We start from the raw sequence: 53,654 nt of genomic DNA, 5'->3' as shown, positions 1-53,654 counted from the left end.
ACAAGGTCAATGTGGTGGCCGCCACCAACGGCCTGCAGGACCCCCACCGCATCGAGGCCAAGCCCTCCCTCATCGCCCGGGGCCGCAACGCCCAGCTGCTGGTGGCCACCGGCGCCGAGCTGGAGGTGGGCTGGCTGCCCCTGGTGCAGCGGGAGTCGGGCAATCCGGCGATCCAGAGCGGCCAGCCCGGCTATTTCGAGGCGGCCCGCTACGTCACCCTGCGCGAAGTGCCGGCGGTGCTGGACCGCTCCCACGGTGACGTCCATGCCGGCGGCAATCCCCACATCCAGACCGATCCGCGCCTCTACCTGAAAATCGGCGAGGCCCTGGCCGAGCGCCTGGCCCAGCTGGACCCGGCCCAGGCCCAGGCCTACCAGGCCGGCTACCGCAGCTTCGCCGAACGCTGGAAGGCCGCCATCGCCCGCTGGGAAGCCAAGGCCGCCCCGCTCAAGGGCGTGCCGGTACTGGTGCAGCACGACGCCTTCCCCTACCTCAATGCCTGGCTCGGCCTGAAGCAGGTCGGCGTGCTGGAGCAGAAGCCGGGCATGGAACCGTCTTCCGGCTACCTGGCGGAAGTGCTGGCGCGGCAGCAGCACAACCCGGGGCGCATGGTCCTGCGGCCCGCTTACCAGTATGATGCCCCCTCCCGCTGGATCGCCGACAAGGCCGGCATCCCCGCCGTGATCCTGCCCTTCACCGTGGGCGGCACGGCCGAGGCCAAGGACCTGTTCTCCCTTTTCGACGACACGGTGAACCGCCTCCTGGCCGCCCTGCGCTGAACCCTCCATGCCCACTGCCTCCGCCCATCCCCTGCTCAGCGTTGCCGCCCTCGTCGCCGGCTACGGCCGGCCCGTGGTGGGGCCGGTGGATTTCACCCTGGCCCGGGGCGAGGTGCTGGGGCTGGCGGGGCCCAACGGTTCGGGCAAGAGCACCCTGCTCTCGGCCCTGGCCGGCGCCGGCCGGCGTTTTGCCGGCAGCGTCGAGCTGGCGCCGGGGGTGGAAATCTCCTGGCAGACCCAGCGCCAGCCGGCGGTGGCCGGCATCCCCCTCAACGGCCGGGAGCTGCTGGCCCTTACCGGCGCCAGCGCCGCCGGCCTGCCGCCCTGGCTGGCGGCCCGGCTGGAGGAGCGCCTGGACCGGCTTTCCGGCGGCCAGCTGCAGTTCCTGCACCTGTGGGCCTGCCTGCAGGCGCCGGCGGACGTGATCCTGCTCGACGAACCCACCAACAACCTGGACCCCCAGGGCGTGGCCGCCCTGGGAGCCGCCATCGCCGCCCGGGCGGCGGCCGGGGCCGGCATCGTCCTGGTCAGCCACGACGACGATTTCGTCGCCGCCGCCTGCCAGCGGGTGGTACGCCTGCCGGGAGGGCTGCGGCCATGAACCTGGATCTGCTGTCCGACCCCCTCTTTCTCTGGCCCTGCCTCACCGGCCTGGTCTTCGCCCTGCTGCTACCCCTCTGCGGCGCCTACCTGCGCCTGCGCGGCGAGTGGCTGGCGGCCCTCTCCTACGCCCAGATGGCCGCTGCCGGCAGCCTTTCGGCGGCAGCTCTGGCCCTGCCCCTGGTCCTGGGCGGCCCGGCTGCGGCCTTCCTGGCGGCGGCGGTGAAAAACGCCTTCGAGGAGGCGGCCGAAGCCACCCGGGGCGCCGCCTACGCCATGCTGCTGTTGGCCGGCTGGGGCACCGCCGTGCTGCTGGCAGCCAACCTGCCTCTTGCCGAGCGCCTGGGCCATGCCCTCTTCGACGGCCAGCTCTATTTCACCGACCGCAGCCATTTCCTCGCCGCCCTGGGTGCCTTCGCCGTGGCCGTGCCCCTGCTGCGCTGGCTTTCCCGGCCCCTGCTGCTGTCCCATTTCTATCCGGACTTCTACCGGGCCCGGGGCCGCTCCAGCCGCCGCCTGCACCTGGCCTTCGACCTGGTGGTGGCCGGCATCCTGGCCCTGGCCACCACCAGCGTCGGCGTCATGGCCGCCTTCGCCCTGGTCTTCATTCCCCCCCTGGCCGCCGCCCCCTGGGCCCGCAGCTGGCGTGCCGCCCTGTGGCTGGGCGCCCTCCTGGGCGGCCTGGCCCACCTGCTGGCCTTCGCCCTGGCCCTGGTCCTGGATCAGCCCTTCGGCCCGGTGCTGGCCCTGCTGCTGGTTCTCCTGGGGGCCGCCAGCGCCCTGCTGGCGCGCGGTTTTCCCCGGATTGCGGCATGACGGCGTAGTGTGATAAAAGTCATAAGCTAGTCGTTATATACTGCTGCGGCGTTTTGCTGCCCACTGAAAGCAGGCCATGATTTTCTCGCTGTTCAAGAAGAGTCGCGAAGACAACAAGGTTCCCGAAGCCCGCATGGTCAAGGTACCGGCGCCGACCCCGGCCGCCGCGCCCCAGCCCGCCGGGGCTCCTGCCGCGCCCGCCGCCGCGCCCCTCGAAACTCCCTCCAAGGCCGCCCCGGCCGTGGATTCCATGTCCCTGGACTTCACCGGCTTCTCCCTCGGCGACCTGGAATCCGGCGGCATCGAGCTGGATAACGAAAGCGATCCCCTGGAAGCCGTGGTGGAGCAGGCCGCCGTGCTCTACGCCAACGGCCAGGAAGGCGTCGCCAAGGCCACCCTGGAAGACGCGGTGGGCCGCTACCGTTCCGGCCCCACGGCCATCCGCCTGTGGATGATGCTGTTCGATTTCTACCAGCTGCACGGCGACAAGGCCGCCTTCGAAAACCTGGAACTGGACTTCGCCCGCATTTTCGAGCGATCCCCGCCGGCCTGGTGCGATACCAAGAAGGCCGAGGCGGTGGTGGCTGGCGGCACGCCTACCACTCTCTTCAAGGGCGCCATGGAAGGCAGCAACCACGCCGCTTTCGGCATCCTGGCCGATGCCCTGGAGAAGAACCAGAAGCAGCGCCTGGACCTGTCCAAGGTGCAGCAGCTGGACGATGCCGGGGCCGAGCGCTTCCTCAAGCTGTTGCAGCAGTCGGCCAAGCGCAAGCAGGTGCTGGAACTGGCCGGCATCGAGGCCCTGGAAGGCCTGCTGGCCGCTGCCGCGGTCACCGGCAAGGCCGAGAATCCCCAGTGCTGGCTGCTGCAGCTGGAGCTGCTGCAACGGGCCGGCCGCCAGGAACAGTTCGAGGAGCGGGCGGTGGATTACGCCGTCACCTTCGAAGTGTCGCCTCCCTCCTGGGACCCGGCCCGGGTCCAGGCCACCCCGGTGGCCGCCGCCCAGTGTCCGGACTGTACGGACGGCAGCGAGGGCGACGAGGCCTACCGTCTCAGCGGCGAACTGAAAAACGCCCGCTTCAACGACCTCAAGGATTTCGCCGAAAGCCGGGACCCGGTGGTCCTGGATTTCACCGCCGTGGTGCGCATCGACTTCGTCAGCGCCGGCGCCCTGGTGAATATGCTGACCCCCTGCAAATCCGCCGGCAAGGCGGTCATCATCCGCAACACCAACCGCCTGGTGTTCGAGCTGCTGGCGGTGGTGGGGGTCAATGCGGTGGCCCGCATCGAGCCGGCACGCAAGTGAATTGGCAGCCTGCCGCCCCGCCGTGGCGCGGGCGGCAGCGCATTTCCCCTTCTTTCCCGAACTGAAGAAACCGCATGGAACAGTATCACGGCACCACCATCCTCTCGGTGCGCCGCGGCGCCTCCGTCGCCATGGGCGGCGACGGCCAGGTGACCCTGGGCAACATCGTCGTCAAGGCCACGGCGCGCAAGGTGCGCCGCCTCTACAACGACCGCATCCTGGCCGGCTTTGCCGGCGGCACCGCCGACGCCTTCACCCTCTTCGAGCGCTTCGAGGCCAAGCTGGAAAAGCACCAGGGCAACCTGGTCCGCTCCGCCGTGGAACTGGCCAAGGACTGGCGCAGCGACCGGGCCCTGCGCCGGCTGGAGGCCATGCTCTCCGTCGCCGACCGGGAGTCCTCCCTCATCATCACCGGCAACGGCGACGTGCTGGAACCGGAGTACGGCATCGTCGCCATCGGTTCCGGCGGCGCCTACGCCCAGTCCGCCGCCCGGGCCCTGATCGAGAACACCGAGCTGGCCCCCGGCGAGGTGGTGCGCAAGTCCCTGGAGATCGCCGGCGACCTGTGCATCTACACCAACCGCAATTTCACCATCGAGACCCTGGAGTAAGGACGCCATGACCCAGATGACTCCCCAGGAAATCGTGCACGAGCTGGACAAGCACATCGTCGGTCAGGCCCAGGCCAAGAAGGCCGTGGCCATCGCCCTGCGCAACCGCTGGCGCCGCTCCCAGGTGGAAGAGGGCCTGCGCCACGAGATCACGCCGAAGAACATCCTCATGATCGGCCCCACCGGCGTCGGCAAGACCGAGATCGCCCGCCGCCTGGCGCGCCTGGCCAATGCCCCCTTCATCAAGATCGAGGCCACCAAGTTCACCGAGGTGGGCTATGTGGGCCGGGACGTGGACACCATCATCCGCGACCTCATGGAGACCGCCATCAAGGGCCAGCGCGAGCAGGCCATGAAGAGGGTGCGGGCCCGGGCCGAAGACGCGGCCGAGGACCGGGTCCTCGACGCCCTGCTGCCTCCCGCCCGGGGTGCCGGCTTCTTCAACGAGAACCAGGGCAGCAGCGAGGATTCCACCACCCGCCAGAAATTCCGCAAGAAGCTGCGGGAGGGCGAGCTGGACGACAAGGAAATCGACATCGAGGTGGCCGCCCCCGGCATGCAGGCGGAGATTTTCGCGCCGCCGGGCATGGAAGAGCTGACCAGCCAGATCCAGGGCATGTTCCAGAGCATGGGCACGGCCCGCAAGAAGTCGCGCAAGCTGAAGATTCCCGAAGCCATGAAGCTGCTGGTGGAGGAAGAGGCGGCCAAGCTGGTCAATGACGAGGAAGTGAAGCTGGAAGCCCTGAAGAACGTGGAGCAGAACGGCATCGTCTTCCTCGACGAGATCGACAAGATCGCCTCCCGCTCCGACGCCCACGGCGCCGACGTTTCCCGCCAGGGCGTGCAGCGGGACCTCTTGCCCCTGGTGGAAGGCACCACCGTGTCCACCAAGTACGGCATGGTCAAGACGGACCACATCCTCTTCATCGCCAGCGGCGCCTTCCACCTGGCCAAGCCGTCGGACCTGATCCCCGAGCTGCAGGGCCGCCTGCCCATCCGGGTGGAACTGGATTCCCTCTCCGTCTCCGATTTCGAGCAGATCCTGACCCAGACCGACGCCTGCCTGACGCGCCAGTACCAGGCCCTGCTCGGCACCGAGGGCCTGAAGCTGGAATTCACCGCCGATGGCATCAGGCGCCTGGCGGAAATCGCCTACTCGGTCAATGAAAAGACCGAGAACATCGGTGCCCGCCGCCTGTACACGGTCATGGAAAAGCTGCTGGAGGAAGTCTCCTTCACCGCCGGCAAGTCCGGCGCCGAGACCCTCACCGTGGACGGCGCCTACGTGGATGCCCGCCTGGGTGAACTGTCCCGGGACGAGGACCTCTCCCGCTACGTGCTGTAAGAAGCGGGGCGGCGGCAGGCCGCCCCGGCGCCCTCCACCTAGGGGCAACCCTGATGGCCGCCCCGCCCGGGCCGCCGTTACACTCTCCCGGAACCCCGCCCTGGAGCCGGCATGCTGCTGCGCATCGTCGCCATCGTCTTTCCCCTCTTCGCCATCGTCTTCTTCGGCTGGCTCTACGGCCGCAAGAAGCAGCCGGACATGGCCTTCGCCAACCAGCTCAACATGGAAGTGTTCGTGCCGGCCCTGGTCTTCGCCGCCATGGCCGACAAATCCTTCGACCTGGCCGCCAACTGGGGTCTGGCCGTAGGCGCCGTGGTGGGCGTGGTCGGCTCCGGCCTCGCCGGCTGGGGCCTGGCCCGTCTGCTGGGCAGCGCCCCCAAGACCTTCGTGCCGCCCATGATGTTCAACAACTGCGGCAACCTGGGTTTGCCCCTGGCGGTGCTGGCCTTCGGCGACGGGGCCCTGGCCCCCATGGTGGTGCTGTTCATGGTCTCCAACCTGCTGCACTTCTCCTTCGGCGCCTGGCTGCTCGACCACCACACCCGCCTGACCAACCTGTGGCGCATTCCCGTGGTGCTGGCCAGTCTGGTCGGCCTGGCGGTGAGCCTGCTGCACATTCCCATCTGGCCGCCCCTGAAGCTGGCCATCAAGATGCTGGGCGACGTCTCCATTCCCCTGCTGCTCTTTTCCCTCGGCGTGCGCCTGGCCGGCTCCAGCCTGTCGGCGGTGCGGGTCGGCCTGTGGGGCGCCCTGGCCCGGCCCCTGGTGGGCCTGCTGCTGGCCTACGCCACCGCCCTGGCCTTGGGCCTGGAAGGGCAGCAGAAAGCCCTGCTGGTGATCTTCGGCGCCCTGCCGCCGGCCGTGCTCAACTACGTCTTCGCCGAACGCTATCGCCAGGAGCCGGACCAGGTGGCCTCCATCGTCCTGCTCGGCAACCTGGCCGCCCTCCTGTTCCTGCCCCTGGCCCTGGCCCTGGTGTTGCCCTAGGGCAATACACTCTCCAGGCAACGGCGCAGCAGGAATACCCGGCGCAGGCTGCGGCCCCGTTTGTGGCGCCAGGGCCGGGCCAGGAAGGTGATGGCGCGCAGCCACAGCATGGCCCGCCGCAGGCAGCGGCGGATGTCGGCCGCCGGGTGGGCGGCGAAGTAGCGCTCCAGCAGGGCCTCGCCCATGGTCTGCCAGGCGGCTTCGCCCCGGTCGTCGAGGAGCAGGCAGGAATTGACCAGCAGCACCAGGTCCAGGGTCTGGGCCACGGCCAGGGGCAGGTGCTCGCCGATGTCTTCCTCGAAATCGATGCGGTAAATCTCGCCCTGCCACAGCATCAGGTTTTTCACCTGGCTGCCGCCGTGCCAGTGGCCGGCCCGGTGGAAGGCCGCCAGGTCGTCCATGGCCCGCAGCAGCAGGTCATCCCATTCTTGCCGCGGACGGTCCGTGCGGGCGTGTTCCAGGGTGTCGCCCACCGCCTCCAGGGCCAGCCAGCCGGCCCCTTCCGCCAGCACCCGGGGCACTTTCACCCCGGCGGCGTGGAGGCTGCGCAGGCGGCGGGCTTCGATGCGGATCAGGCCGCCCTGATCCGACAGGGCCAGAGACTGCCGCGGCAGGGGCTGGGGCGAAAGGCTGCCGGCGATGCGGGCGGCGATCCAGGTGACCCAGGGGGCCCGGGTCTGGTCGGAGGCGCGCTTCACCACCAGGGACTGGCCCTCGTGGCTGAGGCGCAGGATGCGTTCCTCGGGACGGGCGGCCAGGGCCGCCTCGATGACGGCGACCAGTTCGGGGGCGCCGGCGGGCAGGTTGGGAGCAGACATGGGGCGGATTATCCCACAGGCCCCGCCGCCACCGCGGGGTCCGGGGCGGCGACAAATCCGGCCTATATCAAATCAGGCGGCCCCGGGCCGGGCTATCATCCGCCCATTCTCCCTGCTTCCGAGGACCCTATGCGCCGTCTTGCCCTGCTCCTGCTACCCCTCTCGCTGTTGGCCGCCCAACCCGCCCGGGCGGCGGATTTGTCGCCCGAATCGGTACTGCAGGCCCTCACCGAGCTGGGCCGCCTCAACGGCACCGCCCTGGCCTGTGGCCAGAAAGAGGTGGTGGCACGGATCAAGGGGCTGGTGATCCAGCGCGCCCCCAAGACCCGCCAGTACGGCGAGGCTTTCGAAGGGGCCACCCAGAACGCTTTCCTGGAGCGCTCGCGCCAGGGGGGCACCTGCCCCGCCGCCCCGGAACTGGCCCGCAAGGCCGAAGCCCTGGCTGAGCAATTGCCGCCTGCCTCCGCCGACGCCGTGGCCCGCTGACCATGAAACACGCCCGTCTCAAGCTCGCCCTGCTGGCCCTGGGTGCCGCCCTTGCCCTGCCGGCCGCCGCCCAGGCCCCGGCCAAGCCTCTCAACCCGGCCCGCCATCTGGCCGCCAGCGGCGACGACATCGCCGTCGGCGTGCAGCCCCGCTACCTGCTGCAGACCCAGTACGGCAACGTGGTCACCAACCAGGACTTCGGCGGCCAGTTCCAGCTGATCACCTTCGGCTACACCTCCTGCCCCGACGTCTGCCCCACCACCCTGGCCGAAATGGCGGCCATCCTGGAACAGCTGGGAGAGGCGGGCAAGCGGGTGCAGCCCATTTTCATCAGCGTGGACCCGCAGCGGGACACGCCCAAGGTCCTGGGCAACTACGTCGCCTTCTTCAACCCGCGCATCCTCGGCCTCACCGGATCGCCGGCCCTGGTGCGGGGCGTCGCCGACAACTTCAAGGCGCGCTACGAGAAGGTCCAGGAGCCGGGCTCGGACCAGTACTGGATGGACCACTCCGCCGGCATGTACCTGCTGGGGCCGGATAGTGGCTTTGTCGCCAAGTTCCCCTACGCCATGCCCGCCGCCGAGATCACGGCGCGCATCAAGGCCCAGCTGGACGCCACGCCGGAGCCGACGCCCCGGGAGCAGCAAGCCCCGGCGGGCGCCCCGCCCCGGCGCTGAGCCTTACCAGTCCAGGGGCTGGCCGTCCCGGAAGAAGCCGCCGCTGGGCCCGTCGTCGGGCAGGGTGGCGGCCCACAGGATGCTGCGGGCGCCCTCCTCGGCGCTGCGCTGGGCGTCGCTGCCGCCCATCTCGGTGCGGCACCAGCCGGGACACACCGCATTGACCTTGATCGCCGCCCCTTCCGCGGCCAGTTCCGCCGCCAGGATGCGGGTGAGGGCGTTGAGGGCCGTCTTCGAGGCCCGGTAGCCGGGCCAGGCGCCGCCCATGGTGGACAGCTGGCCCATGCCGGAGGAGACATTGACGATGCGCCCCCAGCCCCGTCGCCGCATCAGGGGCACCAGGGCCTGCATCAGGCGCAGGGGCGCCAGGGTGTTGGCCTCCAGGGTCGCCGCCACCAGCGCCGGATCGACCCGCAGCAGGCTGCCGCTGGCCGGGTCGGCAAAATCGTGAGGTTCGAGGAAGACCCCGGCGTTATTCACCAGGATGTCCACGCCGCCGTATTCCCGCTCCAGGAAGGCGGCCAGCCGGGCCACGTCCTCGCCCCGGGTGACGTCGGCCACCTGGGCCGCCACCGCCAGGCCGCGCCCGGCCAGTTCGGCGCAGGCCGCCTGCAGTGGACCTTCCCGCCGCCCCACCAGCACCACCCGGCAACCCTGCTCGGCCAACAGGCCGGCCACGGCCAGACCCAAGCCCCGGGCGGCACCCGTCACCACCGCAATTTTTTGCGCTAGCATCGCTGCTCCTTCACGTTCATGGATGCCCGATGATGCAATGGCCCGACGCCCTCGGCAAGCCGCACCCCGCCTGGTCCGCCGATCAGGGCGAACTGCGCCTGGTGTCCCTGGTGCCCTCCATCACCGAGCTGCTGTGGGACCTGGGCCTGGGCCCGCAGCTGGTGGGGCGCACCGGCTTCTGCGTGCATCCGCGGCAGGCCCTGCAGGCCGTGCCCAAGGTGGGCGGCACCAAGGGTTTCTCCGTGGAGAAGATCCGCGCCCTGGCCCCCACCCACGTCATCGTCAATGTGGATGAAAACCGGCGCGAGGAAGTGGCGGCTCTGGAGTCCTTCGTGCCCCACATCGTCGTCACCCATCCCCTGGGCCCGGACGACAATCCGGCCCTGTACCGCCTGCTGGGCCATCTCTTCGGCAAGGAAGGGGAGGCGGAGCGGCTCTGCGCCGACTACGCCGCGGCCCGGGCCGAACTGGCGGACGCCGTGGCCGACCTGCCCCGGGAGACGGTGCTCTACCTGATCTGGAAGAAGCCCTGGATGAGCGTCAGCCGGGACACCTACATTTCCCGCATGCTGGCCGCCGCCGGCTGGGACAGCCTGCCCGCCGACGCCGCCGAACGCTATCCGGAAGTGGACCTGGCCCTGGCCCGCCAGGCCGGGCGCATCCTGCTGCCGAGCGAGCCCTATCCCTTCCGCGACAAGGACGCCCTGGAACTGGCCGCCGACCCGGCCACGGGCGGCACCCCAGTGCTGACGGTGGATGGGGAAATGATCTCCTGGTACGGCAGCCGGGCCATCGCCGGCCTGCGCTACCTGGCGGCCCTGCGCCAAAGCCTGGCCTAGGGCGGCAGGCAGCGGTCCTTTACGCCTGCCCGGGAAGGCAGGAAAGACGGCATTCTCCCGACCACCTGCCGGGGGAGACCGATTGCAAGCCGCTCACCGGCCACACCATCTCAAGACGCCCATCCCGCCTGCCTCTCCCGGCAGTGGCCGACACCGACGACTCAGGGCCGGAAGCGGGTGATGCCGGCTTCCGTCACCAGGGCATCCAGAGGCTCGTCGTGGGGCTCCGGGCCGATGTCGGCCACCCTGGCCAGTTCGTAGCCGACGCCGATGGCCAGGGGCCGGGGGTCCAGGCTGGCCAGGGTGCGGTCGAAAAAGCCGCCGCCGTAGCCCAGGCGGTAGCCCAGCCGGTCCACCCCGTTCACCGGCAGCAGCAGCACCTGGGGCACCAGCCAGGGGCCCTCGGTGGGCGTCGGGATGCCGTAGCGGTCCGGCGCCAGGAGCGTCGCCTCCCGCCACTCGCGGAAGGCCAGGGGCGCATTGGGCACCGTCACCACCGGCAGGGCCGAGCGGCCGCCCCGGGCCTGCCACTCCAGTAGCAGGGAACGCAGGTCCGGCTCGTTCTGCACCGGCCAGCAGAAACCCACCACCTTGCCCTCCAGTTCGGGGAAACCGGCCATGAGGTGGCCGCAGATGGCCTCGGAAAGCAGGGCCACGGCCTCGGCGGAAAGCCCGCGGCGGGCGGCAATGAGGCGCTGGCGCAGGACGTTGCGGTTCTCGGGGGCGGGCGGCGGGGTGAAGGGAATGGCGGTCATGGAGAAAGATGAAATTGGCTCGCTGCGGAGGCCGGGCAGGGCCCCGGCCTGTGCTATGCTCAAAGGGCTGCCAGTGGCTCTGCCGTGACGGCATATTTTCCCGCCAGCCCCTTGCCTCAAGCGCCTGCCCTGCAGACGCCGAACCAGATTATCACACCACGATGTCGCCTTCCCCAGCCCGCCCCCGCTTCGCCCTTCGCCTCACCCTGTGCTCCGCCCTGCTCGGCCTCTGTCTCGGCCTCAACGCCCCGGCCCGCGCCGGTAGCGACGAACAGTTCGTCGCCGCCCGGGACGCCTTCCGCGCCGGCGACCTGAACCGTCTCGACCGCCTCGCCGCCGAGCTGCGGGACCACGAACTGGCGCCCTACGTGGAGTATTTCCAGATCCGCGCCCAGCTGGAGAAGGCCGACGCCAACACCGTCGCCGCCCTCAACGATTTCCTCGCCCGCCAGGACAAGACCTACATCGCCGAGAAGCTGCGCGGCGACTGGCTGCGCCTGCTCGGCAAGCAGCAGCGCTGGAGCGAGTTCGAGGCCGAGTACCCGAAGATTTCCCAGGCCGACCAGGACCTGGCCTGCCTCAGCCTGCAGAGCCGCCTGGCACGCAAGGACCCGAAGGCCCTGGACGACGCCCTGCCCCTGTTCCGCACCCTGCTGGAAGTGCCCGAGCCCTGCAACCCGGTGCTGGACGCCGTGGTGGCGGCCCAGAAGGTCAATTCCGACGACGTCTGGGCCCGCATCCGCCGCCAGTTCGAAATCAACAAGCTCGGCGCCGCCTGGAACACGGCCCAGTACCTGCCCGTGGCCCAGACCCCGGAGCGCAAGCTGTGGGACCAGGTGACGGACAAACCCCTGCCTTTCCTGGTCAAGCTCTCCGGCACCAGCCAGCGCCTGCAGCGGGAACTGGCCCTGCTGGCGCTGCAGCGGGTGGCCCGCAACGATCCGGCCATGGCCGCCCAGCGCCTGGATGCCCTGGAAAGCCAGCTGCCGCCCGCCGATCGGGCCTGGGCCTGGGGCCAGATCGGCTGGCAGGGCGCCCAACGCCACTATCCGGAAGCCCTGGACTGGTACCGCCGCGGCAGCGACCTGACGCCCCTCTCCGACGAAGCCCAGGCCTGGAAGGTGCGTGCCGCCCTGCGTGCCCAGGACTGGCACCTGGTGCGCCATGCCATCGAAGGCATGAGCCCGACCCAGGCCGCCGATCCCAGCTGGACCTACTGGCTGGGCCGGGCCTACAAGGCCGCCGGCCGTAACGACCTGGCCAACCCCCTTTTCGAGCGCATCGCCGGCCAGCCCAATTTCTACGGCAACCTGGCGGACGACGAGCTGGGCCGCCCCATCAAGCTGCCGCCCCAGGCCCGCCCCCTGAGCCGGGAGGAACTGGCCCGGGTCGGCGACAACCTGGCCCTGCGCCGGGCCCTGGCCCTGTTCCGCGCCAACCTGCGCTTCGAGGGCACCAAGGAATGGAGCTGGGCCCTGCGCGGCATGGACGACCGGGAGCTGCTGGCCGCCGCCGAAATCGCCCGTCGCAGCAATATCTACGACCGGGCCATCGCCGCCGCCGACCGCACCAAGAACGAGCACGACTACAGCCTGCGCTATCTCTCCCCCTTCGACGAGCAGGTGCGCCCGGTGGCGCACCAGCAGCAGCTGGACGACGCCTGGGTATACGGCCTGATGCGCCAGGAAAGCCGCTTCGTCACCAACGCCAAGTCCTCCGTCGGCGCCTCCGGCCTGATGCAGCTGATGCCGGCCACGGCCCGCTGGGTGGCGAAGAAGATCGGCCTCAAGGACTACGACCACGGCCAGGTGACCAACACGGACACCAACGTGCTGCTCGGCACCTCCTACATGCGCATGGTCATGGAAAGCCTGGACAACCACCCGGTGCTGGCCTCCGCCGCCTACAACGCGGGCCCCGGCCGGGCCCAGAAATGGCGGGCGGCCAAGCCCATCGAGGGGGCCATCTACGCCGAGACCATCCCCTTCAGCGAGACCCGGGATTACGTGAAAAAAGTGATGAGCAACTCGGTCTACTACGCCTCCCTCTTCAACAACGGCCGGCCCCAGTCCCTGAAAAGCCGGCTGGGGGTGGTGCTGCCCAAGGGCAGCGGTGGCGAGAACCAGCCAAAACCGGAAGATTTGCCGTAAAATCCGGGCTTTCCCGGCGGCGCCAGCGTTGCCGGGAGGTGAGGGGAGCATCGTGCCGGCATCGGCGCGGCGCAAAGACTATAAAGCGACACTCCAGAGATAATCATGGCGATCAAAAACATTCTGTTGCTGGGCGGTAGCGGCTTTGTCGGCAGCCACATTGCCAACCTGCTGTCTGCCCGCGAAGGCATCCGCATCACCGTGCCCTCCCGTCGTCGGGAACGGGCCAAGCACCTGCTGCCCCTGCCCGGGGTCGATGTGGTGGAAGCCAACATCAACAAGGAAGAAGACCTGCTCGCCCTGATGCGCGGCCAGGACGCGGTGATCAATCTGGTGGGCATCCTCCACGGCGACAGCGAAATGCCCTATGGCCGCAAGTTCGCCCAGGCCCATGTGGAACTGCCGCGGAAAGTCGTCTCCGCCATGCAGCAGGCCGGCGTCAAGCGCCTGGTGCACATGAGCGCCCTCAAGGCCGACGCCAAGGGCCCCTCCGAATACCTGCGCTCCAAGGGCGACGGCGAAGCCATCGTGCTGGCCGCCCAGGGCCCGCTGGACGTGACCGTGTTCCGTCCCTCCGTCATCTTCGGCGCCGGCGATTCCTTCCTCAACACCTTCGCCAAGCTGCTCAAGCTGGCCCCGGTGTTCCCCATCGGCTTCCCCGACGCCCGCTTCCAGCCGGTGTGCATCGACGACGTGGGCCAGGCCTTCGTGGACAGCCTGGAAGACAGCGACACCTTCGGCCAGACCTATGAACTGTGCGGCCCCGGTGTCTACAGCCTGCGCGAACTGATCCAGTACACCGGCAAGGTGATCGGCAAGGAGCGGCCCCTGTTCAAGCTCTCCGAAGGCTGGGCCTACCTGCAGGCCGGCCTGCTGTGGCTGGCGCCCAAGCCCCTGATGTCCCCGGACAACCTGCGTTCCATGCAGGTGGACAACGTGGCCACCCCCGGCGCCAAGACTCCGGCCCGCTGGTGCCCCGCCTCCCTGGAATCCGTGGCCCCCACCTACCTGGCCGCCGATCCCAACGCCAAGTTCAACACGTTCCGGGGCCAGGCCGGCCGCTGAACGCCTGCCCCCCGCCCGGGAGGAGAATCCATGCTGCAACTGGTCATCGGCAACAAGAACTTCTCCTCCTGGTCCCTGCGGCCCTGGCTGCTGCTGAAGCAGGCCGGGCTGCCCTTCCGGGAAATCCCCGTGCGCCTGCGCCAGGCGGACACCAAGGCCCAGATCCTGGCCCACTCGCCCTCCGGCAAGGTGCCGGCATTGATCGATGGCGACCTGACGGTGTGGGACTCCCTCGCCATCTGCGAATACCTGGCCGAAAAAGCCTCCCTGAATCATGTGGACCTGTGGCCCGCCGACCCCAAGGCCCGGGCCGAGGCGCGCAGCGTCAGCGCCGAGATGCACTCCGGCTTTGCCGCCCTGCGCCAACACATGAGCATGGAGGTGGCTGCCAGCCGCCCCGGTGAAGGCCAGACGCCGGAGGTCCTGGCCGACATCGCCCGCATCGCCGCCCTCTGGACTTCCTGCCGGGAGCGCTTCGCCGCGGCCGGCCCCTTCCTCTTCGGCGACTTTTCCGTGGCCGATGCCATGTACGCTCCGGTGGCCTTCCGCTTCCACACCTACGGCGTCGAACTGCCGCCCCTGGCTGCCGCCTACCGGGACACCCTGCTGGCCCTGCCGGCCATGCAGGAATGGGCTGCCGGCGCCCGGGCCGAGGTGGGCGCCTGACCCCGCTCATGCAGATCTACGTCGTCGGCGGCGCCGTGCGCGACCGCCTGCTCGGCCTGCCGGTGCAGGACCGGGACTACGTGGTGGTGGGCGCCGATCCCCAGACCATGCTGGCCCAGGGCTTCAAGCCGGTGGGCAAGGATTTCCCCGTCTTCCTGCATCCCCAGACCCATGAGGAATACGCCCTGGCCCGCACCGAAAGGAAGACCGGCCGGGGCTACGCCGGCTTCGCCTTCCACGCGGCGCCGGACGTGACCCTGGAACAGGACCTGGCGCGGCGGGACCTGACCATCAATGCCATCGCCGAAGGCGAGGACGGCAGCCTCACCGACCCCTACGGCGGGGTCCGGGACATTGCCGCCCGGGTGCTGCGCCATGTGGGCCCGGCCTTTGTCGAAGACCCGGTGCGCATCCTGCGCCTGGCCCGCTTCTCCGCCCGCTTCACCGATTTTTCCGTGGCCCCGGAAACCCTGGCCCTGATGCGGGAAATGGTGGCCAACGGCGAGGTGGACGCCCTGGTGCCGGAAAGGGTGTGGCAGGAACTGGCCAAGGGCCTGATGGAGGCCCGGCCCTCGCGCATGTTCGCCGTGCTCAAGGACTGCGGCGCCCTGGCCCGCCTCCTGCCGGAACTGGAGAAGCTCGACGGGGTGCCCCAGCGGGCCGACTACCATCCGGAAATCGACACCTTCGACCACGTCATGCGCGTCATCGACGTCGCCGCCAGCCGCGGCGAGCCGCTGCCGGTGCGCTTCGCCGCCCTGCTGCACGACCTGGGCAAGGGCACCACGCCGGCCGACATCCTGCCCCGGCACATCGGCCACGAGCACCGCAGCGTGGAGCTGGGCGAGGCGCTGTGCGCCCGCCTCAAGGTGCCGGTGGAATGCCGGGACCTGGCCCTGCTCACCGCCCGCTACCACGGCGACATCCACAAATGCCTGGAAATGCGGCCGGCGACCCTGGTCACCCTATTGGAAAAGACCGACGCCTTCCGCCGCCCCGAGCGTTTCGAGCAATTGCTCGCCGCCTGCGCCTGCGACTACAACGGCCGCAAGGACTGGGAGGAGCGCCCCTACGCCAGCCCGGCGCGGCTGCGCACCGCCCTGGCGGCGGCCCGCAGCGTCGATGCGGGGGCCGTGGCCAAGGCCGCCGGCGACCGTTCCCGCATCCCCGACGCCATCCACCAGGCCCGGGCCGGCGCCGTCGCGGCGGCCCTCAGAGAAAACGGCTGAGCAGGGCCAGCAGGGCAGAAAAGACCAGGGTGGAGCCGAAGGGAAAGAAATAGTCCCGGCCGCGCAGGCGCAGATTGACATCCCCGGGCAGGCCCCGCCGCCGCCCCGGCTGGCGGGGCAGGAACAGGCCCAGGAGTATCACCCCCAGGCTCAGGGTCAGAAGCCATTTCAACATTGTGCAGACCTAGACAGGAAAGGTTGGCGCCCACATCCGGCGGCCCCGATTTAACCACGGGAAGCCGGCCCCGCGACACAGAACCAAGGAAAGCCATGATCACCCTCTACACCTGGGGCACCCCCAACGGCCGCAAGGTCTCCATCATGCTCGAAGAGTGCGGCCTGCCCTACGCCGTGCAGCCGGTGGATATCACCCGGGAGCAGCAGTTTGCCCCGGACTTCCTGGCCATCAACCCCAACAACAAGATTCCCGCCATCGTGGACCGGGAGGGCCCCGGCGGCCAGCCCCTGAGCCTGTTCGAATCCGGCGCCATCCTCATCTACCTGGCGGAAAAATGCGGCCGCTTCCTGCCCGTTGCCGGGCCGGAGCGCTATGCCGTGCTGCAATGGCTGATGTTCCAGATGGGCGGCATCGGCCCCATCTTCGGCCAGACCCACCACTTCCTGCGCTTCGCCCCGGCTCCGGTGCCCTACGCCATCGAGCGCTTCCGCACGGAAACGGCCCGCCTCTACGGCGTCCTCGAGGGCCAGCTGCAACGCCAGACCTACGTCGCCGGCGATTATTCCATCGCCGACATGGCCATCTACCCCTGGGTCAGCCGCCACGAATGGCAGGGCATCGACCTGGCGGACTATCCCCAGGTGGCCCGCTGGGCCGCCCTGGTGGGCGAGCGGCCCGCCGTGCGGCGCGGCATGGAGGTGCCCGCCTGATGGACACCCGCGCCCAGGACCAGGTCCTTGAAGTCATTTCCCGCCCGGCCCAAGGCAAGGCCAAGGCCCGGCCCACGCCCCTGCTCTTCGTCCATGGCGCCTTCGCCGGCGCCTGGTGCTGGGACGAGCACTTCCTGCCCTTCTTCTCCGCCGCCGGCTACGACGCCCATGCCGTTTCCCTGCGCGGCCACGGCGGCAGCTGGGGTCACAACAGCATCGACTGGTGGAGCATCCAGGATTACGTCGAGGACGTGCGCCGGGCGGTGGCGGAACTGGAACAGGCGCCGGTGCTGATCGGCCACTCCATGGGCGGCTTCGTGGTGCAGAAGTACCTCGAGCAGGCCCAGGTGCCGGGCGCCGTCCTGATGTGCTCGGTGCCGCCCCAGGGCCTGGTGGGGGCTTCCCTGCAGATGGTCTTCTCCCGCCCGGACCTGCTGGGGGACCTCAACCACCTGCTGGGGGGCGGCCAGGTGGCCAGCCACGTGCTGGAGCAGGCCCTCTTTGCCCAGGACGTGGAGCCGGAGCGCCTGCTGCGCTACTACGGCCACATGCAGAAGGAGTCCCAGCGGGCCATCTGGGACATGTCCCTGTTCAACCTGCCCCAGCTGCTGCGCATGCGGCTGCCGCCCCTGCAGATCATCGGCGCCGAACTGGATGCCCTGGTGCCGGCGGCCCAGGTGAAGATGACCGGGGACACCTACGGCATCACCCCGGAAATCTTCCCCGGCATGGGCCACGGGCTGATGCTGGAACAGGATTGGGAAAAGGTGGCCAGGTCGCTCCTGGCCTGGCTCCAAGGCCAGGGTTTCTGAACCGCGGCACCCAAAACAAACGCCCCGGCAAGCCGGGGCGTTTCGGTATCTGCGACGGCAGGGCCGGGCAGCTCAGGCCGTGGTGTTCACGTTCTTGCCCAGATGGTCGGGCAGATTGACGGTGGACTGGGGCAGGGCCTGGATCAACTGGGCCGCACTGGAAGCCTGGGCATCCAGGGCCTTCTTCAGGACTGCGGTTTGAATCTGGTTGCTGGTCTGGGTTTCCGAAAAACTGGTGGCCAGACTGGCGATGCCATTGACGTCCATGGCGTTCTCCTCGTGGAATTACTATTTCATTCTACGACCAAAATCCGGCTTTCTTGATACCGGAGCAAAAAAATCCCGGAACAGCTCAACCTTTTCCCGCCGCACTCCGTTACACCTCTTACAGGGGGCGACGGGCGCCCCCTCACGGTGAAGGAGAGCAACATGCTGACCATCATGGACATGAGCACGGGCCGCTGCAGCGACGACCTCACCGCCCATTACGACGAAGACGTACTGAACGCCAACTGGACCGAGCCGCCCCGGCTGGAGCCCCAGCTGCAACTGGTGGCGGCACCGGCGCGGCAACCGGGTATCGACCCCGCCCTCTATCTCCACGCCTTCTACGCCGCCCAGGAATAGGCACTGCCCGGATCACCTCAGTTGCGGCGGGCGCCCCCCGGCGCCACCGCCACCTGGGTGCTGTTGTAGACCTGGGCGTACTGGCGGCTAACCTCCTCCAGCACTTCGGCGATGCGCTCGCTGGTAGTGGCCACATTGCGGGCCTGGCTCTGCCTGTCCGTACCGGCGCCGCTGCCGCCGCCGACCAGGGCCTGGTCGAAGAACAGCCATTGGGTACGGGCCAGTTCCAGGGCATTGCGCACGGCGGCGGTGTTTTCCCGGGCCCCGGCCAGCTCGCCCAGGGCGGTGTTGAATTCACGGCGGGCCTGCTCCGCGTCCACCTGGCGCCCCTGGCTGCGGTCGCCGGCATAGCCCATCAGATACAGCCGTGCCAGCCGCTGGGCCAGCATGTTCTGCCGCTGGGATAGATCCAGCAGGCGCCCCATATTGCCTTCGCTCTGCTCCTCGATCAGCAGGCTCAGCTTGCCGCTGGCCAGCATCAGGTCGTCGCTGACCGCCAGCACCCGCTGCAGGGCCGGCGTGGTGTAGGGGGACTTCAGTGCCTGCCGCAGCTCCACCCAGAGGGCCTGGGTGCGCTGCAGGGTTGGCGCCATGCGGCTCTGGCGGCTGTAGGGAGCTAGTTCGGCAAGAGCCGTCTCCAGTTGCTGGGTGGCTTTCTGCAACTGATTGCGGGCGCTGTCCGCCTGAATCTGCAGACCGGCCTGCAGGTAGAGCTTGGCCACGCGCTGGGACTGCAGCCGCAGCTGGCCCACGGCCACCAGGTCGCTGGCCCCGGCAGCCTGGACGGCACCGGAAAGCAGCAGGGCAAAGAGAAACAGTAGCCCCAGGAAGAGGGCACGACTGGCAGCAACGGGGAGCAAGGCAAGGGGCATGACGGCATTCCCGAAAACATCTAGGGGCCGTCAGTAAACACCCTCCGCGTTGCAGGAATATGAAGGGCCGGAACGCTGCCGCTTACAAGGTGTGGCTGCGGTCGCCGCGCTGGAAGCCGAGCAGGGGCTCGGCCAGGCCCTTGCCCAGGGCGATGACCTTGAACAGCTCGCCCATTTCATGGGGCTGCACGAGTTTCTGCACCATGGCCGCGGCCTTGAAGTACTCGCTGCTGCCGGGGGCCAGGCTGGCCAGGCAGTCCAGCAGACCCGCATTCATGAGGAACTGGCCCTGGGCGGTATAGCCCAGCACTTCCAGGCCCGCGGCGAAACCGGCTTCGGCCGCTGCCGTGAAATCCACGTGGGCGGTGATGTCGGTCAGGCCCGGCAGGTGGAAGGGGTCCGGGTGGGCATGGTGGCGGTAGTGGCACATCAGGGTGCCGCCGCCCCTTTGGGGATGGTAGAACTCCTGCCGGGGAAAACCGTAGTCCAGCAGCAGCAGGGCTCCTTGCTCCAGGATCGGCCCCCAGGAGGCCACCCAGGCCGGCGCTGCGAGGCCGATCTCGCTCATGTAGCCGGCCGGCGGAATGGTGCATTCGGCCGCCAGGGACTGGGCCCTGGCCAGCAGTTCGCCGGTGGCGGGGCGTTCGACCCAGGCAAAGCCTGCGGGGCCGATGCCGACGCCCCGCTCGAAAATGCCGCTCTCACGCCAGGCCACCGCATGCACGGGCATGGCGTCGAGCACCTCGTTGCCCAGCACCAGGCCGGAGAAGCGCTGCGGCAGGCGATCCAGCCATTGCACCCGGTCCAGCAGATGGGGCGCCCGCTGCTCCAGGGTCGCCGCCTGGCGCTGGCGCAGGTCAGGCGACAGGTCCAGGATGGCATAGCTTTCCGGCAGGCTGCCCAGGGCCTCCAGGGCCAGCAGCAGGTCGGCCGCCAGACGGCCGGTGCCGGCCCCGGCCTCGATGATGCGGGGGCCGCTGGCCGCCATGATCTGGGCCGCCTGGGGCGCCAGGCTGCGGGCGAAGAGGGGTGACAGTTCGGGGGCGGTGACGAAGTCCCCGTCGGCGCCGAACTTGCGCGCCCCGGCCGTGTAATAGCCCAGCCCCGGCGCGTAGAGCGCCAGTTCCATGAACCGGGCGAAGTCGATCCAGCCGCCCCGGCCGGCGATTTCGGCGGCGAGGGCATCGGTCAGTCGCTGGCTGTGAGCCAGGGCATCGGCGTCGGGCAGGGGCAAGGCCATGAAAGAAGAAGAAAAAGGGGCGAAAAGAGGGCGGGATGATGGGCCAATCCGCTAAAATTCGCAAACTTCCAAATCCGTTCAGGGCAGTCCATGGACAGCAACGGCAACTTGCAGGGCAAGGCGATTCTGGTGACCGGCGGCGCCAAGCGGGTCGGTGCGGCCATCGCCCGGCGCCTGCATGCCGCCGGCGCCAGTCTGGTGCTGCATTACCGCTCGGCAGCGGCCGAGGCCCGCAGCCTGGCGGCCGAGCTGAACGCCCAGCGGGACGGTTCCGCCGTCTGCATCCAGGCCGACCTGCTGCAGACCTCGGCCCTGCCCGGGCTGGTGGAGCAGTCGGTGACGGCATTCGGCCGTCTGGACGGCCTGGTCAATAACGCTTCCAGCTTTTTCCGCACGCCCCTGGGCAGCATCGACGAGGCGGCCTGGGACGACCTGGTGGGCAGCAACTTCAAGGCCCCCCTGTTCCTCACCCAGGCGGCGGCGCCCCATCTCCGGGCCAGCGGCGGCGCCGTGGTGAACATCACCGACGTTCATGCCGAGCGGCCCCTGGTGGGCTATCCCCTGTATTGCGCCGCCAAGGGCGCCCTGCTCACCCTGACCCGGGCCCTGGCGGCGGAGCTGGCACCGGTGGTGCGGGTCAATGCGGTGGCGCCGGGTCCCATCCTGTGGCCGGAGGGCAGCGACTTCGACAGCGCCGCCCGCCAGGCCATCGTCGCCGACACCCTGCTGGGCCGGGAAGGCAGCCCGGCCGACATCGCCCGGGCCGTGCACTTCCTGCTGGTGGACAGCCCTTACATCACCGGCCAGGTGATCAACGTAGACGGGGGCCGCACGGCCCATCTGTAATCAAGTAACCAGGAATCTCCCGTGGAACGCTCCAACACCCTGCAACGCATCGAAAAATGGCTCCTGCGCGAAACCGGCAAGGCCATCGCCGACTACAACATGATTGAGGAAGGCGACACGGTGCTGGTCTGCGTTTCCGGCGGCAAGGATTCCCATACCCTGCTGCACCTGCTGCGCATCCTCCAGGCCAAGGCGCCGATCAACTTCCGCCTCATCGCCATGAACCTGGACCAGAAGCAGCCCGGTTTCCCGGCCGAGGTGCTGCCGGCCTACTTCGAGAAGACCGGCGTCGATTTCCGCATCATCGAGGCCGACACCTACTCGGTGGTGAAGGAGAAGATTCCCGAGGGCAAGACCACCTGTTCCCTCTGTTCCCGCCTGCGCCGCGGCATCATCTACCGCACCGCCAAGGAGCTGGGCGCCAACAAGATCGCCCTCGGCCACCACCGGGACGACATGGTGCATACCCTGTTCCTCAACCTGATTTTCGGCGGCAAGCTGAAGGCCATGCCGCCCAAGCTGGTCACCGACGACGGCGCCCACGTGGTCATCCGTCCCCTGGCCTACTGCGCCGAGAGCGACATCGCCCGCTACTCCCGGGGCATGGAATTCCCCATCATCCCCTGCAACCTGTGCGGCTCCCAGGACAACCTGCAGCGGCAGAAAATCCGGGAGATGATGCAGGAGTGGGACCAGAAATTCCCCGGCCGCACCGAGGCCGTCTTCAGCGCCCTGCAGAACGTGGTGCCCTCCCACCTGGCGGACACCAAGCTGTTCGACTTCAAGGGCCTCAAGGCCGGCCTGACCCCGGCGGCCGAGGGCGACACCCTGTTCGATCCGCCGGAGCTGCCGCCCATGCTGGCGCCCCGGGGTCCCCTGGACGGGGACGATTTTCCGCTGCCCGTAGTGGCTGGGGCCTGAGCCCTTTGCTATGATGCCGGTTCAGGGAAAATCAACATAAATCAATAATATGACGAAGATAATACGTGCTGTTCAGGTAGTTGGAGTCATGCTGTCGCAGTCATTCAGGGGGGTAATGGCATGAGTAGTACCGAATCAGAACTGGCGGTACTGTTTGCCGACATTTCCGGCAGCACCCGGCTCTACGAGAAGCTGGGGGACACGGAAGCCCTGCACGCCGTCGATCGCTGCATCAAGCGCATGGAGCGGGCCGTCGAGGGTTACCAGGGGCGCATCATCAAGACCATCGGCGACGAGCTGATGGTGGCCTTCCCCACCGCCGACGCCGCCTTCCAGGCGGCCATGGACATGCAGCAGCGGGTCCTGGACCTGCCGCCGGTCTCCGGGGTCAAGCTCAACATCCGGGTGGGTTTCCATTTCGGCCCCACCATCGAGGAGAACAACGACCTCTTCGGCGACACGGTGAACACCGCCGCCCGCATGGCCGGGCTGGCCAAGGCCGGCCAGATCATCACCAACGCCCAGAGCCTGGCCACCGTCTCGCCCCTGCTGCGGGCTTCGACCCGGGATGTGGACCGGCTGCCGGTGAAGGGCAAAGCCGAAGAAATGCAGATCGTCGAGGTGCTGTGGCAGGAGACCGAGGAGCTGACCATGAAGGCTCCCAGCATCGACCCCACCCAGCCCCTGCGCACCGTGACCCGCCTCTGCGTGCGGCACCACGGCAAGGCCTATCTGCTGGATGACAAGACCTCCACCCTGACCTTCGGCCGCGGCGGCGAGAACGACGTGGTCATCGAGGACCGCAAGGCCTCCCGCAGCCACGCCAAGATCGAACGCCGGCGCGACAAGTACGTGCTGATCGACCAGAGCACCAACGGCACCTTCGTCGCCTTCGAAGGCGAGGCCGAAGTGTTCCTGCGGCGCGAGGAGATCGTCCTACGCAACAAGGGCCTGGTGGCCTTCGGCCACACCGCCGCCAGCGGCAGCACCGAAATGGAAGTGGCCCAGTTCGAATACCTGTAAGCGGGCCCCAACCAAAGCCAACGGCCGGAGGCGTCATGCCTGCCGGCCGTTTCTTTTGGGCCTGTCCCCAGGAGCGTCTTCAGATTTCCAGCTTCTTCAGCAGGGCCGGGTTTTTCACCACTTCGGCCCGGCGCCCGGGCGTGGCTTCGTAGAGGGCGGCCGGCGGCGCCTCGTTGAGGCGGGCCAGGCCGGCAGCGCTGCTGCAACGGCTGTCCAGGCCCACCGTCACCTCGCTGCCGGCGGTGGATACCACGCTGAAGCAGGGCTGGCCCAGCTTGCGGTTGAGGGGCGCAAGGACGGCGGCCTGGGCCAGCTCCGCCGTGGCCGGCAGGCTGCCGGACAGCTCCGCCTCCACCACCTCGCCGTCGAGACGGGTGCCCAGCACTGCCCGCAATCCGTTCATTTCCTGCTGCAACCTGGGCAGCAGGGCCTTGTCGGGCAGGGCGCCGAAGCGGAAGCGGACCTTCTGGCCGGCGAAACGGAAGTGCTGCAGGAAGAAGCTCTTGGAGAACTCCTCGCCCACCAGCCGGCCCACATCCTTCAGGGCCGCCTCTTCCGTGGCCCAGCTGCCGTTCTGGGGCAGGGTGGTGTTGAAGTAGATTTCCTCGCCGCTGGCCTGGTCGATGCACTTCACCGTCCACGAAGTGATGACGTACTTCTCGATGGTCAGGCCGGAAGCCTGCAGGGTGGCGGAAAGCTTCTTGAAGCGGGCCTCGCCGACGATGGCGAAATCGGCTCCCGGCTGGCCCTTGGCGGCATCGCCCCAGGTGCGGAAGCCGAAGGACTGGACCCGCTCCTTGAGGATGTTCTCGGCGATGGGGGAACGCACGGCATCGCCGGCTTCGCCCCGGGTGTTGATGGTGACGGAGATTTTCGGGTCACCGTTGTTGCGGATGAAATCCACCCGCTCCTCGGCGGACATCTGGTTGAGGGATTTCTGCACCTCCCGCACCCGCACCACGGCCCGGGTGCCCAGGGTGGCCAGACCGCCGGCCTCCTGCTGTGGCGCCTCTTCCTGCAGCACCGATTCGATGAAGTCGCCGCTGCGGGAAAGCAGGCGGGCAGACAGCAGATCGTAGTAGCGGGAGAGGGAGGCCGGCTGCACGTTGAGGGCCACCGCCTTTTCCACCAGCTGGCGACGGGCATCCTCCCGCAGGGCGGCCTGCAGCAGGGCCGGATCGCCGGCCAGGCGGGAGTCGCTGGGATCGGCCACGCCCACGGCGGAAATGACGATGGTGCCGTTGTCGGCCGCCGCTACCGAAGCCGCCGGCAACGCTGCCGGGGAACCCGATCCGTCGCCGCCGCGGCCCAGGTACAGGTAGCCGGCACCGGCCGCCACCAGGATCGCCGCCCCCGCCGCCAGGGCATAGGGCAGACGGGATTTGGCAACGGCCTGGGAGGCAGGCGGGACGGACGTCCCGACCATGCCATGGCTGGAAGGCGCGTCCTTGCTGGCTGCTGGCGATGGTACCACCCGGGTGGCCTCGCCGGCTGCGGCGGGCACCGCCGCTCCGGAGACCAGGGTCCGCTCCGCCTCGGCAGAGAGCAGGGTGACCTCATCGGTCACCAGGGTCGCCTCCTCCTCCGGGCCGCCGGCCATGGCCTGCTGCAGGGCGGCGGCGAACTCCCGGGCGCTCTGGAAACGCTGCTCCGGCCGCTTGGCCAGGGCCTTGCGCACCACCGCATCGAAACGCCGCGGCACCTGCACGTTAAGCTCGGAAGGGGCGATGGGATCCTCCTTCAACACCTTGTGCATGATGGTGGTGAGCTGGCCGGTGAAGGGCTTTTCCCCGGTGAGAAACTGGTAAAGCAATACGCCGGCGGAGAACAGGTCGGAACGGCCGTCCACCGTCTGCCCCATGAACTGCTCCGGCGACATGTAGGCCGGGGTGCCGAGGACGGAGCCGGCCTGGGTCAGATTGGAGGATTCGATGCGGGCGATGCCGAAATCCCCCACCTTGGCCTGGCCGTTGTGCAGGATGAAAATGTTGGCCGGCTTGATATCCCGGTGCACGATGCCGTTGCCGTGGGCGTGGTCCAGGGCGGAGAGCAGCTCGCCCATGAGGCGGGCGATCTCGGTGAGGGAAAAGCGTTCGGACTTGTCGAAATAGTCCTTCAGCTCCCGCCCTTCCACATACTCCATGGCGATGAAGGCGGTGCCCCCGTCCTCGCCATACTCGTAGATGGCGACGATGTTGGGATGGTTGAGCCGCCCGGCGGCCTGGGCCTCACGCTGGAAACGGCTCAGCAACTCCTGGGCCTCGTCCTTCTCCAGCTGGTCCCGGCGCACGGTCTTGAGGGCCACCCGCCGGACAATGCCCGGGTCGAAGCCCTCATAGACCACCCCCATGGCCCCCCGCCCCAACTCCCGGCGGACCTCGTACTTGCCCAGCCTTTGCGGCATTGCTTCAGCCATGGCAGCTCCTTGATGGTTACTTCTTGTACTTGCTGTCGATCTCGTACACGTTCTTCTGCACCAGGCGCTGCACCAGGGAATCCAGGGTCAGGCCGCCAGACTGGCCGGAAGAAAAACCCATGACGGAAGTGCCCTTGGATCCCAGCTCCATTTTTTCCTCGGTGTAGCCGGTCGCCACCTGCTCGGTGGTGTTGGCGTTGATCAGCTTGTAGCGCATGCCGACAATCCACACCCCGGTCGCTTCCTGGGTTTTCACGGAACCCACTACCTCCCCGGCCACGGCGCCGCCCCGGCTGTTGGAGGCAATGGCCACCACGTTACCGATGGCCCGGCCGTCAAAGCCCTGCTGGGCCTGGGCCACCGGCTCCGCCTTGAGGATGTCGAACTTGAGAATCCATTTGGTGGTCTTGAATTTGCCCTTCTGCAGCATTTTCCGGGCCTTGGATGGATCACCCATGGTGTAGGCCAGGGTGAACTCGTTGAGCAGGGGACCTAGGTCGGCCCGCTCCAGCACCTTGAAATTGGCCTTGCCCAGTTCCAGTTCGGCGTAGTCGGCGATGTTGTTGGGGCCGAACTTCTGGGTGAAGCTGGCATTGTTGCTCTTGATTTCCCCAGGGATCACGACGATCTGGGGCCCCTTCTTCGCCGCATTGGCGTACTCCACCGGCTTGTACATGGCCTTGTCGGCCATGGCATTGGCCTGATCGGAAGTCGAACTGCCGCAGGTCGCCGACGGGTTGTCGGGATCGCACTTCGACGGATTGGTCTGGCAGGCGGCCAGAACCAGGCCAAAAGAGGAAAGAAGAAGCAGGCGCTGCACACTCATGGAAGACTCCCTGTTTTTATGTACGTATAGGCCGGCCTTGGGCCGGCGCCCCCTAGGGCAGCGTTACTTGTACTTGCTGTCGATTTCCCAGACGTTCTTCTGCACCAGGCGCTGCACCATGCTGTCCAGGGTGAGGCCGCCGGAGGCGCCGGAGGAAACGCCCATCACCGACGAGCCCTTGGCTCCCAGTTCCATTTTTTCCTCGGTATAGCCGGTGGCCACCTGTTCGGTGGTGTTGGCGTCGATGATCTTGTAGCGCATGCCGATGATCCACACCCCGGTGTTTTCCTGGGTCTGCACCGAACCGACCACCGTCTCGCCGACGGCCCCGGCCTGGGCCCCGCCCATGGAGCCGGAGAAGGCGCCGAAGACGCCCAGCAGCTTGCCCACGGAGCGACCGTCGAAGCCCTGCTGGGCCTGGGCCACCTGTTCGGCCTTGAGGATGTCGAACTTGACCACGTATTTGGTGGTCTTGAACTTGCCCTTCTGCAGCAGCTTGCGGGCGGCGCTGGGGTCACCCATGGTGTAGGCCAGGGTGAACTCGTTGAGCAGGGGCCCCATGTCGGAGCGTTCGAGAATCTTGAAGTTGGCCTTGCCCAGTTCCAGTTCGGCGTAGTCGGCGATGTTGTTGGGGCCGTATTTCTGGGTAAAGGAGGCGTTGTTGGACTTCACCTCCCCCGGGATGACCACCAGGGCCGGGCCCTTCTTCGCCGCATTGGCGTACTCCACCGGCTTGTACATGGCCTTGTCGGCCATTTCGTTGGCCTGCTTGGAGGTGTCGCTGCCGGCGGTGGGCGACGGGCTGTCGAAAACCGGCTGGGCATGGGCCGAACCGGCGCAGGCCAGGGCCAGGGCAATGGGGGCGATGTACTGACGCATGAAAGACTCCGTAGGTTTATTTTTTTGGTTTGCCGGCAGCCCGGCAGTAATCGTTGTAGAGCTTGGCCACGACCTCCTCGGCCTGCTCATGGACCAGCTCCAGGGCCATGCCGGCGGTGTCACTGCCGGAATAGGACTCGGCCTTGGCCGTGGCGGTGGAAATGGTGCGGCCGTCCGCCGCCGCCAGGGTGAAATGCATGGTCACATAGACCTCGGGCAGGCGCACCACCGGGTTGTAGGCGGTGCGGGTGGAAACCCCGCCCTTGAGCACGAAAGCGGCGCCCAGCTTGCTGGAAGCGGCCAGGGCCGCGTCCGGGTCGTTGCGGAAATAGGCCTCCATCTCGGCCTGGGCGATGCGGGCCCGCTGCTCCTCGGCGGTGTAGGTCTTCAGGCCCAGGGCCTTCAGCTTCTGGTTGATCACGGCGGCATGGCGGCCGTATTTGCTGCCCTGCAGCTGGTAGCCGTCGGCCGTCTGGTCGGCCAGGGCCACCAGGATGCCCTGGTTGCGCAATGCCGCCTTGCAGGGTACGGCCAGATGCTGGGCGATGCGGCCGCGGCGGCCCTCCTCCTCGGCAGCACCCTGCTTCTCGTCCTCGGCAAAACTGAAGGCCCGGGCGCCGCCGGTTGCCGCCAGCAGCAGGCCGCAGCAGAGCAGGCGGGAAGCGGCACGCAGGGGGGCAGGCTTCATCTCGGGGCTCCAGGGAAAGTCCCCGGCATCAACGCCGGGGCAGGTGGAATGGGGCAGGCCATTCTGTCAAAAAAAATGCCAGCCTTCAATCGGCTGGCATTTTTGCGGGAAGTCCGCCCCGGGCTTACTTGGCAGCCTGGCTGTCGGCTTCGCACTTCTTGATGAAGGAGGCCTTGGCGGCACCGGCCAGCTTCTTCTCCGCGGCCTTGGACTGGCACTCCGCATTGGCGGCGGGAGCATCGGCGGTCTTGCCGGAGAGGCAGGTCTTCATGAATCCCTTGCGCTCGTCGCCCTTGAGGCCCTTCTCGCCGGCTTCCTTGTTGCAGTTCTTCATGCGCTCCTGCTGGGGCGTCGGCGCTTTGGCCGCGTCGGCGGCGCCGGCAACGGGAGCCAGGCCGATACAGGCCAGGGAAAACAGGGCTAGCAGCATCTTTTTCATGGTGTCTCCGTCAGTGGTCAGGCAGGGCTTACCACTATGCGTTCGTCAAATATCGTCGTCAAGCAGCAGCTTCTGCTGCCGGGTGATGAATTCCTGCATGTTGTCGATGCCGCGCAGCTGCAGGATGCTGTTGCGCACCGCCGCCTCCAGCAGCACCGCCAGGTTGCGCCCGGCAGCCACCGGAATGACCACCTTGCGCACGGCCACGCCGAGGATCTCCTGGGTCTGGGCATCCAGGGGCAGGCGCGGCGCATCCACCCCGGCCACCGGCTTTTGCAGGTGCACGATCAGCTTTAGCTTCATTTTCCGCCGGGAGGCGGTCTCGCCGAAGATGGTGCGGATATTGAGCAGGCCCAGGCCCCGCACTTCGAGGAAGTCCCGCAGCATGCCAGGGCAACGGCCCTCGATGGTGGCGGGAGCGATGCGGGCCAGTTCCACCACGTCGTCGGCGACCAGACCGTGGCCCCGGGAAATCAGTTCCAGGGCCAGTTCGGACTTGCCGACGCCGGAATCGCCGGTGATGAGGACGCCCATGCCCAGCACGTCCATGAAGACGCCATGCACCGACACCGTGTCCGCCAGGCGGCGGGAGAGGTAGATGCGCAGCAGGTCGATCACGGCCGAGCAGGGTTTGGCGGTGGTGAACAGGGGCGTGCCGGTGCTCTCGCAGCCCTCCAGCACGGCCGGCAGCACTTCCAGGCCCTCGGCGACGATGACGGCAGGGGGCTGGGCGGCGAAAATTTCGTTCATCTGCGCCTTGAGGCGCTCAGGATTGACGCGGCTCAGCCACTGGTACTCGGCGGCGCCGATGACCTGCAGGCGTTCCGGGTGGATCAGGTTGAGGTGGCCGACCACGTCGGCGCCGTAGTTGCCCCGCTCCCGGATCTCGATGGAGCGTTCGGCACCCTGGGCCGCGACCCAGGTCAGGGACAGCTTGTCCTGGTGGTCCTCAAACAGCTGGCTGATGGAGATTTGCCGCATGGTTCCCCCAGTCGGTGAACAGGCGGTGGGCGTCGTCGGTGTTGTCGCAGGCGCCCAGGGCCTCGCGGAAGGCCCGGTCGGAGAAACGCTGGGCCAGCTCGGAAAGAATCTGCAGATGCTGCTCGGTGGCCTGTTCCGGCACCAGCAGCACGAACATCAGGCCGACGGGCTTGCCATCGGGGGAATCGAAAGGCACCGGGGCGGACAGGCGCATGAAGGCGCCGGCGGCTTCCTTGAGCCCCTTGATGCGGCCGTGGGGAATGGCAACCCCCTGGCCCAGGCCGGTGGAACCGAGTTTTTCCCGGGCGAAGAGGCTGTCGAAAACCGTGGCCCGGGCGATGCCCAGGTTGTTCTCGAACAGCAGTCCGGCCTGCTCGAATGCCCGCTTCTTGCTGCTGGCTTCGAGGTCCAGCAGGATGTGGGCGGGAGGGAGGAGTTTGGCGATCAGATCCATGGGGCGGGAACCTTCCCCGAACAGCGGGATGGCGGCGGCAGGGCCGGTTGGAGACTGGGATTCAGGCAGGATACCTGGCGAAAAGTGGCGGGATCATAACGGAAAACGACCCCGCCGCCTATGCCTTTCATCCCAGTCCCGGAGAGGGAATCAGATCACTCTTCGATGTGATTCTTGATGGTGTCGCGGTGGTGATCCTGGGCCTTCTGCTTGTACTTCTGCACCTGGCGGTCCAGCTTGTCGATCAGGGTGTCCACGGCGGCATACAGGTCGGCATCCTCGGCATCCACGTGGATGTCCTTGCCGGGCACGCGCACGGTGACTTCAGCCTTCTGCTTCAGCTTTTCCACGGTGAGGATGACGTTGACGTCGATGACGCTGTCGAAGTGACGCGTAACCCGCTCCAGCTTGGCAGTGACGTAGTCGCGGATCGCCGGGGTGACTTCCAGGTGATGTCCGGTGATGTGCAGGTTCATGGCTCGCTCCTTTTTTAGATGGACTTGCGTAGGTTGGCCGGCGAAATGTTGAGCGCTTCTCTGTATTTTGCAATGGTTCGACGCGCCACAACAATGCCTTGTTGGCCAAGAATTTCGGATATTTGACTGTCCGAAAGGGGTTTTTTGGGGTCTTCGGCCGCCACCAGCTGCTTGATCAGGGCCCGGATGGCGGTGGCCGAACAGGCGCCCCCCGTATCCGTGGCCACGTGGCTGCCGAAGAAATACTTGAGTTCGAAAATGCCCCGGGGGGTGGCCATGTACTTCTGGGTGGTCACCCGGGAAACGGTGGATTCGTGCAGGCCCAGGGTTTCGGCGATTTCCCGCAGTACCAGGGGACGCATGGCCACCTCGCCGTGTTCGAAGAACTGGCGCTGGCGGTCCAGGATGGCCTGGGACACGCGCAGGATGGTGTCGAAACGCTGCTGCACGTTCTTGATCAGCCAGCGGGCCTCCTGCAGCTGGCCGGAGAGGCTGGAGCCGCGCTGCTTGGAGAGGATCTCGGCGTAGAGCCGGTTGATGCGCAGGCGCGGGTAGGCGTCCGGATTGATGCTGGCGGTCCACTGGTTGCGCACCTTCTTCACCACCACGTCCGGGGTGATGTAGCGGGCATCCAGGGGCGCGTACTGGGCGCCGGGCCGGGGGTTGAGGCTCTTCACCAGGTTGGTGACGGCGCGCAGGCGCTCGTCGTCGCAGCCCAGCAGCTTCTTCAGCTTGGTGAAGTCCCGGCCGGCCAGCAGTTCCAGATGATGGCGCACCAGCTTCAGGGCCTGGTCCCGCACCTCGTCGGCCGGCAGGGCTTCCAGCTGCAGGGCCAGGCATTCGCCCGGAGTGCGGGCGCCGACACCGGTCGGGTCCAGGTGCTGCAGGTGGCGCAGGGCGATCTGCAGGTCGTCCAGGTCGATTTCCAGCTCTTCCGGCAGGGCTTCCTGCAGCTCCTCCAGGGGCTGGGTCAGGTAGCCGTCCTCGTCCAGAGCCTCGATCAGGAAGCTGACCAGCTGCCGGTCCCGCTCGGAGAGCTGCATCAGGCCCAGCTGCCAGTTGAGGTGGTCGCGCAGGGAGGTGTTGGCGGCCTGCACTTCCTGGAAGTCGGAATCCTCGTCCTCGTCGCGGGAGGCGGAAGGGTAGCTGCCTTCGGCAAACCAGTCCTCGCCCTCGCCCAGGCTGTCCCGGCTGTCGTCCCGGACTTCTTCGGGGCCGTGACTGTCGGCGCCTTCACCGGATTCGCCGCTATCGCCTTCCCGCGGGCCTTCGGCAGCGGCCTCGGCCGTACTGCCGGCGTATTCGCCTTCGCTCCCGCTGTAGGAGGGCTCGTAGTTCTCGTCCTCGCGCTCCAGCAGGGGGTTTTCCAGCAGATACTTCTCCAACTCCTGCTCCAGCTCGAGCGTCGACAGCTGCAGCAGCCGGATGGACTGCTGCAGCTGTGGCGTCAGGGCCAGGTGCTGCGAGAGTTTGAGTTGGAGGGTTGGTTTCATGGACCCGGGGCCGAAGGGGCCGGCGGCAATGAGCGGGTTGAGGGAAAGACTCGGAGACTGGGCTCGTCAGAGACGGAAGCTCTCGCCCAGATATACTTTTCGGACGTCTTCATTATAAACGATCTCATCCGGGCGGCCAGACGCCAGCACCCGGCCCTCATTGATGATGTAGGCCCGGTCGCAGATGCCCAGGGTCTCACGCACGTTGTGGTCGGTGATGAGCACGCCGATGCTGCGGTCCTTGAGGAAACGGATGATCTTCTGGATTTCCAGCACGGCGATGGGGTCCACGCCGGCGAAGGGCTCATCCAGCAGGATGAAACGGGGAGAGGTGGCCAGGGCCCGGGCGATTTCCACCCGGCGGCGCTCGCCACCGGACAGGGCGGCGGCATTGGAAGCGCGAATGTGGCCGATGTGCAGCTCTTCCAGCAGTTCCTCCAGGCGCAGGTCGATCTCGTGCTTGGGCAGCTTCTGCAGTTCCAGCACGGCGCGGATGTTCTCCTCCACGTTGAGCTTGCGGAAGACGGAAGCCTCCTGGGGCAGGTAGGAAATGCCCAGATGGGCCCGCTTGTGGATGGGGAAGTGGGTCACTTCCTGATTCTGCAGCTGGATGGAGCCGCCGTCGGAGGGCACCAGGCCGACGATCATGTAGAAACAGGTGGTCTTGCCGGCACCGTTGGGGCCCAGCAGGCCCACCACCTCACCGCTGCCCACCTCGAAGGACACGTCATGCACCACGGTGCGGGACTTGTAGCGCTTTTTCAGGTTGTTGGCGGAAAGCTTGGCGATGAGGTCGGGGTTCTGCTCGGACATGGGCTATCGGATTCTATGAATGCGGGGGCGTAAAGGCATTGTGCCAGAGGTGTCGCCCGGGGGTTCTACCAGTCGCTGCCGGACTCGTCGTCCCAGCCGCCCTGCAGCACCTGGCGGACGGTGGCGGCGGCAAAGCCGCGGCTGAGGAGGAAGCGGGTCTGTTTGGCCCGCTCGGCCAGATCGGCGGGCAGGGCGGCGAATTTCTTCTGCCACACCTGGCGCGCCCGTTCCAGCTCGCTGCCGCCCTGGGCCAGGGCCGCGGCGACGGTTTCCTCGGCCACGCCCTTCTGCCGCAGCTCCTGGGCCAGCCGGGCATCGCCGTAGCGGCGGGCGCGGATGGCGACCCTTTCACTGGCATAGCGGGCATCGGAAAGCTGGCGGCGGGCCGCCAGGTCGTCCAGCAGGGTCTCCAGCTCAGCCTCGGATTCTGCGTGGGGCGCCAGCTTGCGGGCCAGTTCGGCCCGGCTGTACTCCCGCCGCGCCAGCAGCCCCAGGGCCCGCTGGCGCAGGCTCGGGGTCATTCCCCGGCAGCGGCCGCCGGGGCGGGATTGGCCACGCCCAGGGCTTCCCGGATCTTGCCTTCAATTTCCTGGGCAATGGCCGGGTTGGCCTTGAGGAATTCCCGGGAGTTGTCCTTGCCCTGGCCGATTTTCTCGCCCTTGTAGGAGTACCAGGCGCCGGACTTCTCGATCAGCTTGTTGGCCACCCCCAGTTCGATGATCTCGCCCTCGCGGGAGATGCCTTCGCCGTAGAGGATGTCGAACAGGGCTTCGCGGAAGGGCGGGGAGACCTTGTTCTTCACCACCTTGACGCGGGTTTCGTTGCCGATCACCTCGTCACCCTTCTTGATGCCGCCGATACGGCGGATATCCAGGCGCACGGAGGCGTAGAACTTGAGCGCGTTGCCGCCGGTGGTGGTTTCCGGGGAACCGAACATCACCCCGATCTTCATGCGGATCTGGTTGATGAAGATGACCAGGGTATTGGTCTTCTTGATGTTGGCGGTGAGCTTGCGCAGGGCCTGGCTCATCAGGCGGGCGTGCAGGCCCATCATGGAATCGCCCATCTCGCCTTCGATTTCGGCCTTGGGGGTGAGGGCGGCCACGGAGTCCACCACGATCACGTCCACACCGCCGGAACGCACCAGCATGTCGGCGATTTCCAGGGCCTGTTCGCCGTTGTCCGGCTGGGAGATGAGCAGCTCGCCGATGTTCACGCCCAGCTTCTGGGCGTACTGGGGATCGAGGGCGTGTTCCGCGTCGATAAAGGCGGCGGTGCCGCCCAGCTTCTGCATCTCGGCCACGACCTGCAGGGTCAGGGTGGTCTTGCCGGAGGATTCCGGACCGTAGATTTCCACCACCCGGCCCCGGGGCAGGCCGCCCACGCCGAGGGCCACGTCCAGGCCCAGGGAGCCGGTGGACACCACGTCCACACCCTTGTCCACTTCGGTCTCGCCCATCTTCATGATGGCGCCCTTGCCGAACTGCTTTTCGATCTGCGCCAGTGCGGCGGTTAGTGCTTTGGCCTTGTTGTCGTCCATGACTGAATTCCCCAAAATCAAGCGGCTGATTATGGCACAAACCCTCCGGCCTACGCCAAGTTACCCGGACTACGTGTTATCCCCAGCATCAAAGGCCTTGGAACACCGCGGCAAAGCAGGGAAAATGGCGCAAATTATGCTAAAGCGATTATTGGCGCCCCCGGCCGCCGCTCCCCTCCCCGCTGCCCGCCTGCCCCTGCTCCCGGGGCTGCTGCTGGTGTTTGCCGCCTATCTGGCGGTGGCCCAGCTGACCATGGCCATCGGCACTGCCGGCCACGGCCTCTTCGTGCCCTTCTGGCCCCCCGCCGGCATTGCCCTGGCCGCCCTCGTCCTGGGCGGCGGCCGGCTGTGGCCGGCAGTGCTGCTGGCCACCCTGGGCAGCGCCCTCATCAGCGGCTTTGCTCCCCTCACCGGCCTGCTCATGGGCGCCGGCAACGCCCTCGGCGCCTGGGCCGGCTACCGTCTGCTGCGGGGTCCCCTGCAGTTCGATCCGCGCCTGGGCCGCCCCCAGGACGTGCTGCACCTGTGTTTCAGCGCCCCCGTGCTGGGCGGCGCCATCAGCGCCAGCCTGGGCGTCGGTGCCCTGAGCCTGGGCGGCAGCCTGGAGCCGGCCCAGCTGCTGCCCGCCTGGCGCGGCTGGTGGGTGGGCGACCTGGCCGGCACCCAGCTGCTGGCCCCCCTGCTGCTGGCCTGGCTGCAGCCCCGGGAAGGCCTGGACCAGGGCCGCTGGCGCCATCTGGCGGTGGCGGCGGTGGTCGCCGCCGCCCTCAGCAGCCTGTGGTTCTTCTCCGAGCGGGCCCCCGAATCCTTTGCCTACGCCGGCCTGCTGCTCCTGCTGACCCTGATCTGGATCGCCTTCAGCTGCGAGTTGCGCCTGGTGACCCTGGCCCTGGCCACCACGGCCCTGACGGCCGCCGTCTTCGCCGCCCTGGGCACCGGCCCCTTCGCCAATATCGAGCCCCAGCTGGTGCAGGTGAAGCTGCAGGTGCTGATCGCCTCCCTCACCGCCGTGACCCTGGCCCTGGCCGCCGCCAACCGGCAGCGCCGCAGCGCCGAGGAGGACCGCAACCGGGCGGAGGAGCGCCTGGAACAGGTGCTGGATTCCCTCGACGACGTCATCTGGACCCTGGAGGCGGAGGAGCGGCGTTTCTCCTTCGTCAGCGGCGCCACCCAGCGTCTCAGCGGTCATTCCGCCGCCGAGCTGTATGCGAACGCCATGCGCTGGGCCGACGACCTGCATCCGGCGGACCGGGAAGCCACCCTGGCTGCTTTCGAACGGCAGTTCGCGGGGGAAGCCGCCGACCAGGAATTCCGCATCATCCGCGACGGCGAGGTGCGCTGGCTGCGGGTCCGCAGCCATCCGGTGGTGGTGGCGGAGCGGGTGGTGCGCATCCACGGCATCACCCAGGACGTCACCTCCCTGCACCGGGCCATGGACCGCCTCGCCGCCAGCGAGGAGCGCCTGCGCCGGGCCCTGGGCGCCTCGGAGGTGGGGGTGTGGGACTGGGCGGTGGAGACAGGCAATCTGCAGTTCGTCCTGGCCGTGGCCGACGGCAACGGCTACCGCCTGGCCGAGCGCAGCGTGGGCCTGGCCGAATGGGAAGCCAGCCTGCACCCGGAGGACCGGACCCGGGCCATGCAGGCCCTGCTGGATTGCCGCGACGGGCGCAGCCTCCGCTTCCGCTGCGAATACCGCACCCACACCCGGCACGGCCACTGGCGCTGGTTCCGCGGCGAAGGCCAGGTGGTGGACAGCGCCGACGGCCAGGCCCGGCACCTGGCCGGCACCTTCCGCGACATCCACGAGCGCAAGCAGGTGGAGGCGGAACTGGAGAAGCTCTCCATGGCGGTGGAACAGAATCCCTCGGTGGTCTTCATCACCGACGCCCAGGGCCGCTTCGAATACTGCAACCAGGCCTTCTCGGAAGTCACCGGCTACGGCCTGGAGGACATCCTGGAACAGACGCCGCGGCTGCTCAAGTCCGGGCTCAACGAGGTCGGCACCTATGCCGACCTGTGGCGCACCATCAACGCCGGCAAGACCTGGCGCGGACGCCTGCTCAACAGGCGGCGGGACGGCAGCATCTACGTCTGCCTGCAGGCCATCGCCCCCATCCGCGACGCCAACGGCCGCATCACCCACTTCGTCAGCATCAGCCAGGACCTCTCCGAACTGCAGGAATCGCCGGACCTGTGGCCGCCCCGGCGGCGCAGCTGAAGGGCGCCGGTCAACGCAAAAGGCCGCCCCCAGGCGGCCTTTTGACTGGCGGGGCGGCAGCGGCTCAGGCGGCGTCGCCCATCTGGGACTGCAGGTAGTTTTCCAGGCCCACCAGTTCGATCAGCTTCAGCTGCTGTTCCAGCCAGTGGGTGTGGTCCTCTTCCGTGTCGTCCAGCATCTTCAGCAGCATGTCCCGGGTCAGGTAGTCCTTGTGGGCCTCGCAGCGGGCCATGGCGGCACGCAGTTCCTTGACCACGGAGATTTCCACGGCCAGGTCGCTCTTCAGCATCTCCGGCACGGTCTTGCCGATCTTCATGGACTTGGCCGGGGTCATGCCCGGAGTGCCTTCGAGGAACAGGATGCGCTTGATGAGCCAGTCGGCATGCTCGGTTTCGTCCTGCATCTCGTGCCAGATGCGCTCATTGAGCTTCTTCAGGCCCCAGTTCTCGTACATGCGGGCGTGGATGAAGTACTGGTCCCGGGCCATCAGTTCGCCGGCCAGGAGTTCGTTCAGCAGCTTGATGACTTCAGTGTTGCCTTTCATGGCGCGCTCCGCGGAAAAAGGGGGAATGGGCCGATGGTAATCCAGGCCCGGGGCTTAGGCCAGCACCGGCGCCTGCAGCCGCTGCCGCAGCACGTCCAGGGCATGGGCCACGGTCTGGGCCCGCACCGCCTCCCGGTCGCCGACGAAATGGCGGGTTTCCAGCGCCACCCAGCCCTCGGGGCCGGCCCAGGCGAAGCACACCGTGCCCACCGGCTTGGCCGGGGTGCCGCCGGTGGGACCGGCGATACCGCTGACCGCCAGCGCCCACTGGGCGCGGCTCCTGGCAATGGCACCCTGGACCATGGCGCCTGCCGTGGCTTCCGACACAGCCCCTTCGCTACGCAAGGTCTGGCGCGGCACACCGAGCATGTCCTGCTTGGCCTCGTTGCTGTAGGTGATGAAGCCCCGGTCGAACCAGTTGGAGCTGCCGGCGATGGCGGTGCAGCACTGGCCGATCCAGCCGCCGGTGCACGACTCGGCGGTGGCCAGGCGCTCGCCCCGCTGCAGCAGGGCTTCGCCGACGGCGGCGGCCAGGGCCTCCAGCTCGGCCTGGGCGGGCCCACCGCTCACAGCAGGCGCCCCAGGACGAAGTGCAACACGGCCAGGGAGAGGATGGTGTAGAGGCCGGCAAAGACGTCGTCCATCATGACGCCGAAGCCGTTCTTCACCTGCTCGTCGAAATAGTTGGCCGGATAGGGCTTGAAGATGTCGTAGATGCGGAACAGCAGGAAGGCCGCGGTCTGCCACAGGGCCGTCTGCCACCAGAACTGGCCCACCGGGCAGAAGAACAGCACCAGCCAGAAGGGCACGATCTCGTCCCATACGATGGAGCCGTGATCCACCACCCCCAGGTCCCGGCCGGTGCGGTGGCAGGCCAGCACGCCGCCGACGAAGCACACCAGGAGGAAGACGAGGAAGCCGATTTCGTCGAAATTGGGCCGGATCAGGGAATAGACGGCCCAGGAGAAAAGGGTGCCGGCGGTGCCCGGGGCGAAGCGGGAGAGGCCGCTGCCCAGACCGCAGGCGACGAAGTGGGCTGGATGGGAGAAGAGGAAGCGCAGGTCAGGTCGCACGGAAGTGGTCATATCCCTTGAATTGATCCATGAATTCGGGGGGCAACGGCGCCCCGTCGCCATCATACAGGCTCACCCCGGCACCTTCGGCCGCGTAGCCGATGCGCCACAGGGGCAGTTCCAGGTCGGCGGCCAGGGCCGCCAGGGCCATACGTTTTTCCGCCGGCGCGGTGAAGGCCAGTTCGTAGTCGTCGCCGCCAGCCAGCTGGCAGCGCTGGGCCAGCAGCGGGTCCACGCCCCTGGGCAGCAGGGGCAACTGGCCCACGTTGAGGCGCAGCTCCACCCCGGAGCGCTCGGCGATATGACCCACGTCAGCCAGCAGACCGTCGGAAATGTCGATGGCCGCCGTGGCCAGCTGCCGCTGCACCAGGGCCAGGCCCAGGGCAATGCGGGGCCGGGGCCGCTGCAAGGCGGTGAGGCAGCGCTGCACCAGGGCCTCGGGCAGTTCAATCTTGCCCTGCAGCTGGGCCAGGCCCAGGGCCGCCAGGCCGGGCTGGCCGGAGACCCACAGGTCATCGCCGGCCTTGGCGCCGTCCCGGCGCAGGGCCTGGCCCGGCGCCACTTCGCCCAGGGCGGTGACGCACAGGTTGAGCGGGCCCCGGGTGGTATCGCCGCCCACCACGTCCACCTGGCTGGCCCTGGCCAGGGTGAAGAAGCCCTTGGCGAAGGCGGCCAGCCAGGCCTCGTCGGCCTCGGGTAGGCTGCCGGCCAGCAGCACCCAGCGGGGCTTGGCGCCCATGGCGGCAAGGTCGGAAAGATTGACGGCCAGGGTCTTCCAGCCCAGGCCTTCGGGATCGGTGTCGGGCAGGAAGTGCACGCCGGCCACCAGCATGTCGGTGGTCACCGCCAGCTCCATGCCGGGGGAGGGCTGCAGCAGGGCGCAGTCGTCGCCGGGACCGAGCACGGCCCCCGGGGTCGGGCCGGCGAAGTGGCGGGCGATCAGTTCAAACTCGGAAGGCATGGGCGGCTTGGCTCGGGGGCGGACAGTCGGGGAAAAACGGAGGCAAGAGAAAGGGCACAGGGATCACAGAGAAGTCTCCGTGGCCGCTGTGCCCCGCCGGGAATGCCGGATCAGCCGCGCTGCTGCCTGCGCTTGGCTTCGACCTCGGCCGCCCGCAGCTTGCCGGCCAGCTTGTCGAGGACGCCGTTCACGTACTTGTGGCCGTCGGTGCCGCCGTAACCCTTGGCCAGCTCGATGCACTCGTTGATGATGACCTTGTAGGGCGTTTCCGGATGATGGGTCAGCTCCAGGGCGCCCAGCAGCAGGATGCAGGCCTCGATGGGGGACATCTCGTCGAAGCCCCGGTCGAGGAAGGGCGTCAGTTCGGCCACCAGGGCTTCCCGCTGGGCCAGGGCGCCGCGCACCAGGCCGACGAAGAATTCCCGGTCGGCCTTGTCGAAGCCGGAGACGTCGGCCATGTGGGCCTCGATCGCGGCCTCGTCCTGACCGCCGATGCGCCACTGGTACAGGCCCTGCAGGGCGAATTCCCGGGAACGGCGGCGGGGGGATTTGGCGGCGGCGGGCTTGCCGGCGGGTTTCTTGGCTTCGGTCATGGTGTTGCCTTCACTTCAGGTTGGCCGGGCGGCCCCGGTGGGGCGCTCCCGGCGGATAAATTACTTGCCGACTGCTTTGAGCAGATTGGCCATTTCCACGGCGGCCTGGGCGCAGTCGGCGCCCTTGACCTGCATGCGGACCAGGGCCTGATCGTCGTTTTCGGTGGTGAGGATGCCGTTGGCGATGGGCACCCCGGTCTTCAGCTGCACTTCCAGGACGCCGCGGCAGGAATCGTTGGAGACCACCTCGAAGTGGTAGGTCTCGCCGCGGATCACCGCCCCCAGGGCCACCAGGGCGTCGTACTTGCCGGTCTGGGCCATGGTCTGCAGCACCAGGGGAATCTCCAGGGCGCCGGGCACGGTGGCGATGGTGATGTCGCCGGCAGCCACGCCCAGGCGCTGCAGCTCGGCGGTGCAGGCGGAGAGCAGGCCTTCGCAGACGTCCAGGGTGAAGCGGGCCATGACGATGCCGACCTTGAGGCCGGCGCCGTTGAGGTTGATGTCGTGTTCGGGGATGTTGTCGTAGCGGGCCATGGTCTCAGGGCTTTTCAATGTCGGTGACGAAACCGGTGACTTCGAGGCCGAAGCCGGTCATGGAAGGCATGCGGCGCGGGCTGGAGAGCAGCTTCATCTTGCGCACGCCCAGCTGGCGCAGGATCTGGGCACCGATGCCGTAGATGCGCGGGTCCCACTTCTTCGGCGCCGGGGCGGCGGCCTTTTCCGGGCACAGGGCGGCGCGCAGGTCGCTGCCGCTCTGGGGCCGGTGCAGCAGCACGATGACGCCGCTGCCGTGCTTGGCCAGGGCCTGCTGGGCCTGGTCGATGGAGACGGTATGCACGCCGCCGGCAGGGTCGAGGAAGTCGAGCACGGAGACGGGCTCATGGACCCGCACCAGGGTTTCCTGATCGGCCTTGATCTCGCCCTTGACCAGGGCCAGGTGCACCTCGTCGGCCACCCGGTCGTGGAAGGCGTGCAGTTGGAACTCGCCGTGGGGGGTCTGCACGGTCTTGACGCGCAGGGGCTCCACCAGGGTTTCGTGTTCGCTGCGGTAGTGGATCAGGTCGGCGATGGTGCCGATCTTGAGGCCGTGCAGTTTGGCGAATTCGATCAGGTCCGGCAGGCGGGCCATGGTGCCGTCTTCCTTGAGGATCTCGCAGATGACGGAGGATGGCTCCAGGCCGGCCAGGGCACCCAGGTCGCAGCCGGCCTCGGTGTGGCCGGCGCGCACCAGCACGCCGCCGGGCTTGGCGGTGATGGGGAAGATGTGGCCGGGCTGGACGATGTCGTCGGGACCGGCGTTCTTGGCCACGGCGGCCTGCACGGTGCGGGCCCGGTCGTGGGCCGAAATGCCAGTGGTGACGCCTTCGGCGGCTTCGATGGAAACGGTGAAGGCGGTGCCGTAGGGGGTCTTGTTGTCCCGGGCCATCTGGGTCAGGCCCAGCTGGCGGGAGCGTTCCTCGGTGATGGTGAGGCAGACCAGGCCACGGCAGTGGGTGACCATGAAGTTGATGGCTTCGGGGGTGATGAAGTCGGAGGCGATGATGACGTCGCCTTCGTTTTCCCGGTCCTCCTCGTCCACCAGGATGACCATCTTGCCGGCACGGATGTCGGCGATGATGTCCTGGATCGGGGAGATGGCACTGGCAGTAGCGGCATTCATGGCGTTCAGGCTTCCGGATTGAGCATGCGCTCGACGTAGCGGGCGATGAGGTCCACCTCCAGGTTCACCTTGGCGCCCACGTGCAGGCGGTTCAGGGTGGTGACTTCCAGGGTGTGGGCGATGAGGTTGATGCTGAAGGTGCTGCCGCTGACCGTGTTGGTGGTGAGGCTGACGCCGTCCACGGTCATGGAACCCTTGCGCGCGATGTACTTGGCCAGTTCGGCCGGCGCCTCGATCTGCAGCAGGCGGTTGGCTTCCTTGCCTTCGCCGATGAGGTCGAAGCGGGTCACGGTGCCGACCCCGTCCACATGGCCGGAGACCAGGTGGCCGCCGAGGCGGTCCGCCAGGCAGAGGGCCTTCTCCAGGTTCACCGGGCCGGGCTCGGCCAGGCCCACGGTGCAGGAGAGGGTCTCGGGGGAAACGTCCACGCAGTAGTGGCTGGGGGTCTTTTCCACCACGGTGAGGCAGACGCCGTTGTGGGCGATGGAATCGCCCAGGGCCACGTCCGTCATGTCCAGGCTGCCGGGCTCCACGGTCAGCCGGAAGCCGGCCTCACGGGCGGTCAGATGGGTGATGCGACCGACGGCCGCGACGATACCGGAAAACATGGATTTATCTCGGAATTTTGGGGTTGGGGAAGGGGATTTTATCACGCCGCACCGGGGGGCTCCGGATGGGGACCGCCCCCGGGCAGAACGGCGGCCACGGCCGCCGGCAAGGGAACCTAGTCCTGTTCCAGCCAGGGCAGCAGGTGGCCCATGCGAGCCGCCTTGGTTTCCAGGTAGTCCTGGTTGCGCGGGCCGCGGCCGGCCACATGGGGCACCCGCTCGGTCACATTGACGCCCCGGGCGGTGAGGGCCGACACCTTGGCCGGATTGTTGGTCATCAGGCGCACCGCCGGCACCCCCAGGGTGTTGAGCATGGCGGCGGCGACGCCGTAGTCCCGGGCGTCGTCGGGCAGGCCCAGGGCCCGGTTGGCGTCCACCGTGTCCAGGCCCTGGTCCTGCAGGGCGTAGGCCCGCAGCTTGTCCAGCAGGCCGATGCCCCGGCCTTCCTGGCGCAGGTACAGCAGCACGCCCCGGCCCTCCTTGGCGATGGCCGCCAGGGCCGCCTCCAGTTGGGGACCGCAGTCGCAACGCAGGGAAAAGAGGCCGTCGCCGGTGAGGCATTCGGAATGGAGGCGGGTCAGGGCCGGCACGCCGTCGCCCACCTGGCCCAGGGTCAGGGCCAGATGCTCCTTGCCGGAAGCGGTTTCCTGGAAGCCGTGCAGGCGGAAGACGGCCCAGGGCGTGGGCAGTTCGCAGCTGGCCACCAGGGCCACGGCCGGCAGGGAAGGGGTGGAAGTCATGTTGTTATAAGTTGAATTTTATTGAGCTGTTCTCTGGGCAGGCCCACCGCGGCGGCAGGCAACTCCCCATGGGGTCATGCCATATTAGGCCAGACGAGGCCGGGCCAAAAGCGAAAAATATCGGGCGAAAAGATCAACCCGGTTCACCAATCAGGCGCCCGGGGCCACCCGCTGCAGGACCTGGAGGAACGGGGTGGCCTCCTGGAAACCCACCACCCGCAGGCCGGCGATTTCCTGGCCGGCGGCGTCGAAGAAGATGATGCCGGGCGGGCCGAACAGCTTGAAGCGCTGCAGCAGGGCCTTGTCGTCCTCGCTGTTGGCGGTGACGTCGGCCTGCAGCAGGGTGAAGCCGGCCAGCTTGGCCCGGACCTTGGGGTCGGCGAAGGTGAAGCGCTCCATTTCCTTGCAGGAGACGCACCAGTCCGCATAGAAATCCAGCATCACCGGCTTGCCCGCCGCCTTGACCCGGGCTTCCAGGTCGGCCACGGATTTTACCCGGACGAAGGGCAGGGCGGGAGCCTCGGCCCCGCCGCCCGCCGCCGCATTGGCCGCCACCACGCCCTTGAGGGGCTGCAGGGGGTCCCGGGAGCCGGCCGCCAGGCCCACCACCAGGGCGGCGCCGGCCAGCAGCATGACGATGCCGATGCCCTTCCAGAAGCGCTGCCAGCCCTTGGCCGTGGCCGGCAGGGGGTCCAGGGCGTGCATGAAGACGGCCGGCACGATCAGCAGCAGGGCCCAGCCGGCCATCACCAGGGCCGCCGGCAGCACCGGCGACACCAGCCACAGGGCAGTGCCGAGGAGGATGACGCCGAAGGCCTTCTTCACCGCTTCCATCCAGGGTCCGGACCGGGGCAGCAGGGTGGTGGCGGAGAGGCCCACCAGCAGCAGGGGCACGCCCATGCCCAGGGCCATGGCGAAAAGGGCGGCGCCGCCCAGCACCGCATCGCCGCTCTGGCCGATGTAAAGCAGGGCCCCGGCCAGGGGGGCGGCGACGCAGGGGCCGACGATCACCGCCGACAGGGCCCCCATGGCGAACACCGCCGCCAGGTGGCCGCCGTGCAGGTGGCTGGCCTCTTCCGACAGCTTGCTCTGCAGGAAGCTGGGCAGCTGCAGCTCGTAGAAGCCGAACATGGAGAAGGACAGCACCACGAAGACGGCGGCGAAGGCGCCCAGCACCCAGGGATTCTGCAGGGCGGCGGAGAGCAGGGTGCCGGTGAGGCCGGCGGCCACCCCCAGGGCGGCGTAGGTCACCGCCATGCCCAGCACGTAGGCCAGGGAGAGAAGGAAGCTCTTGCTGCGGGAAACGTGGTGCCCCTGGCCAACGATGATGCCGGAGAGGATGGGGATCATGGGGAAGACGCAGGGCGTCAGGGCCAGCAGCAGGCCGAAGCCGAAGAAGGTGGAGACGGCCAGCCAGAAGCCGGCGTTCTGCAGCAGGCCGGCGATATGGCCGCTCTCGTCGCCGGCGGCGTCGGGCACCGCGGCCGGGGCGCTGCCCGGGGCCGGCAGGGTGACGCTGAGCTTTTGTTCCTGGGGCGGGTAGCAGACCCCGGCATCGGCGCAGCCCTGGGCCGTCACCTTGAGGGTGATGGGGCCGGACTGGTTGGCGCTCAGCGGCAGGCGGATGGCCACGCTCTTGTAATAGACCTCCACGTCGCCGAAGTTGTCATCGTGCTTCTGCTTGCCGGCGGGGAACACGGGGGTGCCCAGGGTGGCGCCCTCGGCGGCGAACCTGAACTTGTCCCGGTACAGGTAATAGCCCTTGGCGATGCTGTAGCGCACCTCCACGGTCTTGTCGTCCAGGGCCCGGGCTTCGGGCTTGAAGGCCACCAGGGGATCGAGGAATTCCTGGGCGGCCACGGGCAGGGCCAGGCCCAGCAGGATCAGGCACGGCAGCAGCCGGCGCCACAACGGGGAAATCAGGGAAGCAATCACGGCGTCACTCGGGGCGGGTCTCGGTCACGACCCAGTTGAGGTAATCGGGCAGCCCTTCGGCCACGGGCCAGGCAACGATCTCCGGCACATCGTAGGGATGCAGTTCCAGCAGGCGGGCCCGCAGTTCGGGGAAGCGGTCGGCGGCGGTCTTCAGCTGCAGGGGCGTCTCGGTGGCCATCTCCACCTTGCCCTGCCAGCGGTAGATGGAGGCGCAGGGCGCCAGCACGTTGGCGCAGGCCGCCAGACGGGCATCCACCAGGGCGGCGGCGAGGCGGGCGGCGGTTTCGCCGTCCGGGCAATTGGTCTGCACCAGCAGTACCGGGTTGGCTTTTTTAGAGGTGGTCATGGGGCCATCTTAGCCGAGAGCGGCGTTTCGCGTTTTGATCTGCCTGCGCCTGCCGCCATCTCAGCGCAGTAGGCGGCGCCGGGTCAGCACCAGGGCGACGAGGAAGGCGACGGCGGTGATGGCCAGCAGCACCGCCACGTGCAGCAGGGCATTGGCCGGCACCTGGCCCTGCAGCAGGGGCCGCACCAGTTGCACGGCATGGGTCAGGGGCAGTGCCTCGGTCAGCCCCTGGACCAGGACCGGCAGCTGTTCCCGGGGGAAGAAGACGCCGGAAAGCAGCATGGTAGGGGTGATGAAGAGGGTGAAGTAGTACATGAAGAAATCGTAGGAGGGCGCCAGGGCATTGACGATCAGGCCCAGGGCGGCAAAGGCCAGGCCGGTGAGCAGGATCACCGGCAGCACTCCCAGGGCCAGGGGCGAATGGGAGAGGCCGAGGACGAAGATCACCGTGAGGATGGCGCAGCCGGAAAGGAGGCTCTTGGTGGCGGCCCAGATCAGCTCGCCCAGCATCACGTCCTCCAGCTCCAGGGGGGCGTTGAGCATGGCCTCCCAGGTCTTCTGCACGTGCATGCGGGAGAAGGCCGAATAAAGGGCTTCGAAGGTAGCGGCGTTCATGGTGCTGGCGCACACCGTGCCGGCGGCCAGGAAGGCCACGTAGGAGGTGCCTGCCACCTCCGGCAACATGCTGCCCAGGCCGTAGCCCAGGCCCAGCATGTAGATCAGGGGGTCGGCCAGGTTGCCCAGGATGGAAGGCAGGGCCAGCTTGCGCCAGACCAGGAAATTGCGTTGCCACACGGGGAACCAGCGGGCGGAAAGGCGGGGCGGCGCGTAGAGGGAAGCGGAGGAAGTGGCGGCATTCATGGCGCCATTATCCGGCCTTGGCGCCCGGAAGGTAAGCACCCCGGTCGGGGCGGGGCCGCCGACCGGGGGCAAACGGGCCTCGAACGGGCCTCAGCAGGCGCTGAAAACCGTCTCCGTGCCTTGGTCCCAGCCATCCCAGAGAAAGTCGTCGGACTTGCCATCGGCAATCAGGCGCAGGGCGTAGCGCACCTGTTCCTCGTAGAACTGGCAGAAGGCACCAGTCTTCTCCATGCCGCCGTTCATCTCGTTGGCCTCCGCCGGGCAGGGACTGCCGCAGAAGTGGCGGATGGGGCAGGAGGCGCAGGGCTCGAACTTGTCCACGTCCCGCCCGGTGACTTCCTTGAAGGCTGGCGATTCCAGGGCGGCGGCAACGCCGTCGGTGAACAGGTTGCCGCCCTCGAAGGCCGGCAGGCCGATGAACTCGCTGCAGGGAAAGAGGCCGCCGTCTGCCGCCAGGGCGAAGAAGGCCCGGCCGCCGCCGCAGGGGGAGATGTCGCACATCAGGCGCCGCGCCGTGGGAGCCAGGATGGCCAGCAGGATGTTGGCGAAGTTGGCCACCACCAGCTTGCGCCCGGTCTCCCGGTACAGCTCGTGGGTCCGCTCCAGGGCGGCGATGAAGGCCCGGGCGAAATCCCCGTCCGCCGGCTTGACCCCCCGGGCGCCGGAAAGGGTGCAGCGCACCGCGTTGAGCATGCAAGTGGGCACCTGGTGGCGGTGGAACAGCTCCACCATGTCGGTGAGGTGGGCCAGGTTCTCCGTGGTGCAGGTGGTGATGACGCTCCAGGAGCCGTAACCCTGGAGCCGCTCCATGGCCCGCAGCACGTGCTGGTGCACCCCCTGGCCGGCCCAGGTGTGGCGGGTGGCGTTGGTGATGGGGGCGGTGGGACCGTCCAGGGAAAGGCCGATGCTGACGTTGCGCTGCATGAGGAAGTCGGCGGCGGCATCGGTGAGCAGGGTGCCGTTGGTCTGCACACCGAAGGCGAAATCGTCCTGGAACAGGTCGATGGCGGCAAACAGGGCCTCCCGGTTCATCAGGGGTTCGGCGCCGTGGAAGATGAGGCGGGGCTTGCGCGCCCCCTCGCCGCCGTCCATCACCGTGGCGAAGTATTCCTTCAGCCGCTGCAGGGCCCCCAGCAGCCGTTCCGCCGGCATATCGCTGCCGTGGCGGCGCAGGGTGTCGGGGATGTAGCAGTAGGTGCAGTCCAGGTTGCAGCGTTCCGTCGGGTTCACATAGACGCCGGAGGGCTTCAGCTCGAAGCGGAGGGCGTGGATTTCCTGGGCGAACTTCGCCGCCTGGGCCTGGAAGCGCTCGGCCAGCTCGCTGCCGCACAATTCCGCCTCCACCCGGTCCTTGTCCACCAGGGACCAGAAGGCGGTCTCCGGGTGCAGCAGGGCCACGTAGCGCTCATGGCCGATGTCGTAGGGCTGCAGCCGGGGCAGATGGGGAGCCGGACCGTTCACTTGGCCGCCTTCCGGTCCATCAGGACGTAGTGGGAGAGGCCGATGCCGTCCGGGTTGCAGGACTTGCGGCTGGCGATGACCGGGGCCGGGGCGGCGGACTGGGTGGGCTGGACAGCGGCCTGCTGGGCAGTGGTGGCTTGGCTGGTAACTTGAGTGGTGGCTTTCATGGGGTCCTCCCGCGAAGGTATGAAAAAAAAAAAGCAAAAGGGCTCCGGCGGCCTGTCTCGAAAGAAACATGCCGCCGGAGCCCTTTGCCTGGAACTCCACGACTTCCGCCCGTCTTCTGGCTTACGGATCGACCGGTCCTGCTACTGGGTTCCCCCTTCCCGCCGCATTTTCTGCGGCAGTGGGTGGCGTGGAAAAACTGCACCACGCCGTGGAACGACCGTCCCCGATTACAGCGGCGGGCCCGCCACGGAGTTGCACCGTGTTCCGAAAGCGGAAGCCGAATGGGGGCGGATTCTGGCCGCCGGCCCGGGGAGGGTCAAGGCCGACGGCAGCTGGATTTGATCCAGGTAAAGCGCCTCTGTCCGGGGTCGGATTTTTGCCCGGCAGCCCTGCGCTTGCCTCCTTTCCCTGCCCCCTTGCCCTGCCCCCTTCAGCGCCCGCCTCCGGGCCCGCCGATGGCCCGCAGGGGCGCCGCCGGGCGCGGTGCCTCGCCGCCCGCGGCGGACTCCGGCTTTCTCTGGGCAGCGCCGCAGATGCGCTCCGGGTCCAGCACCTGGAGGATTTTTTCCCTGTCCGGCTGGCGCGGCTTGATGATGGCCTGCACGTAGCCGGCGTCCTGGCGGATCATCTCCGGGATCGGCTCCAGGCGCTCGGCGTCGAATTCGGGCACGGCATAGAGATCGTCCACCAGCAGCCCCATGAGGCCGTCCCGCACCCGCACCACGACGATCTGGCTGTGGTTGTCCACCTCCTTGGCCGGGTAGTTGAGGAGGAAGCGCATGTCCACCACCGGCACCAGGGTGCCGCTGTCGCCGCCACCGCTCTGGAAGCTGATGACGCCGCAAAGATAGCGGCGGGAGCCGCTCATGGGGGAAAGCCGGGCCGGGTCCACCGCCTCCAGCACTTCGGCCGCCGGCAGGCCGTACACCTTGTCGCCGACGATGAAGGTGGCCAGCTCCACGCTCTGCCCGCCCCGGGCGTGCAGGTCGCCGTAGCTGCCTTCCAGCACCGCCGGGCGCCGCTCCCGGGGGGCCGCGGCAGCACTGCCGTCGCCCACGGGAACGAACACCAGGGCCACCACGTCGTTGCTGTAGTCGCCGCTGTTCTTGAATTCCCGATAGCCGAAGGAGGCGGTGCTGCCGACGATCCAGGTGCGCCCGGCCAGCTGCACCACCCGGGAGCGGCCCTCGCCGTTGGCGGCGGCGAAGAGGCTCTTGTCCACCTCCAGCAGGCTTTCCGCCGGGAAGCGTTCGTCGGAGGAGGCGATGATGCGGCCGCTGCGCTCGGCGAAGACGGCGAAGGCCCCGGCCTGGGGCGGCAGGGAATCGGCCAGCATGGCGGCGAACTGGGGCGCTGCGTCGAAGACGATGCCGATGCCGCCCACCACCTTGGCCGGATCGTCGGGATGACGGATGGCGGCGTTGTAGACGTAGGTGGGGCGGCCGCCGTAGAGCCAGCTCTTCTCGAAGGGGGAGACGCAGTAGTGCTGGGTGCTGGGCAGGTAGAAGACGGACTGGACCCAGCCCGCATCCACCTTCTTGCCCACCAGGTTGAGGCTGTCGCCGTGCAGGTTGGAAGCGGCGACGATGGTGCCGGAAAGGTCGTACACGAAAAGCCGGGAATAGACGGTGTACAGGCTGTTGATGTATTCCAGAATGCCGGCCATGGCCTGGGCCTCCGCCTCGCCGGGACGGCCGGCGGCCATGCTGCGGCGCAGGGCCGAGGTGAGGGCCCACCAGCGGCAGTCGTTGGCCCGCTCGTAGAGGTTGCGGTCCATGATGTCGATCATCAGGCGGGAGATGAACTGCACGTCCTGCAGGCTGGAGGAGATGGCGGTCTGGTAGAGGTCGGCGATGGAGCGGGCGAAGAGGTCGCTGGTGCGGTCGCCGGTCTCGGAAATCTGCTGCAGCACGGATTTGAGCTTGAGCAGGTCGCCCCGCTTGTCGGCAGCCATGATCTGGCCGTTCCACACCACCCGGCGCAGGGAGAGGTTGATGCCCTCGGCGCCCCGGGCGATATCGGCCAGGGCCGGGCAGAAGGTGTCGGCGTGGGCCAGCACGCCCTCCAGCACCTCCGCCGGCAGGCTCTCGGCGGCCTGGCCCAGGCCGGCGCGGAAGGCGGAGCTGACCGGCACCATGACATGGCCCACCCAGCCGGGCCCGACGTAGCCCTGGTAGCCCCGGGTGGGGCAGGTCCTGGCCAGGTACTCGCGGCCGCCCCAATCGACGATGCGGTAATCCGCATCCCGCACCTGCTCCAGGCGGCGGCCCAGGGGCACGTGGTCGGCATCGCTGGAGGCGATCACCGTGCCCTGGGCGTCCAGCAGCAGCATCACCGAACGGTCCTCCCGGCGACGCAGGTTGCGGAAGATGCTCTCCGTCTCGTCGGCAAAGCGGAAGCACAGGCACAGCACCCCCAGGGGCTCGCCGCTGTCGCCGTCGTCGATGCGCTGGGAGTAGATGAGGGCCCGCTCCAGACCGGGGCGCAGGTCGCTGGCGCGGAAGGTCTCCACATAGCCGTCGGTGTGCAGGGTCTGCTGCAGCAGGGGGTCCTGGGAGAAGAGCACGGAGCTGGCGCCGTCCAGGTGGGCGATGACCCGGCCGTTGAGGTCCAGCACCAGGATTTCGTCGTACACCGTGTATTTGTCCCGGTACTCCTGCAGGCGGCGCAGGATGCGGGCCTTCTCCCCTTCCAGGGTCTCCTGGTCCGGCGCCTCCTTGCGCTGGCGGATGAAGTCGCGGATGTCCTCGTCCGTGGCCAGGAAACCCACGTCGGCAGTGCGCTCGTAGAGGTTGCGGATCAGGATGTCCACCGCCACCTGGGCCTTGGAGCCGATCTCCAGCACCACCTTGCGGATGTTCTCCTGCACCAGGTTCTCGATCAGCTGCCGCTCCAGGCGGCCGAAGCCCTCCCGGGTGGCGCCCATGGTCGGCAGGATGGTCTTGGCCTCGGCCGGGCAGTTCATCTTGGCCGTGGCCTCGATCATGCCCCAGGTGAAATTGAGGTTCTCCAGCTGCTTTTCGCACTGGGCGACGCTGCGCATGAAGGGGATGAAGGCCTCCACCAGGCCCTGGTTGTCGTCGTGCATGGCACTCCTCCTAGGATGGCGCCGGCGGTGGGCGTGAGGGCCCCTGCCAGTCGGAATACGGGAGGTCGTGCGGTGGTGGTCGGGCCTTATGGGGAACGACAGGCAGCGGGCTGGCCCTGGGCCGCTGCCGGCGCCCGGGTCGATGCCCGGGTCATGGGTGGGGAGATTGTAGCGTGAAGCCCGGCTTTGCATAGCCCCCGGGAATTCCCGGGGGCCGGAGGCAGCCCTCAGTCCCGCAGTTCGCGGCCGGTGAGCTTGATGAACACGTCTTCCAGATTGGCCGCCCGGTGCACGTAGTGCAGGCCCGGGGCGGCGGTCAGGGCCTCCAGCAGGGATGCCGGCTCGCGGCAGTAGAAGAAGGCCGTCTCGCCGGAGATTTCGCAGCGATCCGCCAGATGGCCGTGGCCTTCGGCCCAGGCCGGGGCGTTTTCGCCGTAGACCTCCACCACCTGGGGCTCGATGTGGCTGGCGATCAGCTCCCGGGGGCTGCCCTGGGTGATCAGGCGGCCGTGGTCGAGCACCGCCAGCTGGTGGCAGAGGCGCTCCGCCTCGTCCATGAAGTGGGTGGTGAGGATAAGGGTCTTGCCCCGGGCGGTGAGGGCCTTGAGGCGCTCCCAGATGAGGTGCCGGGCCTGGGGATCGAGGCCGGTGGTGGGCTCGTCGAGGAAGACGATGTCCGGGTCGTTGACCAACGCCCGGGCCAGGGTCAGGCGCCGCTTCATGCCGCCGGAGAGGCTTTTCAGGGGTGACTTTTCCTTGCCGCCGAGGCCGGCGAATTCCAGCAGCTCGGGAATGCGGGCCAGCACCGCGGCGTCGCTGAGGCCGAAGTAGCGGCCGTACACCAGCAGGTTCTCGGCCACCGTGAAATCCGGGTCCAGGTTGTCGAACTGGGGCACCACGCCGGTCCGCAGACGGGCTTCCCTGGCCGCCTGCGGCACGGGCAGGCCGTTCAGCCGCACCGCGCCGGACTCCGGGGCCGTGAGGCCGAGGCAGCAGCGCAGGGTGGTGGTCTTGCCGGCGCCGTTGGGCCCGAGCAGGCCGAAGCAGGTGCCCGGCTCGACGGCAAAGGAGACGCCGTCCACGGCGGTGAAATCGCCGTAGCGCTTGACCAGGGATTCGACGATCAGAGGTTGCACAGGAGCCCTATCCATTTCTGTTTGAGCCCTGCCCGGGAAGGCAGGAGGGATGCCGTTCTCCGGCCAGGCAAGGCGGAGATGCCCGTCCTTGCTGGCTGCCACGGCATCGGTTGGTCAGTGTTTCCAGGCGCGGGTGATGATGTCTTTCAAGACGTGCAGGCGGCGGTGGAAGAAATGGTCCGCCCCCGCCACCACCACCACCGGCAGGTCCATGGGCTCGGCCCAGGCCAGCACGTTTTCCAAAGGCACCGTTTCGTCCTTGGAGCCGTGGATGACGATGGTGTCCGGCGCCACGGCGCTGGTGTTGTACTGGCGCGCGCCTTCGACGTGGCCGGAGGCGGTACCCACCAGCACCAGGCGCTGGGCCGGGTGGCCGGCTTCGGCGAGGCGGGCGGCCACCTTGGCCTGGACGTAGGCACCGAAGGAGAAGCCGGCCAGCACCACGGGCAGGTGGCCGAAGCGCTCCTTCGCATAGTCCAGCACCGCCAGCATGTCATCGCTCTCGCCCTGGCCCTCGTCATGGCTGCCTTCGCTCTGGCCGACACCGCGGAAGTTGGGGCGCAGGGCGGCATAGCCCAGCTGCACCAGGGTGCGGGCCAGGGTCTGGGCCACCTTGTTGGTGTTGGCGCCGCCGAAGAGGGGATGGGGATGGCCGATGAGGGCGATGCCCTTGGGGGCGCCCGGATTCTCCAGGATCACCTCGATCTTGCCGGCAGGACCGTCCAGGAGCAGCAGTTCGGGTTCGACGCGCATGGTCAGATCTTCAGGCGCTCGACGATGCGGCCGTGGAGCAGGTGTTCCTCCACGATCTCGTCGATGTCGGACCTGTCGAGGAAGGTGTACCAGGTCTCTTCCGGGTAGATCACCATCACCGGGCCGTTGTCGCAGCGGCCCAGGCAGCCGGCCTTGTTGATGCGCACCTGGCCGGGACCGTTGCGCTTGGCAGCGGCCACCTTGTCCTTGGCGTAGGCCATCAGCTCGCTGGCCCCCAGGGCGTTGCAGCAGGTTTCGCCGTCGGGGCGCTGGTTGCAGCAGATGAAGGCGTGGTGTTGGTAGTAGCTCATGGGGCAGTCCGGTAGGGAAAAACGTCGGGATCGGATTATAGCCGCCGCCCCAGCAGCATCAGGTAGGGCAGGGCGACGAAGGGCCACAGGGCGGCCGTCAGACGGGTAAGACCGTTGAAATTGAAAAAGTGCCCCTGGCGCCAGGCGGCCAGGGCGGCGGCGGAATAGGGATTCTCCGGCGCCAGGTTCACCAGCACCGTGGCCGCCATCAGGGCCAGGCCGGCGAGGACGATGCGCCAGTTGGGCGGCAGCCAGGCCAGCACCGCCAGCACGATGCCGCCCCACAGCAGGCCCAGGCGCGCCCCCTCGCTCCACCAGATGAAGGCGTCGCCGGGACTGACCAGCACCGCCAGAGCCAGGGACTTCACCCCCAGGGCCGCCAGGATCAGCAGGGGCGGGCCGACCCAGGCCGGCCAGCGGGGCGCCAGCAGGGTGCGGGCGAAGAGGCCCAGGGCCACAACCGAGGCGCCGACGATGAGGGCCTCCACCAGCTGGAACACGGGCGGATCGAAAGGCACGGCCAGGGGCAGGCCCAGCAGGCTGCGCAGGTCGCCGCTGCCGAAGAGCAGGGTTTCCGGCGACAGCTGGGTCACCAGCCACAGGCCCAGCAGCACCGCCCCCAGTTCGGCATGGGGCAGATCCGCCACCAGGCGGCCGTGCCAGTGGGTCAGGCGCAGGAACAGGTGCTCGCCGTGGAAGAAGGCGACCAGGGCGCCGAGCAGGGCCCCCAGGGCATTGCAGGCCAGGTCCAGGTTGGAGGGCACCCGGCTGGGCAGCCAGGTCTGCACCGACTCCAGGCCGAAGGAAAGGCCGCTGCCCAGCAGCACCGCCAGCAGGCTGGGCAGCAGGCGCGGCAGGACCGGCATGGGCAGGGCCAGGGCCAGGAGGAAGCCGAGGGGCAGGTACACCCCCACGTTCACCACCAGGTCGAAGGCCGTCCAGTAGCGGGGCCAGCCGGCCTCGAGGAAGGCGAAGGGGGACAGGCCCAGGTCGCGCCAGCCGGCGAAGGGGTGCAGGCTGGCGTAGATCACCAGCAGGACGTAGGCCAGGGCCAGGTAGCGGGCGAGGACGGTACCGGGGCGGGAGAACATGGCGGGGGA

General features: G+C 68.2%; 59 protein-coding genes and 1 riboswitch (1 of these 60 running past the window's edge). Of the genes, 21 read left to right on the top strand and 38 right to left on the bottom strand.

The genetic code is table 11. The features are described 5' to 3' along the window. The 7 genes from AC1RTA_RS07315 to AC1RTA_RS07285 form a co-directional block, all read left to right on the top strand. On the top strand, positions 1-779 hold the 3' portion of the coding sequence (locus tag AC1RTA_RS07315) for a metal ABC transporter substrate-binding protein (protein WP_492784370.1). 115 nt of this gene lie to the left of the window's left edge; the window shows 779 of its 894 coding nt (coding positions 116-894); its start codon lies off the left edge, out of view; it ends in the stop codon at positions 777-779. A gap of 7 nt (positions 780-786) precedes the next feature. Further along, positions 787-1,380: an ATP-binding cassette domain-containing protein gene (locus tag AC1RTA_RS07310; protein ID WP_492784369.1), complete on the top strand. Its 594-nt coding sequence runs from the start codon at positions 787-789 to the stop codon at positions 1,378-1,380. Continuing rightward, a complete protein-coding gene (locus AC1RTA_RS07305) occupies positions 1,377-2,195 on the top strand; it encodes a metal ABC transporter permease (RefSeq protein WP_492784368.1) in 819 nt (272 codons plus the stop codon). The genes AC1RTA_RS07310 and AC1RTA_RS07305 overlap by 4 nt, the downstream gene beginning before the upstream one ends. 76 nt (positions 2,196-2,271) lie before the next feature. Beyond that, on the top strand, positions 2,272-3,501 hold the full coding sequence (locus AC1RTA_RS07300) for an STAS domain-containing protein (RefSeq protein WP_014235693.1): 1,230 nt from the start codon (positions 2,272-2,274) through the stop codon (positions 3,499-3,501). Positions 3,502-3,575: 74 nt separating this feature from the next. Continuing rightward, positions 3,576-4,112 carry an ATP-dependent protease subunit HslV gene (gene hslV / locus AC1RTA_RS07295; protein ID WP_014235692.1) on the top strand — a complete coding sequence of 179 codons (537 nt, stop codon included), beginning with the start codon at positions 3,576-3,578 and terminating at the stop codon, positions 4,110-4,112. A 7-nt stretch (positions 4,113-4,119) separates the two neighbouring features. Next, entirely contained in the window at positions 4,120-5,457 is a 1,338-nt protein-coding gene (hslU, locus tag AC1RTA_RS07290; RefSeq protein WP_492784367.1) for an ATP-dependent protease ATPase subunit HslU, read from the top strand. A 111-nt stretch (positions 5,458-5,568) separates the two neighbouring features. After that, the gene (locus AC1RTA_RS07285; RefSeq protein WP_416243597.1) at positions 5,569-6,444 is read left to right on the top strand and encodes an AEC family transporter; all 876 of its coding nucleotides are present in this window, start codon (positions 5,569-5,571) and stop codon (positions 6,442-6,444) included. On the opposite strand, the gene AC1RTA_RS07280 is transcribed toward AC1RTA_RS07285, so the two are convergent. Further along, complete coding sequence (locus AC1RTA_RS07280; RefSeq protein ID WP_492784366.1) at positions 6,441-7,262, bottom strand: hypothetical protein; 822 nt, start codon at positions 7,260-7,262, stop codon at positions 6,441-6,443. The two genes, AC1RTA_RS07285 and AC1RTA_RS07280, sit on opposite strands and share 4 nt — an antisense overlap. 129 nt (positions 7,263-7,391) lie before the next feature. On the opposite strand from AC1RTA_RS07280, the gene AC1RTA_RS07275 reads away from it, so the two are divergent. Continuing rightward, complete coding sequence (locus tag AC1RTA_RS07275; protein WP_014235788.1) at positions 7,392-7,748, top strand: hypothetical protein; 357 nt, start codon at positions 7,392-7,394, stop codon at positions 7,746-7,748. A 2-nt stretch (positions 7,749-7,750) separates the two neighbouring features. Beyond that, the gene (locus AC1RTA_RS07270; protein ID WP_492784365.1) at positions 7,751-8,425 is read left to right on the top strand and encodes an SCO family protein; all 675 of its coding nucleotides are present in this window, start codon (positions 7,751-7,753) and stop codon (positions 8,423-8,425) included. A 3-nt stretch (positions 8,426-8,428) separates the two neighbouring features. Here AC1RTA_RS07270 and AC1RTA_RS07265 read toward each other — a convergent pair whose 3' ends face one another. Beyond that, entirely contained in the window at positions 8,429-9,160 is a 732-nt protein-coding gene (locus AC1RTA_RS07265; RefSeq protein WP_287874668.1) for an SDR family NAD(P)-dependent oxidoreductase, read from the bottom strand. A 29-nt stretch (positions 9,161-9,189) separates the two neighbouring features. Here AC1RTA_RS07265 and AC1RTA_RS07260 point away from each other — a divergent pair, with 29 nt between their 5' ends. Further along, the gene (locus tag AC1RTA_RS07260; protein WP_492784364.1) at positions 9,190-9,999 is read left to right on the top strand and encodes a helical backbone metal receptor; all 810 of its coding nucleotides are present in this window, start codon (positions 9,190-9,192) and stop codon (positions 9,997-9,999) included. A gap of 161 nt (positions 10,000-10,160) precedes the next feature. On the opposite strand, the gene AC1RTA_RS07255 is transcribed toward AC1RTA_RS07260, so the two are convergent. Continuing rightward, positions 10,161-10,754: a 5-formyltetrahydrofolate cyclo-ligase gene (locus AC1RTA_RS07255; protein WP_492784363.1), complete on the bottom strand. Its 594-nt coding sequence runs from the start codon at positions 10,752-10,754 to the stop codon at positions 10,161-10,163. A 161-nt stretch (positions 10,755-10,915) separates the two neighbouring features. Between AC1RTA_RS07255 and AC1RTA_RS07250 the strand changes: the two genes are divergently transcribed. From AC1RTA_RS07250 to AC1RTA_RS07235, 4 genes are all read left to right on the top strand, one after another. Beyond that, the gene (locus AC1RTA_RS07250) at positions 10,916-12,904 is read left to right on the top strand and encodes a lytic transglycosylase domain-containing protein (protein ID WP_492784362.1); all 1,989 of its coding nucleotides are present in this window, start codon (positions 10,916-10,918) and stop codon (positions 12,902-12,904) included. A 105-nt stretch (positions 12,905-13,009) separates the two neighbouring features. Then, positions 13,010-13,969: a complex I NDUFA9 subunit family protein gene (locus AC1RTA_RS07245; RefSeq protein ID WP_492784361.1), complete on the top strand. Its 960-nt coding sequence runs from the start codon at positions 13,010-13,012 to the stop codon at positions 13,967-13,969. A gap of 33 nt (positions 13,970-14,002) precedes the next feature. Continuing rightward, positions 14,003-14,635: a glutathione S-transferase family protein gene (locus AC1RTA_RS07240; RefSeq protein WP_416244272.1), complete on the top strand. Its 633-nt coding sequence runs from the start codon at positions 14,003-14,005 to the stop codon at positions 14,633-14,635. Between the two features lie 8 nt (positions 14,636-14,643). Continuing rightward, complete coding sequence (locus AC1RTA_RS07235; RefSeq protein ID WP_130459708.1) at positions 14,644-15,864, top strand: multifunctional CCA addition/repair protein; 1,221 nt, start codon at positions 14,644-14,646, stop codon at positions 15,862-15,864. Here AC1RTA_RS07235 and AC1RTA_RS07230 read toward each other — a convergent pair. Further along, positions 15,848-16,039, bottom strand: a complete 192-nt coding sequence (locus AC1RTA_RS07230) for a DUF2905 domain-containing protein (RefSeq protein ID WP_130459707.1) — start codon at positions 16,037-16,039, stop codon at positions 15,848-15,850. The genes AC1RTA_RS07235 and AC1RTA_RS07230 overlap by 17 nt on opposite strands. A gap of 95 nt (positions 16,040-16,134) precedes the next feature. Here AC1RTA_RS07230 and AC1RTA_RS07225 point away from each other — a divergent pair, with 95 nt between their 5' ends. Together AC1RTA_RS07225 and AC1RTA_RS07220 are read left to right on the top strand one after the other, a co-directional pair. Continuing rightward, positions 16,135-16,752, top strand: coding sequence for a glutathione S-transferase family protein (locus tag AC1RTA_RS07225; protein WP_492784360.1), 618 nt, complete (start codon positions 16,135-16,137; stop codon positions 16,750-16,752). Next, positions 16,752-17,564, top strand: a complete 813-nt coding sequence (locus AC1RTA_RS07220) for an alpha/beta hydrolase (protein WP_014235799.1) — start codon at positions 16,752-16,754, stop codon at positions 17,562-17,564. Before AC1RTA_RS07225 ends, AC1RTA_RS07220 begins: the two co-directional genes overlap by 1 nt. 72 nt (positions 17,565-17,636) lie before the next feature. Here AC1RTA_RS07220 and AC1RTA_RS07215 read toward each other — a convergent pair whose 3' ends face one another. Continuing rightward, positions 17,637-17,831, bottom strand: coding sequence for a YjfB family protein (locus tag AC1RTA_RS07215; protein ID WP_014235800.1), 195 nt, complete (start codon positions 17,829-17,831; stop codon positions 17,637-17,639). A 162-nt stretch (positions 17,832-17,993) separates the two neighbouring features. On the opposite strand from AC1RTA_RS07215, the gene AC1RTA_RS07210 reads away from it, so the two are divergent. Continuing rightward, positions 17,994-18,191: a hypothetical protein gene (locus AC1RTA_RS07210; protein WP_130459704.1), complete on the top strand. Its 198-nt coding sequence runs from the start codon at positions 17,994-17,996 to the stop codon at positions 18,189-18,191. A gap of 17 nt (positions 18,192-18,208) precedes the next feature. On the opposite strand, the gene AC1RTA_RS07205 is transcribed toward AC1RTA_RS07210, so the two are convergent. Together AC1RTA_RS07205 and AC1RTA_RS07200 are read right to left on the bottom strand one after the other, a co-directional pair. Then, positions 18,209-19,063 (bottom strand): type IV pili methyl-accepting chemotaxis transducer N-terminal domain-containing protein, encoded by an 855-nt coding sequence (locus AC1RTA_RS07205; protein WP_130459703.1) that lies wholly within the window; start codon positions 19,061-19,063, stop codon positions 18,209-18,211. 82 nt (positions 19,064-19,145) lie between these two features. Further along, positions 19,146-20,303 (bottom strand): class I SAM-dependent methyltransferase, encoded by a 1,158-nt coding sequence (locus AC1RTA_RS07200; protein WP_130459702.1) that lies wholly within the window; start codon positions 20,301-20,303, stop codon positions 19,146-19,148. Positions 20,304-20,393: 90 nt separating this feature from the next. Here AC1RTA_RS07200 and AC1RTA_RS07195 point away from each other — a divergent pair, with 90 nt between their 5' ends. The 3 genes from AC1RTA_RS07195 to AC1RTA_RS07185 all read left to right on the top strand — a co-directional run bounded on the left by AC1RTA_RS07195 (position 20,394) and on the right by AC1RTA_RS07185 (position 23,093). Next, positions 20,394-21,149 carry a pteridine reductase gene (locus AC1RTA_RS07195; RefSeq protein ID WP_014235804.1) on the top strand — a complete coding sequence of 252 codons (756 nt, stop codon included), beginning with the start codon at positions 20,394-20,396 and terminating at the stop codon, positions 21,147-21,149. Between the two features lie 21 nt (positions 21,150-21,170). Continuing rightward, on the top strand, positions 21,171-22,070 hold the full coding sequence (ttcA, locus tag AC1RTA_RS07190) for a tRNA 2-thiocytidine(32) synthetase TtcA (RefSeq protein WP_014235805.1): 900 nt from the start codon (positions 21,171-21,173) through the stop codon (positions 22,068-22,070). 120 nt (positions 22,071-22,190) lie between these two features. Then, positions 22,191-23,093 (top strand): adenylate/guanylate cyclase domain-containing protein, encoded by a 903-nt coding sequence (locus tag AC1RTA_RS07185; RefSeq protein WP_014235806.1) that lies wholly within the window; start codon positions 22,191-22,193, stop codon positions 23,091-23,093. A gap of 79 nt (positions 23,094-23,172) precedes the next feature. On the opposite strand, the gene AC1RTA_RS07180 is transcribed toward AC1RTA_RS07185, so the two are convergent. The 12 genes from AC1RTA_RS07180 to recA all read right to left on the bottom strand — a co-directional run bounded on the left by AC1RTA_RS07180 (position 23,173) and on the right by recA (position 34,098). Continuing rightward, positions 23,173-25,509 carry a serine/threonine-protein kinase gene (locus AC1RTA_RS07180; protein ID WP_492784359.1) on the bottom strand — a complete coding sequence of 779 codons (2,337 nt, stop codon included), beginning with the start codon at positions 25,507-25,509 and terminating at the stop codon, positions 23,173-23,175. A 16-nt stretch (positions 25,510-25,525) separates the two neighbouring features. After that, positions 25,526-26,335: a hypothetical protein gene (locus tag AC1RTA_RS07175; protein ID WP_492784358.1), complete on the bottom strand. Its 810-nt coding sequence runs from the start codon at positions 26,333-26,335 to the stop codon at positions 25,526-25,528. Between the two features lie 63 nt (positions 26,336-26,398). Next, the gene (locus AC1RTA_RS07170; RefSeq protein ID WP_492784357.1) at positions 26,399-27,214 is read right to left on the bottom strand and encodes a hypothetical protein; all 816 of its coding nucleotides are present in this window, start codon (positions 27,212-27,214) and stop codon (positions 26,399-26,401) included. Between the two features lie 16 nt (positions 27,215-27,230). After that, positions 27,231-27,902 (bottom strand): hypothetical protein, encoded by a 672-nt coding sequence (locus tag AC1RTA_RS07165; protein WP_130459699.1) that lies wholly within the window; start codon positions 27,900-27,902, stop codon positions 27,231-27,233. 124 nt (positions 27,903-28,026) lie between these two features. Continuing rightward, a complete protein-coding gene (locus AC1RTA_RS07160; RefSeq protein WP_152090116.1) occupies positions 28,027-28,341 on the bottom strand; it encodes a PsiF family protein in 315 nt (104 codons plus the stop codon). A gap of 45 nt (positions 28,342-28,386) precedes the next feature. Then, positions 28,387-29,322 (bottom strand): HPr(Ser) kinase/phosphatase, encoded by a 936-nt coding sequence (gene hprK, locus AC1RTA_RS07155; RefSeq protein ID WP_014235811.1) that lies wholly within the window; start codon positions 29,320-29,322, stop codon positions 28,387-28,389. Further along, entirely contained in the window at positions 29,291-29,776 is a 486-nt protein-coding gene (ptsN, locus tag AC1RTA_RS07150; RefSeq protein ID WP_014235812.1) for a PTS IIA-like nitrogen regulatory protein PtsN, read from the bottom strand. The genes hprK and ptsN overlap by 32 nt, the downstream gene beginning before the upstream one ends. Positions 29,777-29,931: 155 nt before the next feature. Then, positions 29,932-30,252: a ribosome hibernation-promoting factor, HPF/YfiA family gene (gene hpf / locus AC1RTA_RS07145; RefSeq protein ID WP_014235813.1), complete on the bottom strand. Its 321-nt coding sequence runs from the start codon at positions 30,250-30,252 to the stop codon at positions 29,932-29,934. 14 nt (positions 30,253-30,266) lie between these two features. After that, complete coding sequence (locus AC1RTA_RS07140; protein WP_130459697.1) at positions 30,267-31,745, bottom strand: RNA polymerase factor sigma-54; 1,479 nt, start codon at positions 31,743-31,745, stop codon at positions 30,267-30,269. A 66-nt stretch (positions 31,746-31,811) separates the two neighbouring features. Beyond that, on the bottom strand, positions 31,812-32,558 hold the full coding sequence (gene lptB, locus AC1RTA_RS07135; RefSeq protein ID WP_014235815.1) for an LPS export ABC transporter ATP-binding protein: 747 nt from the start codon (positions 32,556-32,558) through the stop codon (positions 31,812-31,814). A gap of 65 nt (positions 32,559-32,623) precedes the next feature. Continuing rightward, positions 32,624-33,079 carry a recombination regulator RecX gene (gene recX / locus AC1RTA_RS07130; protein WP_130459696.1) on the bottom strand — a complete coding sequence of 152 codons (456 nt, stop codon included), beginning with the start codon at positions 33,077-33,079 and terminating at the stop codon, positions 32,624-32,626. Continuing rightward, positions 33,076-34,098 (bottom strand): recombinase RecA, encoded by a 1,023-nt coding sequence (gene recA / locus AC1RTA_RS07125; RefSeq protein ID WP_014235817.1) that lies wholly within the window; start codon positions 34,096-34,098, stop codon positions 33,076-33,078. Before recA ends, recX begins: the two co-directional genes overlap by 4 nt. A 136-nt stretch (positions 34,099-34,234) precedes the next feature. Here recA and AC1RTA_RS07120 point away from each other — a divergent pair, with 136 nt between their 5' ends. Beyond that, the gene (locus AC1RTA_RS07120; RefSeq protein ID WP_492784356.1) at positions 34,235-36,316 is read left to right on the top strand and encodes a PAS domain S-box protein; all 2,082 of its coding nucleotides are present in this window, start codon (positions 34,235-34,237) and stop codon (positions 36,314-36,316) included. Between the two features lie 64 nt (positions 36,317-36,380). On the opposite strand, the gene bfr is transcribed toward AC1RTA_RS07120, so the two are convergent. The 19 genes from bfr to AC1RTA_RS07025 all read right to left on the bottom strand — a co-directional run. Next, a complete protein-coding gene (gene bfr, locus AC1RTA_RS07115) occupies positions 36,381-36,860 on the bottom strand; it encodes a bacterioferritin (RefSeq protein ID WP_492784355.1) in 480 nt (159 codons plus the stop codon). Between the two features lie 54 nt (positions 36,861-36,914). Further along, positions 36,915-37,430, bottom strand: a complete 516-nt coding sequence (locus AC1RTA_RS07110) for a CinA family protein (protein WP_492784354.1) — start codon at positions 37,428-37,430, stop codon at positions 36,915-36,917. Continuing rightward, a complete protein-coding gene (locus AC1RTA_RS07105) occupies positions 37,427-37,945 on the bottom strand; it encodes a phosphatidylglycerophosphatase A family protein (RefSeq protein WP_205229603.1) in 519 nt (172 codons plus the stop codon). Before AC1RTA_RS07105 ends, AC1RTA_RS07110 begins: the two co-directional genes overlap by 4 nt. Next, entirely contained in the window at positions 37,923-38,894 is a 972-nt protein-coding gene (gene thiL, locus AC1RTA_RS07100; protein WP_416243525.1) for a thiamine-phosphate kinase, read from the bottom strand. The genes AC1RTA_RS07105 and thiL overlap by 23 nt, the downstream gene beginning before the upstream one ends. A gap of 110 nt (positions 38,895-39,004) precedes the next feature. Beyond that, positions 39,005-39,487 (bottom strand): transcription antitermination factor NusB, encoded by a 483-nt coding sequence (nusB, locus tag AC1RTA_RS07095; RefSeq protein WP_014235823.1) that lies wholly within the window; start codon positions 39,485-39,487, stop codon positions 39,005-39,007. A gap of 60 nt (positions 39,488-39,547) precedes the next feature. Beyond that, complete coding sequence (gene ribH, locus AC1RTA_RS07090; RefSeq protein ID WP_014235824.1) at positions 39,548-40,021, bottom strand: 6,7-dimethyl-8-ribityllumazine synthase; 474 nt, start codon at positions 40,019-40,021, stop codon at positions 39,548-39,550. Between the two features lie 4 nt (positions 40,022-40,025). Continuing rightward, positions 40,026-41,147 (bottom strand): bifunctional 3,4-dihydroxy-2-butanone-4-phosphate synthase/GTP cyclohydrolase II, encoded by a 1,122-nt coding sequence (gene ribBA, locus AC1RTA_RS07085; RefSeq protein WP_014235825.1) that lies wholly within the window; start codon positions 41,145-41,147, stop codon positions 40,026-40,028. Positions 41,148-41,152: 5 nt separating this feature from the next. Beyond that, positions 41,153-41,755, bottom strand: a complete 603-nt coding sequence (locus tag AC1RTA_RS07080; RefSeq protein WP_492784353.1) for a riboflavin synthase — start codon at positions 41,753-41,755, stop codon at positions 41,153-41,155. 116 nt (positions 41,756-41,871) lie between these two features. Then, on the bottom strand, positions 41,872-42,495 hold the full coding sequence (ribA, locus tag AC1RTA_RS07075; protein ID WP_014235827.1) for a GTP cyclohydrolase II: 624 nt from the start codon (positions 42,493-42,495) through the stop codon (positions 41,872-41,874). A 150-nt stretch (positions 42,496-42,645) separates the two neighbouring features. Next, entirely contained in the window at positions 42,646-44,430 is a 1,785-nt protein-coding gene (locus tag AC1RTA_RS07070) for a protein-disulfide reductase DsbD (protein WP_416243523.1), read from the bottom strand. Positions 44,431-44,434: 4 nt separating this feature from the next. Next, positions 44,435-44,776 carry a divalent-cation tolerance protein CutA gene (gene cutA / locus AC1RTA_RS07065; protein WP_014235829.1) on the bottom strand — a complete coding sequence of 114 codons (342 nt, stop codon included), beginning with the start codon at positions 44,774-44,776 and terminating at the stop codon, positions 44,435-44,437. Between the two features lie 60 nt (positions 44,777-44,836). Beyond that, positions 44,837-45,637 (bottom strand): ABC transporter permease, encoded by an 801-nt coding sequence (locus tag AC1RTA_RS07060; RefSeq protein WP_416243521.1) that lies wholly within the window; start codon positions 45,635-45,637, stop codon positions 44,837-44,839. A 90-nt stretch (positions 45,638-45,727) separates the two neighbouring features. Next, a complete protein-coding gene (gene cbpB, locus AC1RTA_RS07055) occupies positions 45,728-47,098 on the bottom strand; it encodes a peptide-modifying radical SAM enzyme CbpB (protein ID WP_492784352.1) in 1,371 nt (456 codons plus the stop codon). Beyond that, positions 47,095-47,265: a modified peptide precursor CbpA gene (cbpA, locus tag AC1RTA_RS07050; RefSeq protein ID WP_492784351.1), complete on the bottom strand. Its 171-nt coding sequence runs from the start codon at positions 47,263-47,265 to the stop codon at positions 47,095-47,097. The genes cbpB and cbpA overlap by 4 nt, the downstream gene beginning before the upstream one ends. 90 nt (positions 47,266-47,355) lie before the next feature. Next, positions 47,356-47,556, bottom strand: a riboswitch (cobalamin riboswitch). A gap of 140 nt (positions 47,557-47,696) precedes the next feature. Next, entirely contained in the window at positions 47,697-50,354 is a 2,658-nt protein-coding gene (locus tag AC1RTA_RS07045) for a chemotaxis protein CheW (RefSeq protein WP_492784350.1), read from the bottom strand. 227 nt (positions 50,355-50,581) lie between these two features. Beyond that, positions 50,582-51,490, bottom strand: coding sequence for an ATP-binding cassette domain-containing protein (locus tag AC1RTA_RS07040; RefSeq protein WP_492784349.1), 909 nt, complete (start codon positions 51,488-51,490; stop codon positions 50,582-50,584). A gap of 114 nt (positions 51,491-51,604) precedes the next feature. After that, positions 51,605-52,243, bottom strand: a complete 639-nt coding sequence (locus AC1RTA_RS07035) for an alpha/beta hydrolase (RefSeq protein WP_014235835.1) — start codon at positions 52,241-52,243, stop codon at positions 51,605-51,607. Positions 52,244-52,245: 2 nt separating this feature from the next. Next, positions 52,246-52,554, bottom strand: coding sequence for a (2Fe-2S) ferredoxin domain-containing protein (locus tag AC1RTA_RS07030; RefSeq protein WP_014235836.1), 309 nt, complete (start codon positions 52,552-52,554; stop codon positions 52,246-52,248). 35 nt (positions 52,555-52,589) lie between these two features. After that, positions 52,590-53,654: VanZ family protein (locus AC1RTA_RS07025; protein ID WP_492784348.1), on the bottom strand; the 1,065-nt coding region annotated here is incomplete at its 5' end.

The sequence above is a fragment of the Azospira sp. MPR-E4 genome (genome assembly GCF_058809645.1).
The sequence above is the reverse complement of the archived record's forward strand: the minus strand, read 5'-3'. Positions and strand labels throughout refer to the sequence as shown.

Excerpts from the sequence above, each read along its gene's own strand:
- AC1RTA_RS07210 (WP_130459704.1), top strand. The coding sequence starts at position 17,994 with ATGCTGACCATCATGGACATGAGCACGGGCCGCTGCAGCGACGACCTC.
- ribA (WP_014235827.1), bottom strand. The coding sequence starts at position 42,495 with ATGACTTCCACCCCTTCCCTGCCGGCCGTGGCCCTGGTGGCCAGCTGC.
- AC1RTA_RS07060 (WP_416243521.1), bottom strand. The coding sequence starts at position 45,637 with ATGAATGCCGCCACTTCCTCCGCTTCCCTCTACGCGCCGCCCCGCCTT.
- AC1RTA_RS07250 (WP_492784362.1), top strand. The coding sequence starts at position 10,916 with ATGTCGCCTTCCCCAGCCCGCCCCCGCTTCGCCCTTCGCCTCACCCTG.
- cbpA (WP_492784351.1), bottom strand. The coding sequence starts at position 47,265 with ATGAAAGCCACCACTCAAGTTACCAGCCAAGCCACCACTGCCCAGCAG.
- AC1RTA_RS07140 (WP_130459697.1), bottom strand. The coding sequence starts at position 31,745 with ATGAAACCAACCCTCCAACTCAAACTCTCGCAGCACCTGGCCCTGACG.
- AC1RTA_RS07280 (WP_492784366.1), bottom strand. The coding sequence starts at position 7,262 with ATGTCTGCTCCCAACCTGCCCGCCGGCGCCCCCGAACTGGTCGCCGTC.
- AC1RTA_RS07220 (WP_014235799.1), top strand. The coding sequence starts at position 16,752 with ATGGACACCCGCGCCCAGGACCAGGTCCTTGAAGTCATTTCCCGCCCG.
- hslU (WP_492784367.1), top strand. The coding sequence starts at position 4,120 with ATGACCCAGATGACTCCCCAGGAAATCGTGCACGAGCTGGACAAGCAC.
- AC1RTA_RS07235 (WP_130459708.1), top strand. The coding sequence starts at position 14,644 with ATGCAGATCTACGTCGTCGGCGGCGCCGTGCGCGACCGCCTGCTCGGC.
- AC1RTA_RS07165 (WP_130459699.1), bottom strand. The coding sequence starts at position 27,902 with ATGAAGCCTGCCCCCCTGCGTGCCGCTTCCCGCCTGCTCTGCTGCGGC.
- ptsN (WP_014235812.1), bottom strand. The coding sequence starts at position 29,776 with ATGGATCTGATCGCCAAACTCCTCCCTCCCGCCCACATCCTGCTGGAC.
- AC1RTA_RS07035 (WP_014235835.1), bottom strand. The coding sequence starts at position 52,243 with ATGCGCGTCGAACCCGAACTGCTGCTCCTGGACGGTCCTGCCGGCAAG.
- AC1RTA_RS07230 (WP_130459707.1), bottom strand. The coding sequence starts at position 16,039 with ATGTTGAAATGGCTTCTGACCCTGAGCCTGGGGGTGATACTCCTGGGC.
- AC1RTA_RS07300 (WP_014235693.1), top strand. The coding sequence starts at position 2,272 with ATGATTTTCTCGCTGTTCAAGAAGAGTCGCGAAGACAACAAGGTTCCC.
- bfr (WP_492784355.1), bottom strand. The coding sequence starts at position 36,860 with ATGAAAGGCAACACTGAAGTCATCAAGCTGCTGAACGAACTCCTGGCC.
- AC1RTA_RS07265 (WP_287874668.1), bottom strand. The coding sequence starts at position 9,160 with ATGCTAGCGCAAAAAATTGCGGTGGTGACGGGTGCCGCCCGGGGCTTG.
- AC1RTA_RS07200 (WP_130459702.1), bottom strand. The coding sequence starts at position 20,303 with ATGGCCTTGCCCCTGCCCGACGCCGATGCCCTGGCTCACAGCCAGCGA.
- AC1RTA_RS07105 (WP_205229603.1), bottom strand. The coding sequence starts at position 37,945 with ATGACCACTTCCGTGCGACCTGACCTGCGCTTCCTCTTCTCCCATCCA.
- AC1RTA_RS07215 (WP_014235800.1), bottom strand. The coding sequence starts at position 17,831 with ATGGACGTCAATGGCATCGCCAGTCTGGCCACCAGTTTTTCGGAAACC.
- AC1RTA_RS07180 (WP_492784359.1), bottom strand. The coding sequence starts at position 25,509 with ATGGCTGAAGCAATGCCGCAAAGGCTGGGCAAGTACGAGGTCCGCCGG.
- thiL (WP_416243525.1), bottom strand. The coding sequence starts at position 38,894 with ATGCCTTCCGAGTTTGAACTGATCGCCCGCCACTTCGCCGGCCCGACC.
- AC1RTA_RS07185 (WP_014235806.1), top strand. The coding sequence starts at position 22,191 with ATGAGTAGTACCGAATCAGAACTGGCGGTACTGTTTGCCGACATTTCC.
- AC1RTA_RS07310 (WP_492784369.1), top strand. The coding sequence starts at position 787 with ATGCCCACTGCCTCCGCCCATCCCCTGCTCAGCGTTGCCGCCCTCGTC.
- AC1RTA_RS07305 (WP_492784368.1), top strand. The coding sequence starts at position 1,377 with ATGAACCTGGATCTGCTGTCCGACCCCCTCTTTCTCTGGCCCTGCCTC.
- AC1RTA_RS07245 (WP_492784361.1), top strand. The coding sequence starts at position 13,010 with ATGGCGATCAAAAACATTCTGTTGCTGGGCGGTAGCGGCTTTGTCGGC.
- AC1RTA_RS07260 (WP_492784364.1), top strand. The coding sequence starts at position 9,190 with ATGATGCAATGGCCCGACGCCCTCGGCAAGCCGCACCCCGCCTGGTCC.
- AC1RTA_RS07275 (WP_014235788.1), top strand. The coding sequence starts at position 7,392 with ATGCGCCGTCTTGCCCTGCTCCTGCTACCCCTCTCGCTGTTGGCCGCC.
- AC1RTA_RS07120 (WP_492784356.1), top strand. The coding sequence starts at position 34,235 with ATGCTAAAGCGATTATTGGCGCCCCCGGCCGCCGCTCCCCTCCCCGCT.
- hslV (WP_014235692.1), top strand. The coding sequence starts at position 3,576 with ATGGAACAGTATCACGGCACCACCATCCTCTCGGTGCGCCGCGGCGCC.
- hpf (WP_014235813.1), bottom strand. The coding sequence starts at position 30,252 with ATGAACCTGCACATCACCGGACATCACCTGGAAGTCACCCCGGCGATC.
- lptB (WP_014235815.1), bottom strand. The coding sequence starts at position 32,558 with ATGTCCGAGCAGAACCCCGACCTCATCGCCAAGCTTTCCGCCAACAAC.
- AC1RTA_RS07270 (WP_492784365.1), top strand. The coding sequence starts at position 7,751 with ATGAAACACGCCCGTCTCAAGCTCGCCCTGCTGGCCCTGGGTGCCGCC.
- AC1RTA_RS07045 (WP_492784350.1), bottom strand. The coding sequence starts at position 50,354 with ATGCACGACGACAACCAGGGCCTGGTGGAGGCCTTCATCCCCTTCATG.
- cutA (WP_014235829.1), bottom strand. The coding sequence starts at position 44,776 with ATGACCACCTCTAAAAAAGCCAACCCGGTACTGCTGGTGCAGACCAAT.
- AC1RTA_RS07195 (WP_014235804.1), top strand. The coding sequence starts at position 20,394 with ATGGACAGCAACGGCAACTTGCAGGGCAAGGCGATTCTGGTGACCGGC.
- AC1RTA_RS07205 (WP_130459703.1), bottom strand. The coding sequence starts at position 19,063 with ATGCCCCTTGCCTTGCTCCCCGTTGCTGCCAGTCGTGCCCTCTTCCTG.
- recA (WP_014235817.1), bottom strand. The coding sequence starts at position 34,098 with ATGGACGACAACAAGGCCAAAGCACTAACCGCCGCACTGGCGCAGATC.
- hprK (WP_014235811.1), bottom strand. The coding sequence starts at position 29,322 with ATGCGGCAAATCTCCATCAGCCAGCTGTTTGAGGACCACCAGGACAAG.
- ribBA (WP_014235825.1), bottom strand. The coding sequence starts at position 41,147 with ATGAATGCCGCTACTGCCAGTGCCATCTCCCCGATCCAGGACATCATC.
- AC1RTA_RS07255 (WP_492784363.1), bottom strand. The coding sequence starts at position 10,754 with ATGACCGCCATTCCCTTCACCCCGCCGCCCGCCCCCGAGAACCGCAAC.
- nusB (WP_014235823.1), bottom strand. The coding sequence starts at position 39,487 with ATGACCGAAGCCAAGAAACCCGCCGGCAAGCCCGCCGCCGCCAAATCC.
- AC1RTA_RS07030 (WP_014235836.1), bottom strand. The coding sequence starts at position 52,554 with ATGAGCTACTACCAACACCACGCCTTCATCTGCTGCAACCAGCGCCCC.
- AC1RTA_RS07080 (WP_492784353.1), bottom strand. The coding sequence starts at position 41,755 with ATGTTTTCCGGTATCGTCGCGGCCGTCGGTCGCATCACCCATCTGACC.
- recX (WP_130459696.1), bottom strand. The coding sequence starts at position 33,079 with ATGACCCCGAGCCTGCGCCAGCGGGCCCTGGGGCTGCTGGCGCGGCGG.
- AC1RTA_RS07285 (WP_416243597.1), top strand. The coding sequence starts at position 5,569 with ATGCTGCTGCGCATCGTCGCCATCGTCTTTCCCCTCTTCGCCATCGTC.
- AC1RTA_RS07225 (WP_492784360.1), top strand. The coding sequence starts at position 16,135 with ATGATCACCCTCTACACCTGGGGCACCCCCAACGGCCGCAAGGTCTCC.
- AC1RTA_RS07175 (WP_492784358.1), bottom strand. The coding sequence starts at position 26,335 with ATGAGTGTGCAGCGCCTGCTTCTTCTTTCCTCTTTTGGCCTGGTTCTG.
- AC1RTA_RS07160 (WP_152090116.1), bottom strand. The coding sequence starts at position 28,341 with ATGAAAAAGATGCTGCTAGCCCTGTTTTCCCTGGCCTGTATCGGCCTG.
- AC1RTA_RS07170 (WP_492784357.1), bottom strand. The coding sequence starts at position 27,214 with ATGCGTCAGTACATCGCCCCCATTGCCCTGGCCCTGGCCTGCGCCGGT.
- ribH (WP_014235824.1), bottom strand. The coding sequence starts at position 40,021 with ATGGCCCGCTACGACAACATCCCCGAACACGACATCAACCTCAACGGC.